The following is a 57671-nucleotide window of genomic DNA, read 5'->3' as shown; positions in this document are numbered from 1 at the left end:
CTGCGTACAAGTCGGCATTTCCTAGAAGGTATACTTTGTGTGTAAAAGCAGCACCCTCTGAGACGTACATTTCTACATTATTACCAATCCTAAAATCATTATTAGAGAATAGATATCCTCCTATGTTAAAAGTACCATTTGAAAAAGAAGTCATGGCTTGATCAAATCGAGTACTGCCAGATGTCTGCAGGGTAAAATTATTATTAAAGTTTGTGTTGTTCTTAAAATGTACGTTGTTTCCTTCAATCACCCCGCTGTTGAGGTTGAATTGGTTGTTGAACTGTATATTGTCACTTACCTTTAGTGTGCCTTGTTGTATACTGGCGTAGCCATCTACATATAAACTTTCACCAATTTCAACTAAAAGTTCATCACGGTAGCCATTAGTACCATTCATTGAAAATCCTTGTTTGGCGTGCACGAATTGAGCGAATGTCGTATGAAGGCAAGGACTTGTCCAACTAGCAAAAGTGATCGACAAAAGTGATACTGAGTCTTCATAATGGCACTGGCCGTTACCGTTTGAATTCATACGTTGGTAAGGCTCTCCATCTTTCACACTTAAGTCCTCAAACTGTTCACTGGTTGTAAAAATATTTTCTGGCTCTTCTTTTTCGTTTTGTTTTACTTCTACTTTTAAGTGGGAAGAGCTCCTGGGCATTATCACGGTAGAGGTTTTGTAATCTGAAGAATTTTGTTCTGTTGTAGAAACTGTCAAACCAATGCTTATAGGACTTTCGGTTGTAGTATTTATACAATCCCCTGGATTAGATAATGAAATATTCCCATTTTCAATGTATAATTCATTTATGTAAATGTGCTCATTACTTAAGACTCTATCATTATTTACATATAATTGAAGTTCGTTATCAAAACAGATTTCAGCAGGTTGGTTTTTAGTTTCTTCCCTTATTTGGGATAGTAATAGATTGGACTGCTGCTTTAAATCTATTTGACTTTCCACACTGCTCGATGAGTTGATCGACTGTACAAAAAAAGAGCCCGTAATGGTTAAGATAATGCCTGCAAAGGCTAAAGCAGCTAATAGTTCAATTAGGGTCACACCTCGATTATTATTTAAAAAGTTCTGTCTCATACTGGTTCTCCTAACTAGACAAAAGTAGTGGTGATATTATGAATGCCGAAGAAGATGGCTTCACTTTAATTGAAGTGTTGGCTGTAATAACATTGGTAGGGATCATAGCGACAGTGTTTCTTGCCGTTTTTTCTAATTATGCTGCATCCACCAATCGAGTCGAAAGTGAGCTTGATGCAACAAATCTTGCACAAGAAGTCGCTTTTCATGCGGGACAGTCGGAGCAGATCGTAAGCCAGGACCCTGCTGCATGTGAATCAAATAGTGAAGATCAGCAAGTGAATGTAAGTTCTTTATCTAATATAAACAGTCAATTTGAATCAGATGGTTCTAACCGATTATATTACACATCTTCTCAAAATCAAACCTATGACCTAGTTGTGAATCTATGTCAGGACGAAGCGGAAAAAGGATTGGTCGTACGTATGAAAGTTGAGGTGTATCGAACTTTACAAAGCGGTGATTTATCCCTTGTAACAGAAGTGTACCAATACATAGATGAAGAGGTGAATCCCTCGTGAAACTTTTTAGCAATGAGCGGGGCGCTGCTTTAATTATGGTTTTATTCCTTATCGTTTTCATGGGACTTCTATTTACGGTGGCTGGATTTCAATTGACCTCCACAGGTAAACAGGTCACTCTCTCGCAAAAGCACCTGCAAGCTGAAAACCTGGCTGTGATGGGCCAGGATTACTTCCAAGCTTATCTAAATAGGATAGAACCAGAAATTGTTGAAGGAGATACCTCGCAGCAAATTTTAGAGTATTGGGGAAGCGAAACGACGATAACCATGGATGACGCATCCCTGCAAACAGAATATACGGTCCGCGTTTTTGAACATCCTAACGAACCTAATAAACTTCAATACGAAAGTATAGGCAGGTCAGGAGAAGTTGAGGAAGTTATAGAAGGCACTGTAACTATTAAATCAGCAGAATAAAAACAACTTTATAAACAGCTCCATTTAATCAATTTACAGAAGGAAATCATCATCCTTCTTCATAATTGTTAACTGCAGTGCTTGGAAGTTTAAGTAAGGTTAGGAGGAAGTGGCATGCAGATCATATTCTTTGTTTTATCTATGATTGTCGTTATTGCTTTAATAACCATCTATCGATCGGGAGCTGAAAGACAAAGTCTATTTCTTCTGTTCGGAGCGGCAGTCTCAGTGAGTATAATTATCATTTTTGCTAATACGATATTCCACATATGGGGCACAGTATTGCTTGGAAGTATTCTCATCATTTCAACTTACATAATGATTAGAGGTAAAATTCTTGAAGTCTCTCAAGAAGAGAGTTTAGACGAAATCGAGCCAGTAGATGTACGAGTAAATAGAATAAATGATCAATATAAGCAAAAGGGATCCTCTTTTTTGAGTGAACAAAACACGGCATCCAAAAAAGAAAGCGTCAAAGAACCTGAGCGAGTATCTTTTAATCAATTGAAAGTAAACAATGAAGCATTCGATATTGAAGAAGAATGGTTTTCTGAGCGAACACTTCCTGACGCTCAGCAGGAAGATAAGAATCCCATTCATATTACTGAGGTAGAGGATCGGTTAGAAGCCATTTTTGAGGAAGAGGAAGAAAAATCTAATGAAAATAAAGTTATAGAATATGTCACAGCTCCGGAACAAGAGAAGACAGAGGTCGAAGATTATGAGATTGCAGAAATTAATGTCGATGTCCCGCAAAGAAGGATGAGGTGATTAAGGTGGGCCAATGGAAAGGTTTAATCATCATGACGAGCATGGTACTCTTCATATTAATAATTACGTATGGAGGACCCCTTGGCTGGCAGATCGTATCAGGTGAGCACGGAAAGTTTGCTACGGGCACTCAAATAGCTGGAGTGAGTGTTGAAGATATGGATCAAGAAGAAGCCGCCGAAAAATTGGAATATCAATTCTCCAAATGGAAGAAAAACCATCTTATCGAGATAGAAACGCAGGAGAATACATTACGTTTTCAGGATTCTTTTTTGACTTTATCTACAGAAGCTTCATTACATAATAGTGAGAGCGGGGAAAATACTGCTGCAGTTATTAAAGTAGACCGCTCTCATCTCGATGATTTTAAAAAAAGTACGGGGAAAAACATCAGCGATAATTTATTACCAGAAGAGCTTGTCGCTCAAGTTGAAACTGACGCATCAACACTTCCGGAAAACTTGCCTGCCTATTCCGTTTATGAATTTTTACCACCTGATGTAGAGGCTTTATATGAAACGATTTCTACTGCAGAAATCAATATTAAGGATAGAGAACAGCTAGCGGAATTTTTGGACAAGCTAGGTTCCGTGTCCTTAGAACCTGGAAACAGCTTTTCCATTATTGACACTATTGAATCCCTTCCTGTATCCATCGATGAGGAAGATGAACACCGATTAGCAACCGCTGTCTATACAGCCGTTCTCAATACAAACTTTTCGATCGATGAAAGACAAATAAGCCAGCAGCTCCCTGATTTCGCAGATATAGGAAAAGAAGCAGCTATTGATTTTGATAAATCACACGACCTTTCTTTTACGAACCCGAATGAATACACTTATGATCTGGTGTTCTCAATAATCGACAACCGGCTAATATTGGAAATTCGGGGCTATCCTCTGGGGAGTAAAGTCCAAACGCATACCGAAGAAGAAAAAGAAATTCCATCCCGGACAGTTGTTGAATATTCTGTTGATCTCAATGAACAGGAAATTAAGGTTGAAGAAGAAGGACAACCTGGCAGAAGCGCAGTGACAACAAGAGTCATTTCGGATGAAAATGGTGAACGAACGGAAAAAATGGGCCGTGATTATTACCCCCCTGTGAATCGTATAGAAGTCCGAAGCAGTTTACTTAAAGAAAACACAATGGACGAAGAAGAGATGGAAGAAGATTTTCCTGCCTCTGACAGCGATCCCTCTTCAGCTGAGAGAAATGATTCAGATACTGATGGTCCACAGAGTGAGGTGGAGGAGACTATTGAAGAATCCAACCCTTCACTTGAAGAAGACGAAAATAGGGATGAAGAGAAAGAAAGTGGAGGAATTTGGGAAAATGAAGATGAAGTTTTGTACTTTAAGTAAACTTCGAAGGAGGCCCCTATGAAAAGAAAAAGGCTTGGTGATATTTTAAAAGAGACAGGGCTGGTGTCTGAACAGGAAATCAATGACACCCTGCTTATCAAGAAGGATAAACAGAAACTCGGTGATGCCCTCCTGGAGAGAGGATTGATTACTGAACAACAGCTGATAGAGGTACTCGAATTCCAGTTAGGCGTCCCTCACGTTTCTCTCTATCGTTATCCGATTGATTCAAGTTTAATGAATATAGTTGATAAAGAATTTGCTGCGAGAAATATCGTGATGCCCTTAAAGAAAGAAAACAATATTATGACCCTCGCTATGAGTGATCCGATGGACTACTATGCGATTGATGATTTACAAATCAGCACCGGCTTCCAAATTTCACCTGTGATCGCCGCACGTGAAGAGATTTTGCATACCATCAACAAGTATTATGGAATGAGTCAGAAGGAGGAAGAGGTAACGGGAGGTGACGATGACCAATCGCCTGCGATTCGCATTGTTGACCAGATTCTGCAAACCGGGATCCAACTGAAGGCAAGTGATATTCATATTGACCCCCAGGATACAAAAGTGCTCATAAGGTATCGAGTAGATGGTTTACTTCGCACAGAAAAAGCCTTATCCAAGTCCATACAAAACTCTTTAACAGCGCGTGTGAAAATCATGAGTAATCTGAATATAACGGAAAGCCGGCTGCCTCAAGACGGACGAATAAAAACAGATGTGAACTCCATCCCTGTTGACCTTAGAATATCTACCTTACCCACTGTTTTTGGTGAAAAAATAGTCATCAGGATTTTAGATTTGGGCAGTATTCTCAATAAACTGTCAGAATTGGGATTCAACAAAATTAATTATAAACGGTATTTGAAATTGATCGAACAACCCTCCGGCCTAATTTTGATCACTGGTCCAACAGGGTCTGGAAAATCTTCTACCCTCTACGCATCATTGAACCACCTTAATACAGATCAGCAAAATATCATTACGATCGAAGATCCTGTGGAGTATCAAATAGAGGGAGTCAATCAAGTGCAAGTGAAAACTTCGGTTGGTTTATCATTTTCAAAGGGATTACGCTCTGTGCTTCGCCAGGACCCGGATATCGTTATGGTTGGAGAGATCAGAGATTCTGAAACAGCTGAGATTGCTGTGCGTGCCTCTTTAACAGGACATCTCGTTTTATCCACTTTACATACAAACAGCGCTATAGCGACAATCCCGCGACTGATTGATATGGACATCGAGCCGTACTTAGTTGTATCTTCCTTATCGGGTATTGTAGCTCAGCGGCTCGTACGAAAAATTTGTCCGAACTGTATAAAAGAAATTGAACCGACTCCGATGGAAAAAGAGCCTTTTGAAAAAAGAGGTTTACCTATTGAAAAAATCTATAAGGGGGCCGGATGTGGCAATTGCCAGCACACGGGTTACCGGGGAAGGCTAGCGATTCAGGAGATTCTCGTCATCAACGATGATATCCGCCAAATGATGATGAACAATCAATCGATATCAAAAATAAAAGAATATGCATTGAAGAATGGAATGATTTTTTTAATTGACGATGGACTGTTAAAAGTTAAAAAAGGATTGACGACGATTGATGAAGTGTTGCGGGTGGCACTAAATGATTAGTACAGGAGGTGCTTTCATATGTTAGAACGTTTTGAAGAATTGTTGACAGCCGCATACAAATTAGAAGCTTCTGACATTCATCTTACGGTAGGGGTTCCTCCTGTATTCAGATTACACGGGGAACTAAAGCAATATGGAAAAGAAGTTCTTACGCCTGAAAGTATACAGGAAATGGCAGAGTCAATATTATCAGAAGAATCATGGAGGAAATTCAAAGATTCAGGAGAGCTTGATTTTTCTTATGGAATCCCAGGGATCTCCAGGTTCCGCATCAATGCCTATCATCAAAGAGGATGTATTTCTTTAGCTATCCGGATTGTACCGAAGGAGGTTCCGACCCTTGAAGATTTATCTATGCCGGATATATTAAAAAGCATCGCTAACTCCCCCCAGGGGCTGGTGCTAGTTACAGGTCCGACTGGAAGTGGTAAAAGTGCGACTCTAGCGGCGATGATCGATTATATGAATCATCATTCGAGAAGGCATGTCATTACACTTGAAGATCCAATTGAATACTTGCATTCTCATCATCATTGCATTATCGATCAACGGGAAATTGGATTCGATACGAAAAATTTCGCCAATGGGTTGAGAGCATGCCTGCGGCAGGATCCGGATGTCATTTTAGTCGGGGAGATGAGGGACTTAGAAACGATATCAACAGCTATTACTGCTGCGGAAACGGGGCATCTAGTTCTAGGAACGCTGCATACGACAGGGGCTTCAGCAACGATGGATCGCGTGATTGATGTTTTTCCACCTGAACAGCAGTCTCAAGTAAGAATTCAATTAGCCTCGGTATTACAAGCCATCGTTTCCCAACGTCTTTTCCAAACGAAAGATCGTAAAGGAAGAAAAGCTGCGACAGAAATATTAATGAATACCCCTGCCGTAAGGAATTTGATTAGAAATGAGAAGATCCATCAGATTCATAACATAATGCAGACAGCTAAATCTGAAGGCATGCATACGATGGAAATGTCTGTGAGACAGCTGTTGGATGAAGGTGAAATCTCAGAAGATCATGCAGGTCCATACATACAGGAGAGAGGCTGACAATGGCTCACTTCAAATACGAGGGTCGGAATAAGCAAGGCAGGAAGAAGAGTGGAAAAATTAGAGCGGAAAGCAAACAAGAGGCTCTGCAGTCATTAAGAGAATCCGGTATGTTCATAGCTCATATTGAAGAAATGGATGGATTTTTATATCAAGAAATTCGATTAGCCAAAAAGGTAAAGAGCCAGGATTTTGTTCTTTATTTACGTCAATTCGAAACGTTGATTGCAGCAGGGGTGTCCATTCTTGATTCGACTTATATTTTAATGGAGCAGAGCAATAGTAAGTCTTTAAAGAAGGTACTGCGTGATGTGGCCGAGGAGTTAGAAGCTGGGCATGCTTATTCGGATGCGGCAGATCGTCATCAAGATGTTTTTCCTGTCCTATTTATCAATATGGTTCGTGCAGGAGAGGCTGGGGGTAACCTTGATGAAGTTTTACAGCGTATGGCAAGTTATTATGAAAAGCAGCACGATTTAAAACAGAAGGTTATATCTGCGTTATCCTATCCGTTCGTGGTAGGTCTCATAGCATTCTCTATTGTGGTTTTCATGTTGAGCTATGTTGTTCCCAGATTTGAGGATATGTTCTTATCCTTCGGGAGTGATATTCCGCCCTTTACGCATTTTGTATTGAATATCGGCACATTTTTTGGAGTTTATTGGTGGTTAATGGTCACCGTCCCAGTCTTTTTAGTGATCGGATACCAGGCGGGCCAGCGTCACCCTGCGTTCGCTTATTATACAGACTACTATAAAATGAGAATACCGCTGTTTGGAAAACTCATTCAGAAGGCAGCTCTATCTAAAATGACCAGAACATTGAGCTCTTTGTTCAACAGTTCCGTGCCTATCCTTCAGTCTATTTACATCACAGAAAAAATTGTCGGAAATAAAGTAATTGAACAAGCTTTGAGAAAGAGCGCAGACTCTATGGAAAAAGGGGAGTCGATGGCTGAACCTTTCAGGGACCATTGGGCTATTCCTAACCTGGTCACCCAAATGATCATCATAGGAGAAAAAACGGGGGCTTTAGACCAGATGCTCAGCAAAGTTGCTGACTTTTATGAAAGAGAAATCGATCACACTACCGATCGCATCAAAACGTTGATAGAGCCTATCATGATCGTAGTATTAGCTGTCATGGTCGGCGGGATCGTTACAGCGGTAGCTGTGCCGATGTTTTCCATATTCGAGCAGATTTAGTGAAATTACACATTGATTTTATGTTTACTATAGTAAACACTTGGTTGATTTAGTAAAATAGAATTAGTTTATAAGTCATATGTTAGAGGTGCGATGAACAGAACTCTATACTTGGGCACTTGGAGGGCTGGGAGCAAGTAGTGCAACCGACCTGGCCATAATTGGCAATCATACTTTAGAAATGGGGAAAATGTATGTTTGAAAGATGGAAGAAAGCTTTAAAGAATCAAAAAGGCTTTACATTAGTGGAGCTGCTGGCGGTTATTGTCATTCTTGGAATTATAGCGGCGATCGCAGTACCGGCTATCGGAAATGTAATTGATAATTCAAAGTCGGATGCTCATGAAGCGAATGCGTCTTCTTTACGAGAAGCGGCAAGGTTATATGAAGTTACAGAAGACGTTGACGGTGAGACAATCACTTTGGCTGATTTGATTGAAGAAGAATATATAGACGGGGATGTAGAAAATCCTGACGGAGGTGTCTATAGCCAAACGGATAGTACGGTTAATTTGAGTAATGGTACCGTAACGTTAGACGGTGATATGGAATTTGAACAGGCAAGCTCTGAATAAAATAATTAGATCACTCAATATTGATGAAAGTCCCTCTTCATGGGGGATTTTCTTCTATACATAACCAAGGAGAGAACAATGACAACTTTTTTCATTCTATATTTTTTTATCTTAGGTACCATCTTAGGATCTTTTTACAATGTTGTAGGACTCCGTGTTCCAAAAGGAGAACTGTTCAAGGAAGACAGGTCTTACTGTCCTCACTGCCACCATTCATTAAGCTGGTATGAATTAATCCCCCTCTTATCCTTCACTCTTCAAAGCGGAAAGTGCCGTCATTGCCGACAGCGCATTTCTCCGATTTATCCTTTTATGGAACTCTTCAGCGGTCTGGCTTTTGCTGTAATTTTTTTATCTCTAGGCTTTCAGTTTGAACTTCTTCTCGCTCTATTATTGGTTTCGATGTTTCATATTATCGTGGTCAGTGACCTAAGATATATGATTATTCCAAATAAAGTGCTGGTTTTTTTTGCTTTTCTCATAATGATTTATCGCATAGTGGACCCAATAGACCCCTGGTGGGCATCACTTGCAGGCGGAGGGCTTGGTTTTGCAGGTACAGCTTTGATTATTATAGTCAGCCGAGGAGGTATGGGTGGTGGTGATATGAAGCTGTTTACAGTGATCGGATTAGCATTAGGGGTAAAACTTCTGATCGTGTCCTTTTTCTTAGCTGTATTGATTGGTACGGCCGCGAGCCTCATTTTAATGAGCTTGAAAGTGGTAGGAAGAAAGAACCCTATCCCTTTTGGACCATTCATTGCCATAGGGAGCCTCGCCTCTTATTTTTACGGAATTCGATTGATCAACTGGTATTTAGGAAGCTTCTTCTAAGGAGGTATTTGATGTTAGGGTTGAAAAAAAGTAAACGGAGAATGAATATGATCATTAAGGAGCATACGATTCGGTATATCATCTCCACACCAAATGAAAGGGAGCGGATTTCCGATTTCGGCGAAGTGTTTTTACCTAATGATCTAATTGTTGAAGGTGTCATTACAGATGAGCGAAAGTTTATCATGCAGATAGAAGATATATTGATCGACCATAAATTAAAAGCCAGGGACTTATATTTTTGTGTGCCGGATGCGTCTGCTATCATCCGTCACCATTCATTACCCGATCAGATAAACTGGGATGAAATCAAAGGGTATCTATACTCGCAATTAGGAGAAACGGTGCACCTCCCATTTGAAGCTCCCGTATTTGACTTTGTAAAGCTCGGGATGGCGGATGGTGAGAAACACATTCTATTTGTCGCTTACCCTGAAGAACGACTGGAACAGCTGAGGTCAAGCTTTAAGGAAGCGAAACTTATTCCAAAAGCTGCGGATTTATCTTCTCTTTCAACCTATCGATTTTATGAGGAACAAAATGAGGTGTCAGAGGGTGAGCACAATTTGATGGTGGAATGGAATGCAGATGGAATCATGTTGACCTTTTTTCATGACGGTATTCCGCAATTTTCACGTCAAATGAAATCCACTTTGGATCGTAATGGTTGGAAGGTGAGAAGTGAGGGAGAGAAAACCTGGGTTCGTTGGGAAGGAGAACTCGATTCACTAAGGAATTATGTTCGTGAGCAACTTAAGGAGATTACCAAAATCTTGAGTTTTTATAAGTTTTCGGTGAAAGAAGGGGAGGCTGATATCTCAAAGGTCATCCTTTCAGGAGATTGGTGTTACCGAAAAGAATTAGAAGAGCAGTTGGAAGACTTTCTAAAAATTCCTGTGCAATGGATGAAACTCTCTGGATTGAATGTAGAGCTGCCCAACCACTTTGTCGATGCGGTAGGATTGTCTTATAAAAAGTAGGTTATTAAGCTTGGAGTGTTCACTATGATGGTCGATATTAATTTATTAGAAGAGAAAGAAAAGAAAAACCGGACGCCCTTGTTCATCATTATAGCTGCTATGTCAGCTGCTTTGATCATGTTCGTCATATTTATGTTGAGTTCACAGCAACTGACAAAAGAAAGAGACCTTAACACGGAACGTATTGAGCAGCTGCACCAGGCGCAGGAAAAAATGCAACTGACTATGACAGGTGAAAAAGCGGAAGCAGAGGACAAGTTACAAGAAGCGCACGATGGCATAATGGATTCTGCCGTTCCGACTGTTCCTGCTTTGGAAAAAATGATTGGATTGCTTCCCGAACGAGGCTACATAGAAAATTATATTTTGATGGATCGATCCGTGGAAGTACAGGTGAGGTTTGACTCTTTTCAGCAAGCTGCTGCTTATACGGATGCTTTACTATATGACCCTTTATTTGAAAATGTAGAATTAGTGGATATATTATCTTCAGAAACAGAAGCGGATTTGGACTCTTTTGAATACAGGACAGGTTATTCTGCTTCTTACTCTTTGAATATCGCCTCCAAAATGAATAATGATGGGGAGGTGGAGTAAGTGCTGCACTGGAATAAAACTTACACCTTGATCCTAGCGGCCGTAATGATAGGTTTGTTTGGCTTAGGGTTCCTTTTACACGACGTATTTATAAAAGGAAAACAAGAAGAAGTCCAAAGTCTCCGCAATACATTAAGCAATGAACAAGAGATTTTAGAGGAGCTGCAGAAGCGAGAGAATGCCAGCAAGACCACCCCAAATCTACGAGAACTTTTAGTTAGTCTGCCTGTTACTAAAAAAACGGATCAACTGCTTATCGCATTGGAGCGTGCCGAGAGTGTCTCTGATAGTTTGATTAATAGCGTGACTGCTCAAAGTGCTGGGACAGTTCCTCGGGAAACGCCGAATGAAGAAGGGGCGCAAAGTTCCCTGCCAGAAGGAGTGCAAAAGCTTAGCTATGAAGTTGAGGTTTTGACAGATGGTTTTTCAGACTTTTTAATATTTCTTGAGGAATTGTCGAATGACGATCGTATTTTGATAGTGGATGCTATCAGCTTCGAAGATTCTGTGCCTGAAGGATATGAGTCGGATGTGAAAAGCTATTTTGTTACAGTTTCTGCTTTCTTTCAGCCTGACATTGGGGAATTGGAAAGCGAGCAGCCCTCTCAGAAATATGACGAAGAATCAAATAAAATAAATCCATTTTAATGATAATGGGAAGGAAGAGGCTAACGGATGAGTCTCTTTTTTTCTTGCGGAATTTGCTGTCGAAAACTTAATGACAAAATCCAACCCCATTTTTAATATGCTTATGTTAGATTGATAAAAATGGTAAGGGAGAGGGCAGGATGGCAGAAAAAAATAAAATAGTGATTTCATTCAACCGTGATCAAGAACAAACAAAAAAAGAAATTGTACAAGCTCAGGAAGAGCAGGCAGCTTCCCAAATTAAAAAGGTTCATCACATTCATGAAATAAAACGTCAGCCCAAATTTTCAAAATTTACCGCAGTTAAAAATAATGTGAATCCTTCTTACATGAAACATGTAAGCATATCCATAATGACGGCCATAGTCGTGAGCGTTTTTCTTGGCTTTATTTTATTAAAGTTGTTTGTTTCAGTAACTGAAGAATCGGCTCCTGCTGCTGAGTCATTGACCGAGGGGAGCAAAGCCGAAGTTACATCAGCAGCCCAGGTTCCTGTGAAGCTTCCTGAGCTCGAGACGCAAGTTGTGCAAAGTGGTGTGTTTACGAGCGAAGAAACTGCACTGGAGTGGCAGAAGGATTTATCTGATAAATCGCTGCCTTCCCTTATATGGAAGCAAAGTGACCAGTACTTTCTGCTATCAGGAACCAGTGACCTTGATGATGGGATTCAATCATTGTCTGGTGAATTGACGAAACTAGATGTACCTACTTATATAAAAAACTGGAATGTGCCGGCTGCTGATTTGATGATCACAGAAAACAATGCCGCCGTGGCCGAAACTATTATTACTCATTTAGAAAATAATACACTGCACACGGTACCAGTCGAGGAACGAAAGGCATTGCTTGAGAAATGGGATGATTCAGCTGCGGGGGAGGAAAAGGTACGTAAAGCTTTCGACGGCTGGGTGAATGAACAAGCGAATGGTCTTACTTGGCTGGAGTTTGCCAAGGCCTTTGAATCTTTGTAGAGTTTATATAAATTTTATAAATTTCATAGGTATAATTCGTTCAATCTGAGTATTTTCTATGTTAATAAGTTAATGTTATCTCATTCATATCCTTCAAATCTTCATATTTACCTGGTCTATGAATAAGCCATTTTTTTATACACTATAGGTACCTCAATGAGGAATAGAAGAGAAAGGATATGGTAATAGAATGACAACCAGCAGTGTGATGATACGTGATCTACCAAAGGAGGACCGTCCTCGGGAAAGGCTGCTTAAATTAGGTGCGTCCCACCTTTCCAATCAGGAACTGTTGGCGATTCTTCTTGGAAGCGGGACCAGGCAGGAGTCGGTAACGGATCTAGCCCATAGGATACTTAGTCATTTCGAAGGGATTATGTTATTGAAAGATGCGACAATCGAAGAACTGACAGCTATTCGTGGAATCGGGGCTGCGAAAGGGGTCCTGCTATTGTCAGCTATTGAGTTCGGCCGGAGGATTCAACATATGAAGCCTGTAGAACGCTATGTCATAAGAAGTCCAGAGGACGGAGCGGATTTTGTTATGGAGGAGATGAGAGATCTTAAACAAGAGCATTTCATTTGTCTGTTCCTTAATACAAAGAACCAGGTGATTCATAGACAGACGATTTTTATAGGAAGTCTTAACGCTTCCATCGTGCATCCAAGAGAGGTTTTTAAGGAAGCGGTTAAACGTTCAGCTGCCTCTATCATTTGTGCCCACAACCATCCCTCCGGCGACCCGACTCCTTCTCAGGAAGACATTCAGGTAACAAGGAGGTTAAATGAGTGCGGGAAAATGATCGGTATAGAACTGTTGGATCACTTAGTGATCGGGGATCGTACATTCATTTCCCTGAAAGAAAAAGGATACCTATAAGACTATCTATTTTTATGTATTTTTCGTATAATTGAATAAATGAAAAAAATAAGCGCCTTTTATAAGTTTTTCTTATAATATGGCGCTTCTTCTGATGATATTTAGTTATACATCTTGTTATGGATAAGGTTTAGAAAGGGAGATATAATTGGGCTTATTTGGTTTTTCGCAAGATTTAGGGATCGATTTAGGTACTGCAAATACATTGGTGTTTTTGAAAAATAAAGGCGTTATTTTACGAGAGCCTTCCGTGGTAGCTAAAAACAGCCAGACAGGCGTGATTGAAGCTGTTGGAAACGATGCCCGAAACATGATAGGACGTACACCGAATTACATAAATGTTATTCGTCCGATGAAAGATGGGGTAATCGCAGATTATGATACGACTGCACAAATGATGAATCATTATATTAAACAGGCGATTCGCACACGTTCATTTTTCGCTAGTAAGCCGAATGTCATGGTATGCGTGCCTTCAGGCATTACAATGGTTGAAGAACGGGCTGTTATTGATGCTACAAAACAAGCAGGAGCCAAAGAAGCTTTTCCTATTGCAGAGCCTTTTGCGGCTGCCATTGGAGCGGGACTGCCTGTCTGGGAACCTACAGGAAGCATGGTGGTGGATATAGGCGGTGGTACGACAGAAGTTGCCATCATTTCCCTTGGAGGTATTGTGACAAGCCAGTCCATACGAGTTGCCGGTGATGAAATGGACGAGGCCATCATCCAGCATGTTCGTAAGAAATATAATTTAATGATTGGAGAGCGTACGGCTGAAGACGTAAAAGTGGAGATTGGCGGAGCAGGCTCAGTCGAAGAAAGTGTGGAAATGGAGATACGCGGACGCGATCTTCTGAGCGGTCTTCCTAAAACAATTCAAGTACACTCAGAGGAGATTGTAGGAGCTTTGAAAGACACTGTAGACGCTATCATTGAAACTGTGAAAAACACATTAGAGAAAACACCTCCTGAACTTTCTGCTGATATCATGGAGAGAGGTATTGTGCTGACAGGCGGTGGAGCGTTACTGAACAATCTGGATCGGGTAATAAGTGAAGAAACAAACATGCCAGTATTCATCGCTGATGAACCTTTAGATTGCGTAGCCGTCGGAACAGGAAAGTCTCTTGAGTATATTCATCATTTCAGATCCCAGCCTAATGTAGCGGCACGTCCGAGTACGGATTAAGGAGTATTTTTATGCCTTCTTTGTTTCGTAGAAAAAGACTTATGACTGTACTTATCGGCTTTATCATACTTGTAGCACTTATCGGTTTTTCAATGAGGGACCGCAGTGAATTATCAGTTCCAGAGAAGTTCCTTCAGGATTCCGTCGGCTGGGTACAAACAGTGCTTTTAGCGCCAGTGCAGTTATTCGATGATTCTTACCAAAATATACAAAAAATGTTGAATGTGTATGATCAGAATGAAGTTTTGAAAACAAGGCTAGATGAATATAAAGGGCTTATTCAGGAGAACCAGCAGCTTCAAAAAGACAACGATGAGTTAAGAGCTGCTTTAGATAAAACGGAATCCTTACGTGATTATACGCCTATTCAATCTACAGTCATTGCACGAAGCTCCGATCGATGGTTTGAACAAATGACGATCAATAAAGGGGAAGAGCACGGGGTGGAGAAGGATATGGCTGTCATTACTAGTGAAGGTATGGTAGGTAAAATTATATCCGCCGGCTCCTTTCACTCCACCGTACAGCTATTGAGCGGCTTTGATGAATCCAATAAAATTTCCTCCTGGGTTGTCAGAGAGGACGAAGAGAACACGTTCGGCTTAATCGAAGGTTATGATAGTGAAAGCGGCCGGCTTCTTTTAGAAGGCATAAGTCTGGATGAAGAATTGGAAGAAGGGGATACCGTGATATCTTCCGGCCTGGGTGGTGTATTTCCTAGTGACTTGCGCATAGGGACCGTAGATGAGGTGGAAAATGACCAGTCTGGATTGACGAAAACCGCCTATGTAGAACCGTTTGCAGACTTATTCGATATTAGTCACGTAATTGTCGTAGACCGCGATGTTCAATCTACCAATGATGAGGAAGAAGAGGAAGGCGAAGGACAATGATACGTTTAACAATATCCTGCCTGCTTATTATATTGTTAGTGTTTCAAGGAATGGCGATGAGTTTATTACCCGCCAAAATCGCATATTCCGAATTATTGATGACTCCTCACTGGGTCTTATGTTTCGTACTAATTATTGCCATATTCTTTGATAAAGACGATACATATCACTGCGTATGGTATGGAATGATCTTCGGACTTTTGATTGATGTAGTATATACTGGGGTCCTCGGTGTTTATATGGTAACTTATACTATTGTCGCCTATGTCATTCACGGGGTTCATAAATGGGTGCACGAAACCTTCTTCGTTTCTTTGCTGCTTGCGATGGCTGGTGTAGGTTTGGCTGATGCTGTATTATATGTCATTTATTCTTTTGTTCAGATAACAGAAATGCCATGGTGGAATTATGTAGTCCTTAGACTGGTGCCCACCATATTGGCGAACGTCGTATTTTTTGTCTTTTTATATCCTCTTATGAAAAATAGAGTAGAACGCTGGTCTGACATGTGGAAAAGTACTTAATTAATCGGAGAAATGTCCAAGTTTTGAGGTGAAGGCCCGTGACAACGAATAGTCAAATGGTGACGATAAAAGGAACGAGAGATGGATTAACACTTCGGTTGAATGACCAATGCTCTTATGATGCTATACTCCAGGAGCTTGAAGAAAAGCTTTCAGTGAGCGGAACAGATGCTGATCAGCCGATGATACGTGTAACGATACAGTTAGGGAATCGATATCTTACGGACCAGCAAAAGAACAAGCTCAGGGACATTGTCCGAGAAAAACAGAAGCTTGTCGTTGAGCAGATCGAGTCGGACATTATTACAAAAGAAGAAGCGCTTGCTTGGAAAGAAAACAGCGAAATCACTCCTATAGTAAAAACTATCCGCTCTGGTCAAGTGGTCCAAGTCACTGGAGACTTGCTCTTGTTAGGCGATGTTAATCCAGGCGGGAAGGTGATTGCTACCGGCAACATTTTCGTATTAGGGAATTTGCGCGGAATTGCTCACGCTGGATATGAGGGGAACGCACAAACAGTAATAGCGGCTTCCTATATGAAGCCAAATCAGCTGAGAATTGCAGGACAGCTATCTAGAGCACCTGATCAGGATTCAGATGGCGTGTATATAGAATGTGGTTTTATCGATGAACAGGTCAACGTCATTCGTATAGCCCCTTTACAGGAAGTTATAAAGTTAAAACCGGATTTACTCAGTTTTGAAAGGAGAATGCTAAATGGGTGAAGCCATCGTAATCACCTCAGGAAAAGGCGGTGTTGGTAAAACAACGACGACTGCAAATTTAGGTACAGCATTAGCTCTCCAGAACAAGAAAGTTTGTTTAGTGGACACGGACATCGGGCTGCGTAATTTGGATGTCGTCATGGGATTGGAGAACCGAATCATTTACGACATTGTAGACGTCGTCGAAGAGCGCTGTAAAACGAAGCAGGCTCTCATAAAAGATAAACGGTTTGACTGCCTTCACCTATTGCCAGCCGCCCAGACTTCTGATAAATCAGCGGTCACACCTGAAAGGGTCAAAGCCATCGTTGATGAACTCAAGCAGGATTACGATTACGTCATCATCGATTGTCCAGCCGGTATTGAGCAGGGGTACAAAAATGCAGTCGCAGGAGCTGACAAAGCTATTGTGGTGACCACACCTGAAAAAGCGAGTGTCCGTGATGCTGATCGAATCATAGGTTTATTGGAGCAGGAAGAGCTGGAACCGCCGAAATTAGTGATTAATCGTATTCGCAATCATTTAATGAAAAATGGAGAAATGCTGGATGTCGACGAAATTGTCAATGTGCTATCCATTGATCTCTTAGGGATTGTTATAGACGATGATGCTGTCATTAGAGGATCGAATAAAGGTGAGCCTGTGGCTTTTACGCCAGATACTAAAGCGTCTATCGCTTATCGGAATATTGCAAGACGCATCTTAGGAGAATCTGTCCCTTTGATGAATTTAGAAGAAGACCCTGGCTTGATGACTAAAGTGAAAAAATTCTTCGGAATGCGTGCCTGACAGCTGCGAACCATAATTCGCAGCTGTTTTATTTTGTCTGCAAACATTTGTGGGGATTTTGCGACACGATGTAATCACAATGAGTCTATTCATATTCTCTCTCTTTACGCCATAAAATAATAAAAAGGCTGGGAGAGAAGGGATCAAGTGAAAAAGAATATAAATGATGTAAGAAAAAACATAGCAGAACGAAAAAGGAAAAAGGTTATAACCTCCCGCAAACCAACGACTCATAATGGGATCAGCGGACCGCAGGATGAAGAGATGCATGGGTATCCTCCTTTCGTAGTGAGCGATGGTTTCAAGCAATCGTCAAAGAAATCTGCTTCGCTTTTTGGTGTACAAGCTCTGGCGTCTGTTCTTTTATTTGGAGTTGTATTTATCAGTGACCAATCTTCATCAGCCGTTGCCGAACAGCCCAGGGAATGGTTATCTTCCCAGCTGCAAGAAGAATTTCCTTTTGCGAAAGTGACGGCGTGGTACAGTGATCGCTTTGGAGGGCCTTTGCAGCTAGTTCAGCCTAAAGAAGAGCAGCAGAGTGTCAATGTAGCACTTCCAGTCAATGGCACGGTAACAGAGCCTTTTGAGAATCACGGAAGAGGAATCATCATGAGCACGGCTCAAGGTGAAGAAGTTAAATCTATTAAAGAAGGTACTGTTATTTTTGCGGGCAATGACCCAGAAACGAAAAAAACAGTTATTATCCAGCATCAGGACGACTCGAATACGATTTACGGGTTTTTGTCCACTATAGATGTCCATTTATATGAACACATTCAAGCACAGGAAACGGTAGGCTTGTTGAATGAGAAAGATGGCAATGAGTTTTTCTTTGCTATTGAGAAAGACAAGCAATATTTAGACCCTGCTGCAGTGATCAAAGTCGATGGCGGCTCTTAAACTTGCTAAATCCATCCATATCCATCCCCTGTTCTTTGTGCTGGCAGTATCTGCTCTTTTGACGGGAGCCATTTACGAATTCATCATTTTGTTTTCAATAGTGGCCATTCATGAAATGGGGCACTATGCGGCTGCTCGAAGGTATGGATGGAGAGTTTCTCATATCGAATTTTGGCTTCTCGGAGGAAGTGTCGTAAGTGATGAACATACGACACGACCACTCAAAGAACAATTTCATGTTACGTTAGCGGGACCAATTCAGCATGTATGGATATTTGCGGTCCTTCAGCTGCTTTCATTTGTGATCGGTCCACATCCTTTATTGTCGGCAGCCTTTACTTACAATAGTCTGATTTTACTATTGAATTTAATTCCTGTATGGCCGTTGGACGGAGGAAAACTGCTTTTTTATTTTCTCAGTCAGTATCTTCCTTTTAAATTCAGCCTGAAAGCCTCATTGATCATTTCAATGGCTGTCCTGCTGCTAAGCTTAACTGTATTGATTCTGGACGGGAGAATGACTTTAGCCGGCACCCTTCTGGCAGGTTTTCTGCTTTTAGAAAATGTTTTGGAGTGGAAAAGGCAGATGTATGTATTTATGAGATATGCCGTCTACTGCCTCGAGAGAGACGTTACGAATATGAAAGTAAAGTATTTCACAGTTCCGCCTCAAACTTCCGCATTTGATGTTATAAAAAATATCCGCGCGAATCGTCACCATTTATATATATTGAAACAAACACCAGGATTATATATAGTAGATGAACAGGAATGTCTGCATCAATTTTTAGATGAGAAACGAACGAACGCGACATTAAAGGACATTTCAAGTCTATAGTGGTGAAGAGGTTCAACATGAGAACGTTAGCGCTACATACAAAAACAAGTGAATCGATAGCTCTCTTTATCGAACAGGGAGACGTCATTGAATATACAGCGGTGCGCCCGGATGCTTTTCAGCTTTCGGGTTCAATTTTTAAAGGTACGGTAAAAAATATTCATAAAGGCATGCAGGCAGCTTTTGTTGATATTGGGGAAAGACAGCATGCTTTTTTGAAAAAAACTGAAATCCCATGGTGTACCGGGTCTATAGAACAGACACTAACGGAAGGACAGTCGATCTACGTACAAGCGACTAAAGAACCTATCGGTGACAAAGGAGCCCAGGTCAGTGCAGACTTGACTTTCCCTGGACTGTATTTAGTTTACCGACCGTTTGGGAAGAGGATTTCAATTTCTAAAAAAGTAGCTAAGGATCATGCGGAAACTTTACGTGAAGTTATGACCTCGATGTTGACTGACTCGGAAGGAGCCATCATGCGGACGAGCTCAAAAGATACGGGAGCTGACATCATGAAAGACGAGCTGAGCACTTTAAGAGAGGTATGGAAGCAGATTCCCGAGGCGAATAAGCCAGGGAAGGTGTGGGAGGATCTCATTATCCCTGATCAGTCCATTCGAAAATACGCTCATTCTTTGAATGAAATTGTAGTGGACACGAGTGAAATGAGTGTTCTGTTAAAAGCGAAGTACCCGAGCCTGGAAGGGAAAATACGATGGGAAAAAAGTTTAGAAAGCTATACAAACCATTCTGTTAATGAACTCCAAAATAAGCTTTCTCAACGCGAGGTAACAACGTTTAAAGGAGTTCAATTAATAATTGACCGTACGGAAGCTATGACGGTCATTGATGTTAACAGTCATCAGTATAAGGAAAAAGCTATGTCCCGTAAGGAAATAGTGACGGTGAATAAATTGGCGGCTGAGGAAGTATTGAAGCAGGTAAGGTTGCGCAACCTTTCTGGAATGATTCTCGTAGATTTCATTTCCATGAACAACCTTTCAGAAGAGCAGCAGCTCCTTAAATACATGAAACAGCTTGCGCAGGCCGATCCCGTCAAAACGCTCATCCACGGAATGACTAAACTAGGAATAGTGGAAATGACTCGGACTAGACAATGGTATGCTGTATGCGATCAATTACTTGCGAGCCCTGAACGTCGATATGATTTACATACACAGTGGTATCGACTGGAACGTTTTCTTCTTGAGAACCGGCAGCATGAAGCGGTCCTCGTTGCCGTTCATCCTGAGTTATATGATATAAAAAAACAATTGCATTCTGAACCGATATCTAGTAAAATTCCACAGAAGCTGTTTGTTAGGCAGGATCATAGCATTCCTGGCTGGCAAATTGAGCTTGAAGGGTCACTAGACATGATCACAGCAGCTATTCAGAGACGTGTGTATCATGTTGACAACTTGTTTTGATCTGTGGTAACATCAATATGTTATTCAAGTAGCACTTCATGCTACAACCGCACAGAACAGGTTTTTAAACCGATTCCGGTACCTGGATGGCGAGTCTGAGTTATTTGAGGAGGTGCAAGTATGTACGCAATTATTGAAACTGGTGGAAAACAAATCAAAGTTCAAGAAGGTCAAGAGATCTACGTAGAGAAAGTGAACGTAGAAGATGGCGAGACTGTAACTTTTGATAAAGTTCTTTTCGTAGGTGGAGACGACACTAAAGTTGGCGCTCCATTCGTAGACGGTGCAACGGTAACGGCTAAAGTTGAAAAACAAGGTCGTCAGAAGAAATTGACTGTCTTCAAATATAAGCCTAAAAAGAACTACAAACGTAAACAAGGTCACCGTCAACCGTACACGAAGCTTGTTGTTGAGAGCATCAAGGCGTAAGCGGGACGATGATTAAAGTAACGATATTTCGTTCACAAGAGGATATAACTGGTTTTGAAATAGCCGGTCATGCCGAGAGCGGTCCTTATGGACATGATCTCGTTTGTGCCGCCGTATCCGCAGTATCCTTTGGAGCGGTCAATTCAATAATCAGCCTTTGTGAATTCGAACCGGAAATCACTCAAGGCGGTGAAGGCGGTTATCTGAAAATAAAACTGCCTGAGAATTTGGATGAGACATCTCATTCTAAATCTCAACTGCTCCTTGCAGGAATGATGGTGTCTTTGCAAACGATCGAAAATGATTATCACGAATATATAAAAATTACAGAACTGTAAGGAGGTGGGACACATGCTACGTCTAGATTTGCAATTTTTTGCCTCTAAAAAAGGTGTAAGTAGTACTAAAAACGGACGTGATTCTGAGTCTAAACGTCTTGGAGCTAAGCGTGCCGACGGTCAATCGGTAACAGGTGGATCAATCCTTTATCGCCAACGTGGTACGAAAGTATACCCTGGTGAAAACGTTGGCCGTGGTGGAGATGACACATTATTCGCTAAAGTGGATGGTGTAGTTAAATTCGAACGTTATGGTCGTAACCGTAAAAAAGTTAGCGTTTATCCTGTAGCTCAGGAAGCGTAACATCATTAGTATGATTTCATACGTACATGTAAGCCGCGCTGTGCCATGGCATAAGCGCGGCTTATTTATTTTACGATGATTTCAGTTTTCCTATGAGTTTGCTATACTTTCTATAGAAGAGAATGGAAAGCAGGGGGAGCGGAATACAATGGATGAAAATGAGGTGCTGCATCTATTACAGCATAAGCGTCATGACTGGATGAATCAAATACAGTTGGTGCAAGGGTATGCGTCTATGGGAAAGATGGAGCGAGTAAAAGAACAGTTGAGAAGGATTATAGACGAATCAGAACACGAACGAAGACTTATGAATAGTTCAGCGGTTCATTTTGCACTGTGGCTAATCACTTTCAATTCTCGTCACTCTTACTATCGATTGGCCTATGTAATCAATAATGACGTTGATTTATCCCGTCATGATGAACAGCTTGTTGCTTATGCGAATCAAACGATTAAAGCTATGGATGAATTCAACGTCCATGAAGAACTCTATGAAGGTACCCTCCAACTGAGCGATAATGAGGAAAACGCAGGTATAACGTTAAGCTGGAATTGGACAGGGGCATTCACCAAAGAAAAAGAATTGATCAAACAGCTCGAAGATATCGGGTACAGAATGGCTTATATTAACGGTTCTGACCTTTATCTCGAATTAACGATAGAATAATGAGGTGATCCATATGTTTGTCGATCAGGTTAAAGTTTTTGTAAAAGGTGGAGATGGTGGTAATGGTTTAGTCGCCTACCGCCGGGAAAAATATGTTCCTATGGGAGGACCAGCCGGTGGAGATGGCGGAAATGGCGGCGATGTCATTTTTGAAGTCGATGAAGGACTTAATACGCTGATGGATTTTCGTTATCAGCATCATTTTAAAGCCAAGCGCGGCGAGAATGGCATGAATCAAAAGCAGCACGGTAAAAATTCGCAGCCTTTAGTGATCAGTGTTCCCCCTGGAACAACGGTAAAAGATATTGAAACAGGGAGAGTCATTGCGGATCTCACTGAGCATAAACAGCAGGCTGTCATTGCCAAAGGCGGTCGAGGAGGCCGAGGAAACGCTCGTTTTGCTACGGCTAGGAATCCTGCTCCGGAAATTGCTGAAAATGGTGAGCAAGGGGAAGAACTGAACGTGCAAGTAGAACTGAAGTTATTAGCTGATGTAGGGCTGGTTGGTTTTCCAAGTGTTGGAAAGTCTACTTTTCTTTCAGTCGTGACAGCAGCAACTCCAAAAATCGCTGATTATCATTTCACGACCTTAGCTCCTAATTTAGGTGTTGTAGAAAGTCAGGACCACCGAAGCTTTGTCATGGCTGACCTTCCAGGTTTAATAGAAGGCGCACATGAAGGAATTGGGCTCGGTCATCAATTCCTGCGCCATGTGGAAAGAACGAGGTTGCTGCTGCATGTAATTGATATGTCTGGCTTAGAAGGAAGAGACCCTTACGAAGATTTCGTCACAATCAACAATGAGCTTTCTTCCTATGATGAAAGGCTGACAAAACGTCCTCAGATCGTTGTAGCCAACAAGATGGATATTCCTGAAGCGGAAGAACATCTTAAAGCTTTTAAAGAAGCTGTGGGGGAAGAAGTAACAGTTTTTCCTATTTCAACAGTTACAAGAACAGGGCTCGACGAACTTCTTTATGCTGTAGCAGATAAGCTTGATGAAATCCCTAAGTATGAAGCGGAGCCAATTGAAGAAGTGGAAGAGCGAGTCATATATAAGTATGAAAAAGAGGAAGCCCCATTCAAAGTTACGCGAGCTGATGATGGAGCCTACGTTTTATATGGTGAAAAGATCGAGTCCGTATTCCGTAAAACTGACTTCACTAGAGACCAATCCATTAACCGCTTCGCGAGACAGATGCGCGGAATGGGTGTAGATGAAGAACTTAGAAAGCGCGGGGCAAAAAACGGCGATACTGTAAGACTGCTTGATTATGAATTTGAATTTGTTGACTAATGGGGTGCTAAGTGATGACGGATTATAATGAAAAGTTTTACTTAGTCCGTAGCGATATTTTGCCCGAAGCGATGAAGAAGACGATTGAAGCTAAAGCTTTGATAGAACGGGGAAAGGCAGTATCTATATTTGAAGCTGTTCAAGATGTTGGTTTATCCAGAAGTGCTTTTTACAAATATAGGGATGCCGTATTTCCGTTCCAGGCTATGGTGAAAGAGCAGATGATCACATTGTTTTTTCATTTGGAGGATCGAACAGGTACATTATCCAACCTCCTTAATACGGTGGCAGATTCAGGGTGTAATGTATTGACCATTCACCAAACGATTCCATTGCAAGGGAAAGCGAACGTTACCCTGTCATTGAATACGACAGGTATGATATATTCGATTGAGCAATTATTACAGAGGCTTCATAAATTGGACTTTGTAGATCGTGTAGAGATTCTTAGTTCTGGGGCTTAAGAAAGAAGGAGTTAAAGTTATGCAGCGAATTGGATATTTAGGACCAAAAGGTACTTTTACAAAAATGGCGGTTGACGCATTGTTTGAAAAAGGATCTTTTATCAGTTATGACAGCATTCCTGCTTGCCTTGATGCAGTAGAGCGCGGGGATATTGATACGGGCGTGGTGCCGCTGGAAAACGCAATTGAAGGATCGGTTCATCTGACGATCGATTATTTGATTCATCAGGTAGATCAGGCTGTCATTGCAGAAATGACAGTACCTATAAAACAACATTTACTTGTCCACCCTGATTACAATGGAGAGAACCTAACTCACATCTATTCACACAGTCACGCTATTGCCCAGTGTCATCAATATTTGTATAAACATTATCCTGAAGCAGAATTAGAATATACGGCTTCTACAGGAAGGGCAGCCGAAGTAGTAGCTTCGGAGGGGGTCCACGTAGCCGCTATAGGAAATCATTTGGCAGCTGAAGAAAATGGTCTGAAAATTTTTACGCCGAATATTCACGATTACGACAATAACCACACCCGTTTCGCCGTCGTGCAAAAAGAGAAACAACCATTGGAAGTGAAAAATCATCCTGTTACCACTCAAAAGACGACGGTGATGGTCACGCTGCCTAAAGATTTCGTTGGAGCTCTCCATCAAGTGTTAGCTGCGTTCGCCTGGCGTAAAATGAACTTATCAAAAATTGAATCTCGCCCAATGAAAACAGGTTTAGGCAATTATTTCTTTTTAATAGATGTCGATCAACCTTATGATGAGGTCTTGTTCCCGGGAGTGAAAGCGGAATTAGAAGCCTTAGGTTGTACATTGAAGTTGCTCGGCACGTACCCGAGTTATAATATAGATATCCCTTCTCCTGTATGTCAGTAAGTAAAACGAGTCCTCAATAATCGGGGACTCGTTTTTTAAATGAAAGGCTTTATTAAAGTTCCGTGTTGTTATTTAAAGCTTACCACAGGGATAACAGCTTATATAAAGTCAATGCGAAAATTTTACAGCGACTATATTTAAAAACTTCTTCCAGACTATTAATAGGGAGGCTTCCCATAGCTCGGGTTTATTTATTGGGCAAATTCATCATTCTTTTCCTTGTCTACGCATAAAGTGTTAGGAAACGATTATGCTCTTATAACTTTATAGATCACAGGAAAGGAGTTGCAACTGTGAGAATTCACATTGTACAAAAAGGTGATACGCTGTGGAAGATTTCGAAAAAATATGGGGTGAATTTCGAAGAATTGAAATCAGTGAATTCCCAACTATCGAACCCTGATATGATTATGCCGGGCATGAAAATCAAAGTACCTCAGGGGAAAACTCCTGTAAAAAAAGAAGCTCCCAAAAAAGAAAATGTAAAAAAAGAAGCCCCCAAGAAAGAAACGCCTAAAAAAGAAATGCCAAAACCAAAACCAAAGCCAAAAACTATTCCTAAACCCATTCCTCAAATAAAAGAGGATGAAAAAAAGCCACAAGTTAATAAGCCTATGCCGATGATGGAAAAGCCAATGATGCCGATCCAAATGAATATGCCAATCCAAATGCCGATGGACCAGCATATGCAAAATTACTATACAACCTTCCATCTTCCTCAGATGCCTGCTCCAGAGGAGTCTTCGGAGAGTCCTGTTTATCAAAAACCGATGAAACCGATGAAACCGATGAAGTATATGGAAAAACCTTCTCAGCAACAGACTGCAAAATCAATGCCTATGGAGCAAGAATCAGAGACTAAGCCAATGCAGAACATGCCAATGCAGAACATGCCGATGCAGAACATGCCGATGCAGAACATGCCAATGCAGAACATGCCGATGCAGAACATGCCAATGCAGAACATGCCGATGCAGAACATGCCAATGCAGAACATGCCAATGCAGAACATGCCGATGCAGAACATGCCGATGCAAAGCATGCCGATGCAGAACATGCCGATGCACAGCATGCCAATGCACAGCATGCCGATGCAATATCAGCATTCTCCTTGGGATAGTTTCTGGTGCCCGCCTTACCATCACGCAATGATGGGAATGCCGCACTCCCCGCAAATGATGCCTTATGAGAATGAAATGATGAACCATCAATATCCACAGCAGATGCCTTATCAAAACGCATCGGCAAATGAGATGTACGAAATGGAAGAGGAGTCTGAGTCATCTTATGTGGGCGGAGCACAGCAAGAAAGTGATTGCGGCTGTGGAGCTCCGAAGCCATTCACTCAGCCACAGATGATGGATTATGGTTACCCGCCGAATCAAATGATGCAGCCTCAAATGAATGGATGGCACCCTTATGCTATGATGAATAACGATTACCAGATGAGAGGTTTATATTTCCCTCAACAGCCACCACAGCCTTTTCAAAACTGGGCGCCTGAACAAACGTGGCAGGATGATGATGGAGATGACTCGTAATTTAAAAGAAGGCGATTCTTATACGGATCGCCTTTTTCAATGGCTGCGCTCAAGAGACATGAATATTACCAAAGCTGTTAAAATCAAACCTAAAGTATATAAAGTATGGGTGAATCAAAAGCCCTTCTTATTAAAAGGGTATAGACGTTCTAACATGTTGAACCAGCAACTATCCTTTTTTGAAAATTGGGAGGAAGCAGCGAAATTTGCTGCTACTCCGATATCATTCCCTGACAATGCCCGAAGTTTGAGTAAGCTTGGCTGCGATTGGGCTTTGTTCACTTGGCTTAACGGCCGACATGCTGACTTTTCTCATCAAAGCGATCGTAAAAAAACTTACCATTGCTTAAGACAGTTTCACCGTTCGACAAAAGGTTTACAAGCCTTATCGATTCCTAGAGATCCCTTATACTTGAAATGGGAACGACGGTTAGAACAGTTCAAAAATACGAGAGAGGTTTTTGAATACTGCGAGAAAAAGGAGTTCTACAATGAAGTCGTGACCTCCATGAGCCGTCTGCTCGACCCTTTTTCACGTTATTCCTGGGGAGTGATCGAAGAAGAGGCTTGGGATGAGCAGCAATGGCTGCACGGGGATGTTGCTCACCATAATTTCATATTAGAACCTGCAGGATCAATGAAAATGATTGACTTCGATTTACTTCATATAGGGCCGAAACTGTATGATGAAATTCAATTAGCTCACCGATTTCTCCCTTATTTAGAAAAGGATCGTTCAGCATTCTTCCAGTTATTTAAACATGTTGAGTATCCTGAGATTTGGCTTAGAGGCGTCCTCGTTCCAGCGGATCTTGTCAGAGAATGGCTTCACGGGTATAACAAATTTCGAAAAGGGGAAGATTTATTAAACAACCATATTGAAAAGTTTGAAATTGCATGGCAAAGTCGTAAACAGTTTGTCCGATATGCAGAATTCATGCTAAGATAAAAAGTATCTTACGTGTGAAAGGATGAACAATCCAGTGAAGCAAAAAGTAGATCGTATTGTAGCGTGGCTGCAAGAGCAGGGTGAAAATGCAGGCGTAAAAGGGATGCTTGTTGGTGTAAGCGGCGGTATTGACTCAGCCGTTGTGGCTCATTTAATCAAAAAAGCCTATCCAGACCATTCCCTGGGCGTCATTATGCCTTGTAAGAGTCATGGCAGCGACCAGGAGCATGCAAAAAAAGTAATCAGCTCATGTGAGATTGATTCATTGACTGTTGATTTAACGGAGACGCATAATGTTATGTTCGGTAACATTTTAGAACAGCTGAAAACAGATAATAGCTATGATGCCGACCAGGAGAAAATTGCTGATGCCAATTTACGGGCTCGCTTGAGAATGAGTACCCTATACACTCTTGCCACGAATCATCAGTATTTAGTTGTAGGAACCGATAATGCCGCAGAATGGCACACAGGCTATTTCACCAAATTCGGTGACGGAGGCGTGGATCTAGTCCCTCTTGTCAATTTGACTAAAGGTGAAGTCAGAGAAATGGCAGAATATCTTGGCGTGCCAGATGAGGTTATTCATAAACAGCCAAGTGCGGGTTTATGGGAAGGTCAAACTGATGAAAATGAGATGGGCACAAGTTATGACATGATCGACCGTTACTTAAAAGGTGAAACTATTCCTGACAAGGACAAAGAAATCATCGAGGCGATGCATAACCGAACAGCACATAAAAGAGAAATGGCTCCAGGGCCGCCGAAGTAACCTTACCTTAAATTGACAGACTAAAACATTCTTCTTCGTCCATAGTAATGGAAAAGGAGAATGTTTTTTATGTGGAAAATTTTAATTGTTATATTATTAGCGGCGGTATTGTCAGCTTGTAAAGATGACATTCCGGAGAAAACTAATGAATCACAAAGCGATGAGCTTTATCAGCCTATCGAGTATACAGATGAGGACAAAAAACCTAAAGGAACACAAATCCCCACAGGAGAGGATCAGTTTTTTAAAAGATCGACCCAAGAAGAAATGAGGGAAACCAAGTACTCGGAAACAACCCGCTCTCATGACAATGCTTTCAACAATGAAGAAGCCATGCTGATTACTCAGGAGGTCAACGAGTTGAAAGAGGTGACGCTTTCTCAAGCTTTTACAAACGGAGAAAAAGCTTACGTTGCCGTAATGGTCAACCCACATGATTATAAGGACGAAAAAATCGCAGAAAAAGTTTTAGAAAAAGCAGAAGCTGTCACGGATTTACCCGTTGTAGTTTATACAAATGTCAGTCAGTGGGATCGAAGAAAGGATGAAGACGCAAGATCAAGGGCTGCCGAGGCACCGGAAGCTCTTAAGAAACAAATTAAAGATTTTTTTAACTCGAATTAAAACAGGTTTCATAAGTTATCAAGGGCTTGCTTTTGTGATATATTGATATAGGAAAAGTTTTGCTCCAGGGGAGGAGATTACCTATGGCAGGCCATTCTAAATGGAATAATATTAAACGAAGAAAAGGTGCTCAAGACGCCAAAAAAGGCAAGATTTTCATGAAGCATGCTCGTGAAATTTTTATGGCAGCTAGAGAAGGCGGCGGAGATCCAGAAATGAACGCTAATCTTCGCTTAGCTGTAGATAAAGCAAAATCAAACAATATGCCGAACGATAATATAGATCGAGCGATTAAGAAAGCGACAGGTAACCTCGATGGTGTGAACTATGAGGAATTCACTTATGAAGGCTATGGCCCGAATGGAGTAGCCGTTATGGTCACTGTATTGACGGATAATAAGAATCGTACAGCCGCCGAAGTCCGCCACGCATTCAATAAAAATGATGGAAACCTCGGTGAAAATGGATGTGTAGCTTTTATGTTCAACCGTAAAGGATATATAGCCATAGATCGCAGCCAGGCAGGTTTGGATGAAGAAGAGTTTTTACTCGAAGTAATTGAAGCTGGGGGCGAAGAGCTCGAAACAAGTGAAGAACAATACGAAATCTATACAGAACCTGAGGATTTTACAAGTGTTAAATCTGAACTTGAAAATAACGGCCATACAATTACAACAGCCGAAGTAACAATGGTTCCCACTACGTATTCACGGCTGGACGAAGAGGGCGTTGCTAAAATGTTAAAATTGATCGATGCTTTAGAAGATAATGATGACGTTCAAGAGGTTCATCATAATTTGGACGCTGATGAAGAAGTGTTGGAAAAACTATCATAAATATTAGTCTCACTTATAAAAGCTATTGTTTCTGAGCATACTAGAAACAATAGCTTTTTATAAGGAGGAAAAACCATGCAATCCATATGGATAACAGCCCTTATGATCGTCAGTATGACACTTCAGCCGTTTACAGGAACTCCAGAAAGAGCTGCAAGCGACCATAGTTTTGCGAGTTCTACTTTAACCGAAAAAGCCATCCCGGCTTTCGTCTATCTGGATCCGTTAGAACTTAAAGTTATTTTGAAAACTTATGAAGGCAGTGAATTGATAGATACGAAAGTCCAAACAGAGACGATATGGGCCATGGAAGACTTTTGGGCGGCCTATGAAGGCTGGACAGTGGAGGATCAGAGTATTGGGGAAATCGTGTTTCAGAGGCAGCTAGTAATAGCTTGAATAAAGAAAAAACCGCTGTATTTTGGCGGTTTTTTCTTTGGATTAATTCTTATACGAACATGTGCTTGTGTGTTACAATGTAGTGTAGAAATGAATTCGAGACAGAGGGGAATTTTCACCATGATCGCATACGTGAGAGGAAAAGTAACATCTATAGATGAAGAGGCAATAGCCATTGAAACAGAAGGCATAGGGTACGAAATTCTATGTGCCAACCCCTTTAACTTTCAGGATGATTTACATAATGAAATTAAAGTTCATACGTATCATTATATAAGAGAGGACCAGCAGCTGCTTTTCGGTTTTAAAAAGAAGGAAGATAAATTACTATTTGCTAAACTTTTAAATGTTTCCGGTATCGGGCCAAAAGGAGCTTTGAGTATTCTAGGCAGCGTCAGCGTTCCCGAGTTTGTTTCAGCGATAGAGCAGGAAGATGATAAATATTTAACGCGCTTCCCCGGAGTCGGGAAAAAGACAGCCCGTCAGATGATCCTCGATTTAAAAGGGAAGCTTATTATCTGGCTGCCTGATGAAGAGAATGAACAAACGATTTTTTACAAAGAAGATGTGACTTCTAAAGAAAAGAGAGAACGTTTGGATGAAGCACTTGAGGCATTAAAAGCATTAGGGTACTCAGATAAGGAGTTAAAAGTGATCCAGCCTGAATTAGCAAAATCAAATCAGTCGAAGATTGACGATTTAATTAGACAGGGACTGCAGCTTTTAATGAAATCTTAACAGAAAGGAGGAAGCTGGATGGAGGAACGTATGATATCTGGAGAGTTACAAGACGTAGAACGGGATATCGAACTTAGTTTACGCCCTGAAAACTTGCGTCAGTATATTGGCCAGGAGAAAACGAAAGAGAACTTACGGATTTTCATTGAAGCGGCAAAAATGCGTGAAGAACCACTTGACCATACTTTGCTGTACGGCCCGCCTGGCTTAGGGAAAACTACGCTGGCTTCAATAATAGCAAACGAAATGGGGGTCCAGTTCAGGACGACCTCAGGTCCTGCCATTGAACGTGCTGGTGATTTGGCAGCCATTTTGTCCTCTTTGGAAGCTGGGGATGTGCTTTTCATAGATGAAATTCATCGTCTTCCAAGATCCGTCGAAGAAATTTTATATCCTGCGATGGAGGACTTCTGCCTGGACATCATAGTCGGTACCGGTCCGAGTGCAAGGTCAGTGCGTCTTGACCTTCCTCCATTTACGCTCGTAGGAGCAACAACAAGAGCCGGGCTGCTTTCAGCTCCGTTAAGAGATCGTTTTGGTGTCCATTGCCGCCTTGATTATTATGATGCCAGCGCTCTATGCTCTATTGTAGAAAGAACTGCGGATATTTTCCACGTAGGTATTCACAAGGAAGCGGCGATTGAGGTTGCTCGAAGATCCCGAGGAACCCCGAGGATCGCTAATCGACTGCTTAAGCGTGTGCGGGACATCGCGCAAGTAGGCGGAGAGACAGTCATTTCTGAGGAGACGACTCAAACCGCATTACGGATGCTTCAAGTGGACGGAGAAGGCCTTGATCATATCGATCATAAACTTCTGACAGCTATTATGGACAGCTTTAAAGGCGGACCGGTAGGCCTCGATACTATTGCAGCTACTATAGGGGAAGAATCACAGACGATTGAGGACGTGTATGAGCCATTTCTTTTACAGACAGGCTTTATTCAACGAACTCCGAGAGGAAGAGTTGTGACGGATAAGGCATACAGCCACTTTAACCGGGAGGTGCCAGGCTCTTGACGGGCATGGGTAAAATCTTTATTGTAATAGGGGTTGTATTTATCGTTATTGGGTTGTTATGGAGTTTGTTTGGTAAACTGCCGGGTGACTTTAGTTTTAAGAAAGGTCCTGTTACAGTATATTTCCCAATCATGACGTCCATAATTGCCAGTATCGTACTCACATTGATCTTTTACTTAATAGGAAAAATTCGATAATCAGAATAGGAGTTTCAAATGGATATCAACGCATACGATTTTGAATTGCCAGAAGAATTGATTGCTCAAGTTCCGCTATTGGAAAGAGCATCCTCTAAACTGATGGTGTTGGATCGAAAAGAAAAAAGGATAGATCATCAGCATTTTTCCGATATCAAAGGGTACTTGCATGAAGGTGACTGTTTAGTATTAAATGATACAAGGGTACTCCCCGCCCGTCTTTATGGAGCTAAGGAAGAGACGGGTGGAAAAGTTGAAGTTTTATTGCTTCATCAGCACGAGAACGATGAGTGGGAGGTTCTCGTAAAGCCTGCCAAAAAAGTGAATATCGGTACAAGAATCGTGTTCGGGGACGGTAAACTGATCGCAGAGTGCACGGAGCTCCAGGAACATGGCGGAAGAAAGATGCGCTTCGAATATGAAGGGATTTTTCTTGAAGTTTTAGACTCTTTAGGAGAAATGCCGCTTCCGCCTTACATTAAAGAGCAGTTATCTGATCGCGAACGCTATCAGACAGTGTATGCCAAAGAGCAAGGTTCTGCTGCTGCTCCTACGGCTGGACTGCACTTCACAAACGAATTATTGGACGAGTTACAGACATCTGGAGTGGAAATCGTATATTTAACCCTTCATGTTGGTCTAGGGACTTTCCGACCCGTAAGTGTCGATGATGTGGAAGAACATGAAATGCACGCTGAGTTTTATCAGCTTAGCGAACAGGCTGCTAATCAGCTTAATGAGATGCGAAAAAAAGGTGGGCGAATTATTTCTGTCGGGACCACTTCCACTCGTACACTGGAAACGATTGTACGAGATTATGGAAAGTTTGAAGCTTCCAGCGGATGGACGGATATCTTCATATATCCCCCTCAGCAGCTCAAAGCGATTGACGGATTGATAACGAACTTCCATTTGCCAAAGTCAACTTTGATCATGCTTGTCAGTGCATTTGCCGGCCGTGATTTTGTATTAGAAGCTTACCGACTTGCTGTAGAAGAACGTTACCGCTTTTTCAGTTTCGGTGACGCAATGTTTATATTTTAATGATGAACGTGAGAAAGGACTTAAAACATGGCAATAACTTATGAACTTATAAAAACATGTAAACAAACGGGGGCAAGGCTCGGCCGCGTGCATACTCCACACGGGTCTTTTGAAACTCCGATGTTCATGCCGGTAGGAACGTTAGCTACTGTTAAAACGATGAGCCCGGAGGAACTTGAGCGTATGGGTGCTCAAATCATTTTATCGAATACGTACCACCTGTGGCTTAGACCAGGGGAAGATATCGTCGAAGAAGCCGGCGGACTCCATAAATTTATGAATTGGGACGGTTCCATTCTCACAGACTCTGGCGGGTTCCAAGTTTTCAGTTTGAGTGATCTTCGTCAAATCGAAGAAGAAGGCGTACACTTCAGAAATCATATCAGTGGTGAAAAACTATTTTTGTCTCCAGAGAAAGCTATGCATATCCAAAATTCTCTCGGTGCAGATATTATGATGGCTTTTGACGAATGCCCTCCATATCCGGCGGACCATGATTACATGAAAAAGTCAGTAGAACGGACTAGCCGCTGGGCTGAACGTTGTTTAGAGGGGCACAATCGTTCGAATGAACAAGGTTTGTTCGGAATTGTGCAAGGTGGCGAATATGAAGATTTAAGGCGTCAAAGTGTTCAAGATCTAACGTCGCTCGACTTTCCGGGATATGCAATTGGCGGTCTGTCAGTTGGAGAGCCAAAGGATGTCATGAATCGCGTCCTTGACTTTACTACACCGTTACTACCTGATGAAAAGCCTCGTTACCTTATGGGGGTGGGTTCTCCTGATTCATTGATTGACGGCTCTATTAGAGGCATTGACATGTTCGACTGTGTACTGCCGACAAGAATTGCTCGTAACGGTACCTGTATGACTTCCGAAGGCCGTTTAGTCGTAAGAAATGCAAAATTCGCTCGTGATTTCCGCCCGATCGATGAAAATTGTGACTGCCATACATGCCGTAATTACAGCCGGGCTTATATTAGACATTTAGTGAAATCGAGTGAAACATTCGGCTTTAGGCTTACTACTTATCATAACCTTTATTTTCTGTTAAAATTAATGAGGCGAGTTCGTGAAGCCATTAGAGAAGATCGACTCGGTGACTTTAGAGAAGAATTCTTTGAGCAGTATGGTTTCAACAAACCAAACGCAAAGAACTTTTAGAAAGGGGGAATATATAAATGGAAACGTTAGTAGGATTATTGCCGATTATTCTAATGTTCGTCATTTTCTATTTCTTGTTAATCCGTCCACAGCAGAAGAAGCAGAAAAAAGTGCAGCAGATGCAGACGGAATTGCAAAAAGGAGATAGGGTCATCACTATTGGAGGCCTTCATGGGACGATTCATGCACTTGATGAAGGTACAATAGTCGTTAGTGTGCAAGATGGCACCCAAATGAAATTTGACCGCTCTTCAGTAAGAGAAAAGTTGAACCAAGATTAAGTATAATTTAAAGCGGTAAAGGTTCGATTCGTTCGGACCTGCGCTTTCCTACATACTTAAAATAGAACCCCGCCTTGAGCGGGGTTTTTCATATCTTTCTTTTTGGCATATTGACTCCGATCATTCCCCCTAAAATGGCTGCGAGGACCAAACCGCCGAAATAACTTAACTGGGCTAAAGAAATCCATCGATTCTCGAAAATAATTTGGAAGAGCATCATGATCGATATAAAAACAATTCCAGTTAGCAGCCCGGTGAGCCACCCTTTTTGTTCCCCTTTATGAGCTGCGAGCAGGCCGCCGACTCCCAAAATGGTCAACCCGGCAATTAAAGACACTTGATTTAAAGCATCTGTGTCGATGGTAGTGAAGCGCAGTAAGCCGGCCAACACGGCTGAAAACAGAATCATCAGAATGAAGATAGATCCTACCCCGTATCCAAGTACCCCTTGAAGAAAAATTTTCATATCTTCCGTCCTCCTTATTTAGCTTGTCTTCTTTACTATATGCTCACACATATTTCTAGTAGAAGTAGATATTTGCCCAAGCTTTTGAATAGATATAAAAAAAGCTTGTTTTAAAGGGGAAGATCTATGACCACTTTGATTACGATCATCATTTTTGTAATTAGTTATTGTCTACTTATGCTTGAGAAATGGAATCGTGCGGTTGTAGCTTTGACAGGTGGTGTCCTTCTGCTGATTTGCAATGTTTTTGAATGGGAGGAGGCATTCGGTTTCATCGATTGGTCTACAATCGCTTTGTTATTTTCAATGATGGTTCTAGTGTCCATTACTAAAAAAACCGGCATTTTCACGTACGTGGCAATTAAGCTTGCGCAGATCGTCAAGGGACGTCCAGTTCCGCTGCTGCTCGTTTCTGGAATATTCACCGCCATCGGATCAGCTTTCCTGGACAATGTGACGACTGTTCTATTATTTGTCCCTGTCCTCCTCTCACTCGTTAAACAGCTGAAGCTTCCAGCATTCCCCTATTTAGTTACGACTATATTCGCTTCCAACATTGGTGGAGCGGCTACATTGATTGGGGATCCGCCGAATATCATGATAGGACAGGCTGTAGATCACTTCAGTTTCTTATCCTTTCTCAACCATATGGGTCCTGTAGTTACTATAGTATTTATCGTTGTCATGTTCTTGATGATCCTCATCTTTAAGAATAAGCTCCACTATAATAAGGAATTAGCTGATGAGTTCCTCAACCAAGATGCAAATCAACACCTGGTGAAAGACAAGCTGCTTTATCGGTCATTGTCAGTTCTATTTTTGACAATCTTTGGGTTCATGCTCCACCCGTTTATCCATATGGACATTACGACTATTGCTGTAAGCGGGGCGTTGTTGCTGTTATTTTTGACAGATAAATGTATAGAAGTGGAGCAGGTATTTCAAGAGGTGGAATGGGTCACGCTTTTCTTTTTCATTGGCTTATTCATGCTCGTAGGCGGGCTTCAGACTGTCGGATTGATTGATGAATTAGCTAGAGCCATGGTGTGGGTTTCAGATGGAGATTTACCGTTCACTTCCATGCTGATGTTATGGAGTTCTGGCATCCTTTCTGGGATCGTCGACAATATTCCCTTTGTGGCTGCGATGATTCCGGTCGTTCAAGAACTGCAAGGCTATGGAATGATGAATGTTGATCCCATTTGGTGGTCGCTTGCTTTAGGTGCTTGTCTAGGAGGGAACGGAACGCTGATCGGAGCTTCTGCAAATGTTGTAGTAGCAGGGTTGGCAGCAAGTTATAAGGAGCCTATCCCTTTTGTGAAGTTTGCTTTATACGGTGTGCCGATCATGCTGCTTTCTTTACTCATTTGTACCGTCTATATATTTCTAAGATATTTAGTTCCGTTTCTTTCATAGAAATTCTAAAATAGGTCATCTTAAGTGTGTAGAGAGTGTGAAGGGCAGATGACTTATGGTTATTTTTGAGTTGATCATGCGAACTGTTTTGACTTATTTTTTCATATTGATTGTTTTCAGGTTAATGGGTAAAAGGGAAATTGGAGAGCTGAGTGTGATGGATCTTGTTGTATTTATCATGCTCGCCGAAATTGCTATATTTTTGATTGAAAAGCCCGAAGCCTCCATGTGGCAGGCGGTTATCCCTATGGCAGTACTACTGCTCATACAATGGGGAAGTGCGTTATTATCTCTGAAAAGTAAAAGGTTTCGTGACTGGTTTGACGGGAAGCCATCGATATTGATACGGAATGGCAAAATTGATGAGCGAGAGATGCGGCGTCAGCGCTATAATTTCTCTGATCTGCTCATGCAGCTGAGGGAACAGGAAGTACAAGATATTAAAGTCATAGACTTTGCTATACTTGAACCTTCTGGAAAATTGTCTGTATTCAAAAAGGGTGAGGACGGCAGTTCGGATTATGCAGTCGTATTGATAGAAGATGGGCATATTCAATATAACGGACTACGATCAATTCAAAAAAACAAGGAGTGGCTTATGGGTGAACTGAAACAAAAAGGTTACGTTGATTCGACGAATATCTCCTTATGTACTGTGAATTCTGATGGAGATCTTTCTATAGATGAGAAAAACGAAATAAAGTGATGGTATGATAGCATAGGGCAAGCGAATTGCACATTTTTTATTAATGTTTTAACGTTGTTGTTGATTTTTCTTAAGAGAAATATTCAATTATGACAGTTATATGGAAGCCTCGATTTGGTGGGGTTACGATTCGTTAACGTACGAAGTGCAGGGTTGGTAGGGAAACAATTTGCTTGCATGCGGAGGACCTGGCAAGCTTCCTCGCGTCGCCTAGTCCCATCGTCGGCCTCTTTTACACCTATTTTAGTCTAGGGTGAACGTTCATAATTATTTCGGAGGACTATCCAGCTCTAATCGACTAATGTGACTTCCCTCACTTCGCCCTTCTTGTTTCATTTATCGCAGCTATTTCTTAATAATCCCGGGATCATCATACAGGGCGTGGTTATAGCTTTTAGTTTTAAGAGATCCCTACTCTTGTAAGTCGACTCGAGCATATCAGCATAGAAAAGTCTCGAAACGGAAATTTAACACACCCAATTAATGAGCAACATTTAACAACAAAAAAAGATAGCCAGACAGGTTCAAGCAACCTTTCAGGCTATCTTTTTTTCATTATTTTATTCCATGGAATGAGATTCCACTCTTCTTTAGTCAGTAATTTGAACTTGAATAGAAGCAGCAAATAAAGGATTGTCAGGATTCCACCGACTAAAAGTATCTCAATAAGAGCATCGGATGACATGAAATTTTGTTCGTGGATAAACATTCCAAATGAAGTGGTTACCGCTAGTATACAAAAGAATTTTACAGTCATGAAGATTGGGAATACAAAGCCGGTAGATTTCACGAGGACTGCTAAATGAAGGAGTGTCACAATTACAACTCCCGTCACCATAGCGATCGCCACGCCGTTAATTCCAAATTCAGGTCTTGAACTTAAGGCTACCAAAATGATGAATTTCACGACCGCTCCGATCAAAGTGTTCCACATGGCAGCCTTGGCCAGGTCCAGGGCCTGCAGACTAGCCTGTAAGGGGGTCTGAATATAATGAAGCAAGAAAAAAGGAGCCATGAACTGCAGGAGGAAACCTCCCTGGTCGGTACCGTAAACAATTGCCAACGTAGCTGCTGGAAATAAGAAGTAGATGACTGTTATGAGTCCGCCAGATGCAAGGGATAAGCGGATGGCTTGTAATATTCGATAGTGAATGGATTCATATTGATGTTTAGCCGCAGATTCACTGATCGAAGGGACGAGTGAAACGGCCAGAGCGTGTGTTAAGAAGGTAGGTAGAAATAATAATGGGAGAATGTATCCTGTCAGTCCTCCATATAATTTAGTTGTTTCTATTGCAGTGAATCCGGCAATAGCAAGACTCTGCGCTACAAGTATAGGTTCGAAGAAATAAGTGAGAGAGCCAATCAGGCGGCTTCCGGAAGTAGGCAGGGCTATCGTCATTAATTGCCTTAATGTCGCTTTTCCTTGTTTGATTTGTTTCCTCCAGGCTTTCCTTAATTTGAAGGTTTTATGAAGGGAGAATTGTTTGGACATGTAAAGAAGGGATACAAATTCTCCTATGATTACTGCGATCATTGCTCCAGCTGCTGCATACTGGACACCATATGGCATAAATAGATTCGTTAAAAAGGCGACAGTTGCTATGCGGACAACCTGTTCAATAACTTGAGAAATAGCTTGCGGTTTCATGTTCTGTCGCCCCTGGAAGTAACCTCTCAGGACAGCTGATACAGCTGTTATAGGAATAATAGGAGTGACAGCGAGTAAAGGCGCTAACGCACGTACATCCGTAAATAAGTACTGGGCCAAAACAGGAGCGAAGAGGAATAATCCGGCTGTAAAAATAATACTTAAACTCCCGGTAATTGTAAGGGAAACGATGAGAATTCTTTTGATTTGTTTTTCATCACCGAGTGCTTCCGCTTCAGAGACACGTTTAGAAATAGCGACAGGAAGGCCAAACTGAGTGATGGTGGATACTAAGATAAGGGTAGGGAGGGCCATCATATACAGTCCCATACCTTCTTCTCCCATAATCCTGGCAACTACAATGCGGTTTATAAATCCTAATAACCGAGTAACGAGTCCAGCAGCTACTAGAATAAGCGCTCCATGCAAAAAGGTTTGTTTTGACATCGTAGGGATCCGCCTTCTCAAAGAAATGAAATTCATATACAATGAATTATATGCATTGAGAGGGACAAGGCATGACAAAGGATTTCTTAATTCTCCGTTACTAATCATTTGAAGGAGTGCCATACATGAAAGAAATTAAACCTGTCAGCGAATGGAAAGAAACATTAACACCCGTTCTCTTAAGTAAACAGGATGAGTTCAGGCTGTTAGGATATAGAAGTGCAACAGCGGAGGATATATGGAGATGTGTCAATAAGAAACTGTGGAAAAACAACCCTGAGAAACGGTTACATGAAGCAGTCCAGGATGTATTACACTTGAGCAACAACCAATATGTCAGCTATATTACTGTAGAAGCCTACCAAAATGATGACTTAATGGAGTCGATCAAAGCCGTAGATAGCGGGAGTTCAGAAAAATGATAAACTTTCGTGTTGTTTAAAACGAAAAAAGTAGTAAAATTGACAAAGTAACAATTATAGACAAATGATAACTTACTACATAGTATCATCGTCGTTGAAGTTTAAAGGAGGTAAAGAATGTTATGGTGAAAAGAGGGCGTATCGTTGCCTTTTTTCTAATCGCTATCATATTGGCAGCTACGATTGGAACTACAATAACTGGTGTGACGAAGGATATCAATTTAGGATTGGATTTACAAGGTGGATTTGAGATCCTTTACGATGTCGAGACTCTGGATGAAGACCAGGAAGTCAGCCAGCAGGTGCTGGAATCGACAGTCGAGTCGCTGAATGAACGAGTAGACGTTTTAGGAATAAGCGAAACCAATATTTCAATTGAAAACAACGATCGAATCAGGGTGCAGCTTGCAGGTGTCCAGGACCAGCAAGAGGCCAGGGAACTTCTGTCTACTACCGCACAGCTTTCATTTAGAGATGTTGAAGGTAACGAATACATGGATGGCTCTGATATTCGTGAAGGCAGTGCTCAGCAGTCCTACGATCAAAATAATTCACCGATCGTTACACTCGAGGTGAAAAGTGCTTCTGATTTCTATGATGTCACTCAGGAGATTTCGAATAAGGAGCCGGTAGAAAACGCTACATATCCACCGAATTTGTTAGTGGTATGGCTCGATTATGATGAAGATATCTCGTTTGAGGAAGAATATGGTTCAGAAGATCCTGCTTATGTTTCAGCTCCTCAGGTAAGTGAAGGAATAAGAAGCAGTACTGTTCAAATCGAAGGAGACTTTACACAAGAATCCGCTCAACAGTTAGCTGATATTCTAAACGCTGGGTCGCTCCCGGTTGAACTTGAAGAAACCTACTCCACGTCAGTAGGAGCTCAGTTCGGTGAACAAGCGATGAATAAGACAATCTATGCGGGAATGATTGGTGTTGCATTGATTTTTGTTTTCATGATTTTCTATTACCGCTTTCCGGGATTGATATCTGTCATTACATTATCGGCGTATATTTACCTGATACTCGTTGTATTTGAGCTGCTCCAAGGCGTGCTTACCCTTCCAGGGATTGCTGCTTTGATTCTCGGCGTAGGTATGGCAGTAGATGCCAATATCATAACGTATGAACGAATTAAAGAAGAGTTGAAATCCGGTAAATCCGTACTCTCAGCATTTAAGTCGGGGAATAAACGCTCGCTGGCTACAATCTTAGATGCGAACATCACAACATTAATTGCTGCAGGAGTTCTGTTTGCATTTGGGACGAGCTCTGTAAAAGGATTCGCGACCATGCTTATAGTAAGTATACTTGTAAGCTTTATCACAGCCGTTTATGGGACAAGGCTGCTTTTAGGTTTATGGGTCAGAAGCCGATTCTTGACGAAGAGGTTCGGATGGTTCGGAGTTAAAAAAGAAGAAGTCCATTCACTAGAAGATGGAGAAGTTTTAGAAGCTAAGTTCATGAATCGTAAACTTGATTTGATCAAGCATCGAAAAAAATTCTTTGCGCTTTCACTTGTCCTTTTGACTGCTGGAGCTATCGTTCTCGGTATTTTTAAATTGAATTTGGGAATAGATTTCACAAGTGGTTCTAGAGTGGAGATCCTGTCTGAGGAAAGCGTGACAGTGGAGGAAATAGAAGATGCCTTCGAAAATGAGCTTAATGTATCCCCGAAACAGGTTGTTTTATCAGGAGAGGACAACGATATTGCTGTAGCCAGATTCGAGTCAGAACTTCCTCAGGAAAAAATAGCAGAAGTACAAGATTACTTCAATGAGGAATTTGGCAGCAGCCCTAACGTCAGTACGGTGTCCCCTGTCGTTGGACAGGAACTTGCCAAAAACGCGGCACTTGCAGTCTTGTACGCTTCCATAGGAATAATTATTTACGTAACCATAAGGTTCGAATTTTTCTTTGCAATAACTGCAATCATCGCCTTATTACATGATGCCTTTTTCATCATCGCTTTTTTCAGTCTCACCAGATTGGAATTCGATATTACGATTATTGCAGCGATTCTTACAATTGTAGGGTATTCAGTCAACGATACGATAGTAACCTTCGACCGGATCAGAGAAAATCTGAAATTCCACAAAAAGGTGAAATCATTCAAAGAACTTGCTAAAATTGTGAACGACAGCTTGCTTCAAACGATGGCTCGAAGCTTGAATACCGTTATTACGGTAGTATTCGCGGCAGCTATGCTGTTCGTGTTTGGAGCTTCATCGATTACTAATTTTGCGTTCGCCCTTCTTATCGGATTGATCGCAGGAACGTATTCTTCCTTGTTTATCGCATCCCAGCTATGGTTGGTATGGCGAGGAAAAAATATTAAAGATAACCCAGTGGAATTCGTGAAAAAGAAAAATACTGGCGGACCACAAGTCTAACAACGCAAGGCTGGCTTACAAAGTCAGCCTTGTTTTTGATTATACGAGAATGAATCAGGGTATAAATACAATAACTATGGATGAAGGAGGTTCTACTGTTGAAGGGACAGACTTATTTTATTTTTGCACTTATATTTGCGTTAATTGTAGCTGTGTTTGCAGTTATTAATGTAGGCAATGTTGAAGTCAACTACTTGTTCGGTTCCGGACAAGCACCGCTTATTCTTGTCATATTATTCTCTGTGCTTTTAGGAGGGTTGATTACTGCATTAGTGGGAGCTCGGAGATTTTATCAGTTAAAACGAGAAATTAAGCAATTGAAAAATGAGAAGATGAATCAACATTCCGGTTCAACGACTACTTCAAATTCTGAAGAAATGCGTCCCCCAGATGATTCTTCCGACATCGGAGAAGAGACGAACTCAAGCCGTTGAATAATCACATTTGCTCCCCCTGATGACCTCTTGTATAATGGATTAGTCAGGGGTGAACTTATGTTACCAAGTAAAACTAAATGGAACTTTACATATAATGAAGATAATGAAAATTTTGAATCTCCTAAGATTAAAGGAGTTTCAGAATTGACGAGACGTATGCTTGAAAGAAGGAATATAACGGAGCTCACAGAAGTTGACCGTTTTTTGCATCCTTCTCAAAAAGATTTGCATGACCCTCTGCTATTACAGGGAATGGAGAAATCTGTGGATAGAGTCAAACAAGCTATTGCGCAAGGTGAGCCTATTCTTGTTTATGGAGATTACGATGCAGATGGTGTGAGCTCGACAACTGTGATGATCGAAGCGTTGCAAGAGGCTGGAGCAGTTTGTGATTTTTACATTCCAAACCGCTTTACAGAAGGCTATGGTCCTAATGAGGAAGCCTTTAAAGAAGCGGCTGCCTCGGGTGTGGGTGTCATCATTACAGTAGATAATGGGATAGCTGGTGTCCATGAAGCAGAAGTGGCGAAACGATTAGGTGTCGATTTGATTATTACTGATCACCATGAAGTTCAAGAATCTTTGCCCGAGGCTTATTCCATCATTCATCCTAAAACATCACCAGATTATCCTTTCAACGAATTGGCAGGAGTAGGAGTATCGTTTAAGTTTGCGCAAGCTCTTCTTGGGAGGTTTCCTCAACACCTTCTTGATATGGTTGCTCTCGGAACGATTGCGGACCTGGTACCTTTAAAGGATGAGAATCGTGCTCTTGTTCATTTAGGATTAAAAGCTTTATCCCAATCAAATCGCATAGGACTGAAAAGCTTAAAAGAAGTATGTGGAATTGAAGGCACTATTGATGAGGAAATGGTTGGGTTTACTATAGGACCGAGAGTTAACGCAGTGGGCCGTCTTCAAGATGCTTCTCCTGCTGTAGAGCTTTTTTTAACAGATGATCGTGAGGAAGCCGTGCAGCTCGCGGAATATATTAACCAGTTGAATCAGGAACGTCAAAAGATCGTCACACAAACCGCTAAAGAAGCAGAAGATATTCTCATGAATGAGCAACAGCCATTAGGAGAAGTCATCGTGGTAGCTAAAGAGGGATGGAACCCCGGGGTTCTCGGAATCGTCGCTTCCAAGCTCGTGCGTCAGTTTGATCGGCCGGCTATCGTACTTGCGATTGACTCTGAAAAGCAGCAAGCCAAAGGATCCGCAAGAAGTATTGATGCATTCGACTTATTCTCAAACTGCATGGAAATCAGAGATCATTTTATTCATTTTGGCGGACATGCTCAGGCGGCAGGAATGACATTGTCTATAGATGAAGTGGATTCAGTAAGGTCGAAGTTATGTGAAATGGCGCAGAACAAGCTTAGTGATAATGATTATCAGCAAGTTCTTAACGTGGAGATGTCAATAGGAATAGAAGAGATTACTCTTCAGCAAATCGAAGAGATCAACAAGTTGAGACCTTTTGGCATGGGTAATCCAAAGCCCCTATTTCATATAAAAGAGACACCTAAAGAAATACGCTTAATAGGAAGCAGACAAAATCACCTGAAATTCAGCTTTAAAAAAGATACAAGCAAGCTGGACGGGATCGCTTTTGGTTTAGGTGATTTATATTCTCAAATTGCGCCGGCTTCAGAGCTGGATATAGTGGGAGAGCTTAGTATAAATGAATGGAACGGACGCAAAAACGTGCAGATTATGATCAAAGATCTGGAGGTCCAATCCTGGCAGCTGTTTGATTATCGCGGCTCCAAGCATCTGGAAAAGAAATTGAAATTTCCTGCTGGACAAACTGTGACAGCCGTTCGATTCCAACAAGAGACCACGCCTCCTGCAAATGTGCCCGTTATTCACTATGATGAAATAGATAAGTTGACTGCAGCAGATGTTCAGGGGCTCGTTTTTATCGATCTGCCGGAACAGCTTTCTCATGTATCAAATGTAGTTCACAAGCTTGCGCCGGATAATATTTATGCTTGTTATCAAATTGATGATAGTGCTTTTTTCACTTCATGGCCTACGAGAGATCATTTTAAGTGGTTTTATGGTATGCTTGTAAAGCAAAAATCTTTTCATCTGAAAAATGACCGGGAAAGACTTGCTCAAAGAAAAGGCTGGAATGCTTCAATGATTGATTTTATTTCCCAGGTGTTTTTTGAACTTGGTTTTGTTAAAATGGAAGATGGTCTTATTACACTTGAATCTGCTCCTGCCCAGAAAGACTTATCAGAGTCTTCTCTATATAAACAGAGGAAAGAACAATTACATGTGGAACAGGCTCTCTATTATTCGACATATAAAGAGCTGAAAGGCTGGTTCGATAAACAGAGGCAGCCCGTCAAGGAGGAAGTATTAAATGGATTATAAAGAACATATTGCTATCGTGGAAGACTGGCCTAAAAAGGGAATTAAATTTAAGGACATCACCCCATTGATGGATAACGGGAAGGCTTTTAAATCTGCGGTTGATGAGATTGTAGAGTATTCCAAGGATAAAGAAATAGACATTATTGTAGGTCCTGAAGCACGAGGATTCATCGTGGGTTGTCCAGTTTCGTATGCACTGGAAATCGGATTTGCACCTGTAAGAAAAGAAGGAAAACTCCCAAGAGAAACTATTAAAGTTGATTATGGCTTAGAATACGGTAAAGATGTTCTTACTATTCATAAAGACGCGATTAAACCAGGACAGCGAGTACTTATCGTAGATGACTTATTGGCTACCGGCGGTACAATCGAAGCTACCATCAACTTAGTAGAACAACTTGGCGGTGTAGTTGCGGGATGCGCATTTTTAGTTGAGCTCACTTACTTAGATGGCCGAGATAAGCTGGACGGTTATGATGTTTTGACACTAATGCAATATTAAGATGGAGAGTGCCCTAAGTTAGGGCGCTCTTTGTTTTAGATTCCTTCAGTTCACAAATAATCAGTCCTAATCGTTGAGTGTGAATAGACGTTTTTTCTTTACTTTTTCTCGTCTTTTTTTGATAATGAAAACTAAACCACTACTAAATTTTAGGAAGCATAGAGAAATCAGGGTGATTGTATGGCTAAAGACAAAATTTTAACAGCTGAAGAAGTGATTGAGCAGGCTGCCTCCTATATGAACGAAAAGGATCTCGGTTTTATACGGAGGGCTTTTGAGTTTGCCAATCAGGCTCACAGCGAGCAATACCGTAAGTCCGGGGAACCTTATATCATACATCCCATTCAAGTTGCTGGTATTCTCGTCAATTTAGAAATGGACCCCGAGACAATTGCCGGCGGTTTTCTTCATGATGTTGTAGAAGATACCGATTATACACTTGAGGATATAGAGAAACAGTTTGGCGAAGAAGTATCTATGCTCGTCGACGGTGTTACAAAATTGGGGAAAATTAAATATAAATCAAAAGAAGCTCAGCAAGCTGAAAACCACAGAAAGATGTTTGTGGCAATGGCTAAAGACATGAGAGTTATTCTGATTAAACTTGCTGACCGTTTACACAATATGAGAACCCTTAAACATCTGCCGTCTGAGAAACAGCGCAGAATCTCCAATGAAACATTGGAAATTTTTGCGCCTTTAGCTCACAGGTTAGGGATTTCAACGATTAAATGGGAGCTTGAGGATACTGCTTTACGTTATCTGAATCCTCAGCAGTACTATCGAATCGTTCATTTGATGAAACAAAAGAGAAACGAAAGAGAATTTTATATCGATGACGTCATGAACGAAATAAGATCCCAGCTTGATGACGTTAACATCGAAGCGGATCTTAACGGGCGTCCGAAACATTTGTACAGTATTTATCGTAAAATGGTTTTGCAAAATAAACAATTCAATGAAATTTATGATCTACTCGCTGTAAGGATTTTAGTGAACAGCATTAAGGATTGTTATGCTGTCTTAGGCATAATTCACACTTGCTGGAAACCGATGCCAGGGCGTTTCAAAGATTACATTGCCATGCCTAAACCAAACCTTTACCAGTCCCTGCATACGACAGTTATCGGACCTAAAGGAGATCCCCTTGAAGTGCAGATACGTACTCATGAAATGCATGAAATCGCTGAATACGGAATTGCGGCTCACTGGGCTTACAAAGAGGGAAGAGAAGCAACATCCAAGCACTCGTTTGAAGAAAAGCTGACGTGGTTTAGAGAAATTTTAGAATCTCAGAGTGAAACCCATGATGCCGAAGAGTTCATGGAATCGCTCAAAGTGGATTTGTTTTCGGATATGGTTTATGTCTTCACCCCAAAAGGAGAAGTGGTGGAACTTCCTTCAGGGTCAGTACCGATCGATTTTGCTTACCGTATCCACACAGAAGTCGGCAACCAGACGATTGGTGCAAAAGTGAATGGCAAAATGGAGCCGCTTGATTACCAGCTCAACACAGGCGATATTGTAGAAATGATGACGTCTAAACACTCCTATGGGCCATCTCAGGACTGGATCAAATTGGCTCAGACTTCTCAAGCTAAAAATAAGATTAAACAGTTTTTTAAACGGCAGCGTAAAGAAGAAAATGTAATAAAAGGCCGCGATTCCGTCGAACGCGAAATCCGAAACATGAACCTTCAGCCGAAAGAAGTATTCACTTCAGATAATTTGCAGAGGGTCTCTGAAAAGTTCAATTTCGCAAATGATGAGGATATGTTTGCAGCTGTAGGTTACCAGGGGATCACGGCTTCCCAAATCGCCACAAGGTTAACAGAAAAACTGCGAAGACAAATTCAAAAAGCGCAGGACCTTGAACAAACGTTAGCAGATGTTTCAACGACTGATATCAAGACATCGACTCCGAAGAGTAAAAAAGATTCAGGAGTTCGTGTCGAAGGCGTCGATAACTTACTCGTACGACTTTCAAAATGTTGTAATCCTGTTCCAGGTGACGATATCATTGGATATATCACAAAAGGACGGGGAGTGTCAGTGCACCGTACGGATTGCCCTAATGTGCAGACGGAAGAAGCTCAAACCCGCTTACTTCCTGTTTATTGGGAAAAAGGACCAGCTGATACTAAACAGTATCATGTTGATTTAGAAATATGGGGGTACGACCGCAGGGGGCTCTTAAATGAAGTGCTTCAAGCGGTGAATGAAACTAAAACAAATATCACAGCTGTAACGGGTAAATCTGATCGTAATAAGATGGCTACTATTCATATTACTATTCTGATTCAAAATACGGATCACTTACGAAAAATAGTGGAACGTATCAAACAAATCCAGGAAGTATATACAGTACGACGAGTCATGCAGTAGGAACGGGAGTGAATTGATTTGAGAGCAGTAGTTCAGCGTAGCGGCCCCGCTTCTGTAAAAGTTGAGGGGCAGAGCATCGGGGAAATTAATGAAGGACTTGTTGTCTTATTGGGTGTGACTCATGAAGATACAGAAGAAGACGCTCGATACTTAGCTAAGAAAATTCCTCACTTGCGGATCTTTGAAGATGAACAAGATAAGTTGAATGATTCCCTTCTAGATGTGAAGGGGAAAATTCTATCCATTTCCCAGTTCACTTTATATGGGGAAACTCGCAAAGGAAGGCGGCCTAATTTTATGAAGGCTGCTAAACCGGAGTTAGCTAATGAATTATATGAGAGCTTTAACCAGTTTGTACGAAATGAAGGGGTTGAAGTGGAAACTGGAGCGTTCGGAGAAATGATGGAGGTTCAATTACTGAATAGCGGCCCGGTCACGCTCATACTAGATAGTAAAGATCGATAAAAAACAAGCAAGAGCTTTTTTAAGCACTTGCTTGTTTTTTTATTTAGTCTCAATTCAATTTCCGAGTCGATATTCACATCTTGAAGACTTCGTTTCGAGACATATAGGAAGTATAGAGGCAAAAGAAAAAGGTTTGCCTTATGTGGTACTGGAATCTCACCGATTCCTTCCGCCTCTCTGCCGTTATAAGTATCTCGAAATCCAATTTACCACAATAACGCTATAAAGTTGTATAGCTCTTTTATGAAATACAACAACCACTTGTAACCCAGCTATTAGTAAAAGAATCTATTTAAAATAATTAATTAATCCATTTGTAATTCCTTGACTGGCTTTGGACTGAAAACCTGAACTATTAACCGTTTTCTCTTCGTTCACGTCAGAGATAAAACCTAGTTCAACTAACACGGAAGGTTTTTGGTTATTGCGCAGTATGTGGAAGTTTCCGTTTGCTATACCTCGATCACTAAGTCCCGTGGAGTTGATGAGGCCTGATTGAATGTTGGATGCAAGGGTCTGCGTGCTATCATTATAAAAGTAAGTATTGATCCCTGTTGCTCTATTAGTAGCAGGAACACTATTATAATGAACACTAATAAACACATCGCCACTAGAAGCGTTCGATAATGCTGTGCGGGCAGATAAAGATAAATAAGAATCATTAGTCCTTGTCATCACAACACTTGCACCATTTTGTTCTAGTGTAGATTTAAGATTTTGAGCGGTTTGCAAAGTAAGAGTCTTTTCATAAGTACCGTTGCGGCCTATAGCTCCAGGGTCGAAACCACCATGTCCCGCATCTAACACAATTGTTTTACCTCGTAAGTTTCCTTTAGATGCTGAAGCAGATTTGATATTTGAGGATTTGTTTTCTTTCACAATCGATCCTGCTACATAAGCGCTGCTATCCTTGTATGAAACTTTATACCAGGATCCTTCTTTGCTGATCACACTTAATTGGTCGCCTTTATCGGAGCTGCCTAAAACTTCATGATTGGTAGAAGGTCCGCTTCTTAAGTTAGTAGCATTATACTGCAGGCTCACTGTTGTATTAGATTGAGGTGTGGTCTTCGAAGAATTATCCTTCGTTACTAACCAACCCGCTACCCAGCCTGACTTATTATTGCTCAAACCAACTTTGTACCAGCCTTGTTTCTCATCAAAGTATTCAAAGCTGTCACCTTTAGCCACTTGGGTAAGTATAGAACTGTTTGATGTAGCCTTACTTCTTACATTTAAGAGAGCTGTGGCCACTTTTACTTTACCAAGTGATTTTGAAGGCTCGGCTTCAGAAGTTTTTTTGGGCTGTTCCTCAGAGTATGTACTCATATAACTTTGGTGTACCCAGCCAGATGCTTTGCTGCGATCGATGTGCACCCATTCACCCTGTTGATCTAATTTGGTCACTTTCTCATCTTTCATAAGATAACCTTGGATGTCTCCGTCCATCCCTGCTTTACTGCGGACTCTTAAGTAATCCACTTTTGATTTTACTGTTTCTTTTTGCTTAACTTTGACTAACCAATCCGCGACCCATCCCGTCTTGTTATTCCAGTTGATCTTTATCCAGTCGCCTTTTTGGTCCACGATTGAATACGATTCATTTTTTTGGACTTTGCCCAAAGCCGAATGCGAAAGATCTGGACCTGAGCGGACGTTCAAATTGTCAACCTGCACCTTGACACTGTCAGCGTGAACGGCCGTCGGGATTAACCAAAGTAAGCATGCTAAAATAAATACTAATGACATCCAACCTTTCATAAAGCTCTTGTCACCTCCATAAATTAAGAATGCTTTAACTTATTCGACAAAAAAGTGGCTTTCCCTTCTTTTATCTACAATATTTTTTAAGTAACTCACAATTTATTGCTATTACGCTTGACATAGCATAAGTCAAAACCTTATGATAGTATCCATATTCCATATGAATCGATTGAAAACCATTGAGGAAAAAAGTAATTTAGATCCTTTGCAAACAGAGAGGAAATGCCTTTTAAGGCTGGAAGCATTTCTTTGTAAACTCTAAATGAAAGACATTTCTAAGGTGACATGCTGAAATTCCAGTAGGTATGTACGTGTGACAGGCGTTAACTGTTTTTGAGCGGAGGTACATACCTCAACTAGGGTGGCAACGCGGGAAATACTCCCGTCCCTTTCTTAAACTATTAGAGTTTAGAAAGGGGCGGGAGTTTTTTGTGTCCACAGATTCATATAGCACATAGCACTTAAAGGAGGAAGAAGCTTATGAGAGCTCCTAGAGGAACTCAAGATATATTACCAGGTACTTCAGAAAAATGGCAGTTTGTAGAACGTAAGCTTATGGATATCTGCCATCGATATAATTATAAAGAAATTCGCACCCCCATCTTTGAACACACGGAATTGTTCCAGCGTGGAGTAGGGGACACAACAGACATTGTTCAGAAAGAAATGTATACTTTCGAAGATCGTGGCGGAAGAAGTATTACACTGCGTCCCGAAGGCACGGCATCAACAGTCAGGTCCTTTGTGCAGAACAAATTGTTTGGTCTTCCCAATCAACCGACGAAACTTTTTTATATTGGTCCAATGTTCCGCTATGAACGTCCCCAGCAAGGAAGACTTCGGCAGTTTGTCCAATTTGGTATCGAAGCATTAGGGAGTAATGATCCTTCCATTGATGCCGAAGTGATGGGTCTTGCCATGAATGCGTATGAAGAACTTGGGCTGAAATCTTTGACACTCGTGATGAATAGTCTTGGTGATAAAGACAGCAGAGAAGCTCATAAGCAGGCACTAATTGACCACTTCAGCCCTCACAGGGAAGAGTTATGTGCGGACTGTCAGGTTCGTTTAGAGCAGAACCCTTTAAGAGTACTGGATTGTAAAAAGGACAAAGATCATCCGGCAATGGCTGATGCACCGTCTATTTTGGATTATTTGAATGATGAGTCCCGCTCTTATTTCGAAAAAGTGAAAGCTCATCTGGATCGTATGGGAATCGAATACGTTATCGACCCTAATTTAGTTCGTGGACTGGATTACTACAACCATACGGCTTTTGAAATCATGAGCCGGGCGGAAGGTTTCGGTGCTATCACTACATTAAGCGGAGGCGGCCGCTACAATGGTCTCGTTGAGGATATTGGTGGTCCAGAAACATCTGGTATCGGATTTGCACTTAGTATTGAACGGCTGCTTATGGCTCTGGAAGCTGAAGGTGTGGTATTGCCGATCGAAGAAGCGCTCGATTGTTATATCGTCTCACTCGGGGAAAAGGCTGAAGAGGCATCAGTCCGCTTGACGCATCAGCTGCGGCAGGCAGGCGTTCAAGTGGATAAAGATTACCTGCAAAGGAAAATGAAAGGTCAATTCAAATCGGCTGACCGTTTAAACGCAAAATATGTGGTTGTATTAGGAGATAGAGAAATTGAACAAAATGCCGTTTCCGTAAAGGATATGGAGACGGGACAACAGGAAGAGCTTCCTTTAGAGGAAGTTACGGAATTTCTTAAGAAACAACTAGCAGGAGGGAAAGACTGATGGAACGAATACAATGTGGATCGTTACGTACAAGCGATAAGAATACGGACATATCCTTGAAAGGATGGGTTCAGAAGCGGAGGGACCTTGGCGGTTTAATTTTTATTGATCTTAGAGACCGCTCAGGCGTTGTTCAGGTCGTTTTCAGTCCGGAGGATTCTTCTGAAGCATTGAAAACGGCTGAAAATATCCGTACAGAATACGTAATTGAAGTTAGTGGAAAAGTAGTCATACGTGATGAAAGTACAGTGAACCCCAATATGTCTACCGGGGAAATAGAAGTGCTCGCAAACGAAGTGACAGTGTTGAACAAGGCGAAGACACCTCCATTTATGATCGAGGATCAAACCGATGTGTCTGAAGACTTGAGGCTTAAATACCGCTATTTAGATTTACGCCGGAAAGAAATGCAGGAGACATTCAAGCTTCGTCATAACGCTACCCAGTCGATCCGTAATTTCCTTAACGATGAAGGCTATATGGAAATGGAGACGCCAATGCTGACTAAAAGTACACCAGAGGGTGCACGTGATTATTTAGTACCAAGCAGGGTACATGAAGGTGAGTTCTATGCACTTCCGCAATCTCCTCAATTATTTAAGCAAATGCTTATGATGGGCGGCTTTGAAAAATATTATCAAATCGCCCGCTGTTTCCGTGATGAAGATTTAAGAGCTGATCGTCAGCCGGAATTCACTCAAGTGGATATCGAGACTTCTTTTATGTCAAAAGATGAAATAATGGCAATGACTGAGCGTATGATGGTGAAAGTCATGAAAGAGGTGAAGGAAGTCGAAGTGAAAGCACCTTTTGAAAGAATGCCGTATCATGAAGCGATGGAAAGGTTCGGTTCTGATAAGCCGGATACAAGGTTCGGGCTTGAGCTTGTAAACTTATCCGAGATAGTGAAAGACTCCGGATTTAAAGTATTCAGTGGAGCTGTTTCCTCTGGTGGTAAAGTGAGCGGACTTAATGTAAAAGGAGAAGCTGACTCGTTTTCTAGAAAAGATATAGATAAATTAACAGAAGATGTTAAAGTTTATGGTGCAAAAGGGTTAGCTTGGCTTAAAGTGAAAGAAGGAGAGCTCAATGGGCCGATTTCTAAATTCTTCACAGACGAAGAAGCCCGGCAGATAAAAGAAGCAATGGATGCTGAAGATGGAGACCTATTACTGTTCGTAGCAGATAAAACATCTGTCGTATATGATAGTTTAGGCGCTTTACGTTTGAAATTGGGTAAAACTCTACAGTTAATTGATGAGTCTCAATTTAACTTTTTATGGGTGACCGATTGGCCGTTGTTTGAATATGACGAAGAGGAAGGCCGCTTTTTCGCAGCCCACCACCCATTTACGATGCCTGAGAATGGGGATATTAATCAATTGGCTGAACGTCCAGAGGCTGCTAAAGCAGAAGCTTATGACATTGTTTTGAATGGTTATGAATTAGGTGGAGGATCACTGCGTATATATAATAAGGAAATGCAGGATCGAATGTTTGAAGTGTTAGGCTTTACTAAGGAAGAAGCCGAAGAACAGTTTGGTTTCTTGCTGGAAGCTCTTGAATATGGCACTCCGCCGCACGGGGGAATCGCTTTAGGTTTTGACCGTTTCATTATGCTGCTTGCAGGACGAAGTAACTTACGTGATACAATTTTATTTCCTAAAACAGCATCAGCACAAGATCCGCTTACAGACGCTCCTGGCGAAGTAAGTACAGCCCAGCTGGATGAGCTTCACCTTCAGCTGAAAAAACAAAAACAGGACGGAAGTAGTACCAAATAAGGTGGTTCCATGCTTGATAAGCATAATAAACTGTGCTATTATTTGATTACAAATTAAATAAGCCAATCCTGATGTGTACGTTGTCCGAATGTACGTTTTGACCGAACATTTTTGAGACGGGAGCCTGACGTCTTCGCACGGAATGCATGCCTCTTTATTACATTCAGAGGACGCAAGAAATGCGAAGCAAGGCACCCACCTGCCTGGAGCGGGTTCAAAACTCATGGTGAAACAACGGCACAATTGGGATTGGTTTTGTTTTTTGGTAGAAAGAGCGAGCATATTATGCTCGCTCTTTCTATTTTGCTAAATGTTCTAGATTTCCGTTCTTCTCCATACGGAAGAAGGGTTTATTCATGTATTCCTGGTCATCGAACATTGTCATCTTTCGTGCTCGATCCATAATTGAAATAAAAGCTTGATAATCTTCCTTTAATGAGTTGAGTTGAGTATGCAGTTGTTCGTTTTCTTTTAAGAGTTCTTGTTTTTCTTCTTCAAGCTCTTGAAGTTTACTACTTAACCCAAGCTGAGACTTGCTTTCTTTTTGAAGTGATTTCAAATATGAAATCACCTGATTCAAATCAAGGATTTCCTCATTATTCTCTTCGATAGGAGCCTCGATTTCTCTGTGTACAGGGTCGGAATGGGTTTTAGGGATGGCAGCGACAGGTTGTTGAAAGGCAGCTTCAGATCGTTTCTTTTCTTTGCGCTGTTTTTTCGCAAGTTCTACAGCTTGCTCATACTTCTGTCTTATTTCTGCATTCCAGCGGAATCCACAAGCAGCGGATGTGCGGTTAAGCACGTCTCCTACCTCATCAAACGCCCTTAATTGGGTACTCCCTTCCCTTATGTGACGGAGCACTGTTTCAGCTAATAATAAATCATCTTCATGAGACCAAGCATCTTGCCTTACTTTTGGCATAATTTACCCTCCAGTTGAACTATTAGAAAAATAGTTTGTAAGATTTTGCTACTATTGTGACCAAAGTAAAGCAGGATTATACTTGATTATGATTTTTGTTGATTGATTTTATCGTAAACCTGTTTCAGTGCTTGCTCAAATTTGCCAGTTGATTTAGGTTCGTAGTAGGATTTCTTCTTCAGTGTGTCCGGGAGATACTGCTGGTCCACCCAGGCGTTAGGGTAGTTGTGGGGATATTTATAATCATTTCCTCGACCGAGTTTGCCTGCCCCTTTATAGTGTGAGTCTTTCAAATGAATTGGAACATCCCCGCTGTTTCCATTTCTAATATCAGATAAAGCTGCGTCCAGTGCCTTATAAGAGCTGTTTGATTTAGGGGAAAGTGCAAGCTCTGTTACAGAAGCCGCCAGAGGAATTCTGGCTTCAGGGAAACCTAATCGTTCGGCCGCTTCTACTGCGGCTAGTGCTCTAGGTCCTGCCTGCGGGTTAGCGAGCCCTATGTCTTCATAAGCGATCACGACAAGTCGGCGGCTGATACTGTCGAGGTCTCCAGCCTCGATCAGACGTGCCAGATAATGAAGGGCAGCGTTAACATCACTTCCGCGAATCGATTTCTGAAAAGCGGATAGTACATCATAGTGCGCATCTCCGTCCTTGTCATGTGAAAAGCTTTTTTTCTGCATACACTCTTCTGCCGAATCCAAATCGATAAAAACAACACCCTTTTCATTTTCCGGAGTTGAAAAAGCAGCAAGTTCCAATCCGTTCAAGGCCGCTCTCATATCCCCATTGGCACTTTTGGCAAAATGATGGAGGGCTTCGTCTGTCAGTTTGATATTGATGTTGCCCAAGCCCTCACCTTTGTTGACTAATGCTTTTTGAATTGCTTCTTCAATGTCCCGTTCCTCAAGACGATGTAATTCAAAAAGATGGCACCTGCTGCGAATAGCTGGATTGATGGAGTGGTATGGGTTGCTCGTCGTACATCCGATCATCGTTAGTCGGTTACTTTCAAGGTGAGGAAGTAAAAAATCTTGTTTAGCTTTATCAAGCCTGTGCACTTCGTCTAAGATGAGCACCATTTGACCGTGCATTTTAGCTTCTTCCACTACTATTTCCATGTCTTTCTTTTTATCAGTCACTGCATTCAGCGTTTTGTAAGGAAGCTGCAAGCTTTTGGCCAAAGCTGTTGCCATGGAGGTTTTTCCAGTCCCTGGTGGACCAAATAGTATCATCGAAGCTAATCGTTCAGCTGTTACCATTCGATGTAATGTTTTCCCCTCAGCCACTAAATGTTTCTGTCCGATAATATCGTTGAGTGTGGAGGGTCTTAGTCGGTATGCTAGAGGTTGTACGCTCATAAACGGATAGCTCCTTTACAATGATAATTACGTTAAGGGTATGCTCAATTCTATTAAAATGCAAGAGACTTGCCATTCATGCTATAATAGCGTTTGGTATAATTGAAGAAGGAGAGATCAGCTATGAAGAATGATCAATACGTCAGACCGCATACCGGTCTTCGCTGGTCTTTTTTTATTGTAGGATTAACTTTACTTGGACTGGGAATTTCATTAACTATGCAAGTAAGAGTTTTTGGTATAGGTCCATGGGACGTGCTTCATTATGGATTATATAAACAACTCGGACTTACGGTCGGGACATGGTCTATTATCGCGGGTCTGTTGATCGTCATTATCAGCTCAATCGTTTTGAGGACATTTCCTAAAATCGGTACGATATTAAACATGGTTTTAATCGGCGTCTTCATTGATTTTTTTAATTGGATATTGCCGGAACCAAGCTGGCTTCTTAATCAAGTCATTTTCTTCGTGGCTGGTACAATGATAACGGCGCTGGGTATAGGAGTTTATGTAGCAGCAGATATCGGTGCTGGGCCACGCGACAGTTTGATGTTGATTCTTACAGATAAATTGCAATGGAAAGTTTCTACTGTACGTAATGGGATAGAAGTCACGGTTGCCCTTCTAGGGTGGATGTTAGGAGGACCGGTTGGAATCGGAACAGTTTTCATCGCACTTTTCCTCGGTTCTTTCGTGGGATATTCTCTCCCTCTTTCTAAACGATTATTGAACTTTTTAATGAAGAAAGGTGAATCGTATGAAAATTTCTACAAAGGGCCGTTACGGCCTGACCATCATGATCGAATTGGCTAGGAAATATGGGGATGGCCCAATATCGTTGAAGCAGATCGCCAGAGATAATGAGTTATCCGAACATTATTTAGAGCAGCTTATTGCACCGCTTCGGAATGCGAGTCTCGTTAAGAGTGTGCGCGGTGCGTACGGAGGATACATGCTGACGAAAGCTCCTTACGAAATCACTGCGGGAGATGTAATCAGGGTACTAGAAGGACCGATTACCCCTGTAGAAGGCATAGAAGATGAAGAACCTGCAAAGCAAGCTCTTTGGAAAAGAGTAAGGGATGCAGTGAAAGATGTACTGGATACCACGACGTTAGAAGACTTGAAAGATCACGTGGACGATCAAACTCAAGATGCGTATATGTTTTATATTTAAATATGGAGGTGGAAAAGGTGGAGTCTATTTATTTAGATCATGCGGCTACGACACCTGTTCATCCACAAGTGACAGAAGCTATGATTTCTGTTTTACAAGAAACATTCGGAAATCCTTCAAGTGTCCATACCTTTGGCAGAAAAGCGAGGAAACAACTTGATGACGCGCGTCATACAGCCGCGGAAAGCATCCAGGCGAAGGACAAGGAAATTGTTTTTACAAGTGGCGGAACAGAATCTGATAATTTAGCGATTATCGGAGCAGCAATTGCTAATCAGCATAAAGGTCGTCACATTATTACTTCTAAAATAGAGCATCATGCGACATTGCATGCCGTAGAACATTTGGAGTCGTTAGGCTTTGAAGTGAGTTATCTCCCGGTATATAATGATGGCCGTGTAAAGTCAGAAGATGTGCACACCCTTCT

General features: G+C 41.5%; 61 protein-coding genes, 1 other RNA gene, 1 riboswitch and 2 other annotated features (2 of these 65 running past the window's edge). Of the genes, 56 read left to right on the top strand and 6 right to left on the bottom strand.

Features of this window, described 5'->3' with window-relative positions:
* Positions 1-1096 carry the 5' portion of a prepilin-type N-terminal cleavage/methylation domain-containing protein gene (locus LF817_RS03860; RefSeq protein ID WP_253934449.1) on the bottom strand. Its footprint begins 320 nt before the window's first position, so 1096 of the gene's 1416 nt are visible here — the first part of the coding sequence; it begins with the start codon at positions 1094-1096; its stop codon lies off the left edge, out of view.
* A 38-nt stretch (positions 1097-1134) separates the two neighbouring features.
* Here LF817_RS03860 and LF817_RS03855 point away from each other — a divergent pair, with 38 nt between their 5' ends.
* The 41 genes from LF817_RS03855 (at position 1135) to yajC (ending at position 34797) form a co-directional block, all read left to right on the top strand.
* Positions 1135-1617 carry a type II secretion system protein gene (locus LF817_RS03855; protein WP_253934448.1) on the top strand — a complete coding sequence of 161 codons (483 nt, stop codon included), beginning with the start codon at positions 1135-1137 and terminating at the stop codon, positions 1615-1617.
* Positions 1614-2036: a hypothetical protein gene (locus LF817_RS03850; RefSeq protein ID WP_253934447.1), complete on the top strand. Its 423-nt coding sequence runs from the start codon at positions 1614-1616 to the stop codon at positions 2034-2036. Before LF817_RS03855 ends, LF817_RS03850 begins: the two co-directional genes overlap by 4 nt.
* 114 nt (positions 2037-2150) lie before the next feature.
* A complete protein-coding gene (locus LF817_RS03845) occupies positions 2151-2807 on the top strand; it encodes a hypothetical protein (RefSeq protein WP_253934446.1) in 657 nt (218 codons plus the stop codon).
* A gap of 5 nt (positions 2808-2812) precedes the next feature.
* Positions 2813-4171 (top strand): G5 domain-containing protein, encoded by a 1359-nt coding sequence (locus LF817_RS03840; protein WP_253934445.1) that lies wholly within the window; start codon positions 2813-2815, stop codon positions 4169-4171.
* 18 nt (positions 4172-4189) lie between these two features.
* On the top strand, positions 4190-5809 hold the full coding sequence (locus tag LF817_RS03835) for a GspE/PulE family protein (protein WP_253934444.1): 1620 nt from the start codon (positions 4190-4192) through the stop codon (positions 5807-5809).
* Between the two features lie 18 nt (positions 5810-5827).
* Positions 5828-6865: a type IV pilus twitching motility protein PilT gene (locus LF817_RS03830; RefSeq protein ID WP_253934443.1), complete on the top strand. Its 1038-nt coding sequence runs from the start codon at positions 5828-5830 to the stop codon at positions 6863-6865.
* Positions 6866-6867: 2 nt separating this feature from the next.
* Positions 6868-8070 (top strand): type II secretion system F family protein, encoded by a 1203-nt coding sequence (locus LF817_RS03825; protein WP_253934442.1) that lies wholly within the window; start codon positions 6868-6870, stop codon positions 8068-8070.
* Positions 8071-8147: 77 nt separating this feature from the next.
* A riboswitch (cyclic di-GMP riboswitch) is annotated at positions 8148-8231 on the top strand.
* A gap of 33 nt (positions 8232-8264) precedes the next feature.
* Positions 8265-8645 (top strand): prepilin-type N-terminal cleavage/methylation domain-containing protein, encoded by a 381-nt coding sequence (locus LF817_RS03820; RefSeq protein ID WP_253934441.1) that lies wholly within the window; start codon positions 8265-8267, stop codon positions 8643-8645.
* Between the two features lie 78 nt (positions 8646-8723).
* Positions 8724-9479: a prepilin peptidase gene (locus LF817_RS03815; RefSeq protein ID WP_253934440.1), complete on the top strand. Its 756-nt coding sequence runs from the start codon at positions 8724-8726 to the stop codon at positions 9477-9479.
* An 11-nt stretch (positions 9480-9490) separates the two neighbouring features.
* A complete protein-coding gene (pilM, locus tag LF817_RS03810) occupies positions 9491-10459 on the top strand; it encodes a type IV pilus biogenesis protein PilM (RefSeq protein WP_253934439.1) in 969 nt (322 codons plus the stop codon).
* 24 nt (positions 10460-10483) lie between these two features.
* Complete coding sequence (locus LF817_RS03805) at positions 10484-11056, top strand: PilN domain-containing protein (protein ID WP_253934438.1); 573 nt, start codon at positions 10484-10486, stop codon at positions 11054-11056.
* Positions 11057-11704, top strand: a complete 648-nt coding sequence (locus LF817_RS03800) for a hypothetical protein (RefSeq protein ID WP_253934437.1) — start codon at positions 11057-11059, stop codon at positions 11702-11704.
* Positions 11705-11844: 140 nt separating this feature from the next.
* Positions 11845-12675 carry a hypothetical protein gene (locus tag LF817_RS03795; RefSeq protein ID WP_253934436.1) on the top strand — a complete coding sequence of 277 codons (831 nt, stop codon included), beginning with the start codon at positions 11845-11847 and terminating at the stop codon, positions 12673-12675.
* A 190-nt stretch (positions 12676-12865) separates the two neighbouring features.
* Positions 12866-13555, top strand: a complete 690-nt coding sequence (gene radC, locus LF817_RS03790; RefSeq protein ID WP_253934435.1) for a RadC family protein — start codon at positions 12866-12868, stop codon at positions 13553-13555.
* Positions 13556-13703: 148 nt separating this feature from the next.
* The gene (locus LF817_RS03785) at positions 13704-14744 is read left to right on the top strand and encodes a rod shape-determining protein (protein ID WP_253934434.1); all 1041 of its coding nucleotides are present in this window, start codon (positions 13704-13706) and stop codon (positions 14742-14744) included.
* Between the two features lie 11 nt (positions 14745-14755).
* A complete protein-coding gene (gene mreC, locus LF817_RS03780; RefSeq protein ID WP_253934433.1) occupies positions 14756-15637 on the top strand; it encodes a rod shape-determining protein MreC in 882 nt (293 codons plus the stop codon).
* Entirely contained in the window at positions 15634-16161 is a 528-nt protein-coding gene (mreD, locus tag LF817_RS03775) for a rod shape-determining protein MreD (protein WP_253934432.1), read from the top strand. Before mreC ends, mreD begins: the two co-directional genes overlap by 4 nt.
* A 38-nt stretch (positions 16162-16199) precedes the next feature.
* Entirely contained in the window at positions 16200-16886 is a 687-nt protein-coding gene (gene minC, locus LF817_RS03770) for a septum site-determining protein MinC (protein WP_371924992.1), read from the top strand.
* Positions 16879-17676, top strand: a complete 798-nt coding sequence (gene minD / locus LF817_RS03765; RefSeq protein ID WP_253934431.1) for a septum site-determining protein MinD — start codon at positions 16879-16881, stop codon at positions 17674-17676. The genes minC and minD overlap by 8 nt, the downstream gene beginning before the upstream one ends.
* A gap of 147 nt (positions 17677-17823) precedes the next feature.
* Positions 17824-18576, top strand: a complete 753-nt coding sequence (locus LF817_RS20360) for a peptidoglycan DD-metalloendopeptidase family protein (protein ID WP_253934430.1) — start codon at positions 17824-17826, stop codon at positions 18574-18576.
* Positions 18563-19414 (top strand): site-2 protease family protein, encoded by an 852-nt coding sequence (locus LF817_RS03755; protein WP_253934429.1) that lies wholly within the window; start codon positions 18563-18565, stop codon positions 19412-19414. Before LF817_RS20360 ends, LF817_RS03755 begins: the two co-directional genes overlap by 14 nt.
* 17 nt (positions 19415-19431) lie before the next feature.
* Positions 19432-20847, top strand: coding sequence for a ribonuclease E/G (locus tag LF817_RS03750; protein ID WP_253934428.1), 1416 nt, complete (start codon positions 19432-19434; stop codon positions 20845-20847).
* 35 nt (positions 20848-20882) lie between these two features.
* Positions 20883-20954, top strand: a sequence feature (ribosomal protein L21 leader region).
* A gap of 13 nt (positions 20955-20967) precedes the next feature.
* The gene (gene rplU, locus LF817_RS03745) at positions 20968-21276 is read left to right on the top strand and encodes a 50S ribosomal protein L21 (protein ID WP_253934427.1); all 309 of its coding nucleotides are present in this window, start codon (positions 20968-20970) and stop codon (positions 21274-21276) included.
* Between the two features lie 8 nt (positions 21277-21284).
* A complete protein-coding gene (locus LF817_RS03740) occupies positions 21285-21614 on the top strand; it encodes a ribosomal-processing cysteine protease Prp (protein WP_253934426.1) in 330 nt (109 codons plus the stop codon).
* Positions 21615-21627: 13 nt separating this feature from the next.
* On the top strand, positions 21628-21918 hold the full coding sequence (gene rpmA, locus LF817_RS03735) for a 50S ribosomal protein L27 (RefSeq protein ID WP_079530402.1): 291 nt from the start codon (positions 21628-21630) through the stop codon (positions 21916-21918).
* A gap of 148 nt (positions 21919-22066) precedes the next feature.
* Entirely contained in the window at positions 22067-22585 is a 519-nt protein-coding gene (locus LF817_RS03730) for a Spo0B domain-containing protein (protein WP_253934425.1), read from the top strand.
* A gap of 13 nt (positions 22586-22598) precedes the next feature.
* Positions 22599-23882, top strand: a complete 1284-nt coding sequence (gene obgE, locus LF817_RS03725) for a GTPase ObgE (RefSeq protein ID WP_253934424.1) — start codon at positions 22599-22601, stop codon at positions 23880-23882.
* A 14-nt stretch (positions 23883-23896) separates the two neighbouring features.
* Positions 23897-24346, top strand: coding sequence for an ACT domain-containing protein (locus LF817_RS03720; RefSeq protein ID WP_253934423.1), 450 nt, complete (start codon positions 23897-23899; stop codon positions 24344-24346).
* 19 nt (positions 24347-24365) lie between these two features.
* Positions 24366-25232, top strand: coding sequence for a prephenate dehydratase (gene pheA / locus LF817_RS03715; RefSeq protein ID WP_253934422.1), 867 nt, complete (start codon positions 24366-24368; stop codon positions 25230-25232).
* Between the two features lie 293 nt (positions 25233-25525).
* Positions 25526-26773 carry a SafA/ExsA family spore coat assembly protein gene (gene safA / locus LF817_RS20510; RefSeq protein WP_253934421.1) on the top strand — a complete coding sequence of 416 codons (1248 nt, stop codon included), beginning with the start codon at positions 25526-25528 and terminating at the stop codon, positions 26771-26773.
* Positions 26763-27722 carry an aminoglycoside phosphotransferase family protein gene (locus tag LF817_RS03705; RefSeq protein WP_253934420.1) on the top strand — a complete coding sequence of 320 codons (960 nt, stop codon included), beginning with the start codon at positions 26763-26765 and terminating at the stop codon, positions 27720-27722. The genes safA and LF817_RS03705 overlap by 11 nt, the downstream gene beginning before the upstream one ends.
* A gap of 34 nt (positions 27723-27756) precedes the next feature.
* Entirely contained in the window at positions 27757-28494 is a 738-nt protein-coding gene (gene nadE / locus LF817_RS03700) for an NAD(+) synthase (protein WP_253934419.1), read from the top strand.
* Positions 28495-28563: 69 nt separating this feature from the next.
* Positions 28564-29118: a YhcN/YlaJ family sporulation lipoprotein gene (locus tag LF817_RS03695; protein ID WP_253934418.1), complete on the top strand. Its 555-nt coding sequence runs from the start codon at positions 28564-28566 to the stop codon at positions 29116-29118.
* Between the two features lie 83 nt (positions 29119-29201).
* Positions 29202-29954, top strand: a complete 753-nt coding sequence (locus LF817_RS03690) for a YebC/PmpR family DNA-binding transcriptional regulator (protein ID WP_253934417.1) — start codon at positions 29202-29204, stop codon at positions 29952-29954.
* Positions 29955-30029: 75 nt separating this feature from the next.
* The gene (locus LF817_RS03685) at positions 30030-30353 is read left to right on the top strand and encodes a BofC N-terminal domain-containing protein (protein WP_253934416.1); all 324 of its coding nucleotides are present in this window, start codon (positions 30030-30032) and stop codon (positions 30351-30353) included.
* Between the two features lie 120 nt (positions 30354-30473).
* The gene (ruvA, locus tag LF817_RS03680; protein ID WP_253934415.1) at positions 30474-31091 is read left to right on the top strand and encodes a Holliday junction branch migration protein RuvA; all 618 of its coding nucleotides are present in this window, start codon (positions 30474-30476) and stop codon (positions 31089-31091) included.
* An 18-nt stretch (positions 31092-31109) separates the two neighbouring features.
* Positions 31110-32111, top strand: a complete 1002-nt coding sequence (gene ruvB, locus LF817_RS03675; RefSeq protein ID WP_253934414.1) for a Holliday junction branch migration DNA helicase RuvB — start codon at positions 31110-31112, stop codon at positions 32109-32111.
* A 5-nt stretch (positions 32112-32116) separates the two neighbouring features.
* Complete coding sequence (locus tag LF817_RS03670; RefSeq protein ID WP_253934559.1) at positions 32117-32308, top strand: DUF2905 domain-containing protein; 192 nt, start codon at positions 32117-32119, stop codon at positions 32306-32308.
* A gap of 18 nt (positions 32309-32326) precedes the next feature.
* Positions 32327-33352: a tRNA preQ1(34) S-adenosylmethionine ribosyltransferase-isomerase QueA gene (gene queA / locus LF817_RS03665; protein ID WP_253934413.1), complete on the top strand. Its 1026-nt coding sequence runs from the start codon at positions 32327-32329 to the stop codon at positions 33350-33352.
* A 27-nt stretch (positions 33353-33379) separates the two neighbouring features.
* Positions 33380-34516 carry a tRNA guanosine(34) transglycosylase Tgt gene (gene tgt / locus LF817_RS03660; RefSeq protein ID WP_253934412.1) on the top strand — a complete coding sequence of 379 codons (1137 nt, stop codon included), beginning with the start codon at positions 33380-33382 and terminating at the stop codon, positions 34514-34516.
* Between the two features lie 17 nt (positions 34517-34533).
* Complete coding sequence (gene yajC, locus LF817_RS03655; protein WP_253934411.1) at positions 34534-34797, top strand: preprotein translocase subunit YajC; 264 nt, start codon at positions 34534-34536, stop codon at positions 34795-34797.
* Between the two features lie 88 nt (positions 34798-34885).
* Here the strand turns inward: yajC and LF817_RS03650 are convergent, their stop codons facing one another.
* Positions 34886-35263 (bottom strand): TIGR04086 family membrane protein, encoded by a 378-nt coding sequence (locus LF817_RS03650; RefSeq protein ID WP_253934410.1) that lies wholly within the window; start codon positions 35261-35263, stop codon positions 34886-34888.
* Positions 35264-35389: 126 nt separating this feature from the next.
* On the opposite strand from LF817_RS03650, the gene LF817_RS03645 reads away from it, so the two are divergent.
* On the top strand, positions 35390-36679 hold the full coding sequence (locus LF817_RS03645) for an ArsB/NhaD family transporter (RefSeq protein ID WP_253934409.1): 1290 nt from the start codon (positions 35390-35392) through the stop codon (positions 36677-36679).
* A gap of 55 nt (positions 36680-36734) precedes the next feature.
* Positions 36735-37385 carry a DUF421 domain-containing protein gene (locus LF817_RS03640; protein ID WP_253934408.1) on the top strand — a complete coding sequence of 217 codons (651 nt, stop codon included), beginning with the start codon at positions 36735-36737 and terminating at the stop codon, positions 37383-37385.
* A gap of 541 nt (positions 37386-37926) precedes the next feature.
* Here LF817_RS03640 and spoVB read toward each other — a convergent pair.
* Positions 37927-39483, bottom strand: a complete 1557-nt coding sequence (gene spoVB, locus LF817_RS03635) for a stage V sporulation protein B (RefSeq protein ID WP_253934407.1) — start codon at positions 39481-39483, stop codon at positions 37927-37929.
* A 125-nt stretch (positions 39484-39608) separates the two neighbouring features.
* Here spoVB and LF817_RS03630 point away from each other — a divergent pair, with 125 nt between their 5' ends.
* The 7 genes from LF817_RS03630 to dtd all read left to right on the top strand — a co-directional run bounded on the left by LF817_RS03630 (position 39609) and on the right by dtd (position 48475).
* A complete protein-coding gene (locus LF817_RS03630; RefSeq protein WP_253934406.1) occupies positions 39609-39905 on the top strand; it encodes a post-transcriptional regulator in 297 nt (98 codons plus the stop codon).
* A 122-nt stretch (positions 39906-40027) separates the two neighbouring features.
* A complete protein-coding gene (gene secDF / locus LF817_RS03625) occupies positions 40028-42301 on the top strand; it encodes a protein translocase subunit SecDF (RefSeq protein ID WP_253934405.1) in 2274 nt (757 codons plus the stop codon).
* Between the two features lie 98 nt (positions 42302-42399).
* Entirely contained in the window at positions 42400-42735 is a 336-nt protein-coding gene (locus LF817_RS03620) for a LapA family protein (RefSeq protein WP_253934404.1), read from the top strand.
* Positions 42736-42795: 60 nt separating this feature from the next.
* Positions 42796-45123 carry a single-stranded-DNA-specific exonuclease RecJ gene (gene recJ, locus LF817_RS03615; RefSeq protein WP_253934403.1) on the top strand — a complete coding sequence of 776 codons (2328 nt, stop codon included), beginning with the start codon at positions 42796-42798 and terminating at the stop codon, positions 45121-45123.
* Positions 45113-45625, top strand: a complete 513-nt coding sequence (locus tag LF817_RS03610) for an adenine phosphoribosyltransferase (RefSeq protein WP_253934402.1) — start codon at positions 45113-45115, stop codon at positions 45623-45625. Before recJ ends, LF817_RS03610 begins: the two co-directional genes overlap by 11 nt.
* Positions 45626-45805: 180 nt before the next feature.
* On the top strand, positions 45806-48010 hold the full coding sequence (locus tag LF817_RS03605; RefSeq protein WP_253934401.1) for a RelA/SpoT family protein: 2205 nt from the start codon (positions 45806-45808) through the stop codon (positions 48008-48010).
* 18 nt (positions 48011-48028) lie between these two features.
* Entirely contained in the window at positions 48029-48475 is a 447-nt protein-coding gene (dtd, locus tag LF817_RS03600; RefSeq protein ID WP_253934400.1) for a D-aminoacyl-tRNA deacylase, read from the top strand.
* Positions 48476-48763: 288 nt separating this feature from the next.
* On the opposite strand, the gene LF817_RS03595 is transcribed toward dtd, so the two are convergent.
* Complete coding sequence (locus tag LF817_RS03595) at positions 48764-50236, bottom strand: N-acetylmuramoyl-L-alanine amidase family protein (protein ID WP_253934399.1); 1473 nt, start codon at positions 50234-50236, stop codon at positions 48764-48766.
* A 173-nt stretch (positions 50237-50409) separates the two neighbouring features.
* Positions 50410-50632: a binding site (T-box leader), on the top strand.
* An 87-nt stretch (positions 50633-50719) separates the two neighbouring features.
* Between LF817_RS03595 and hisS the strand changes: the two genes are divergently transcribed.
* From hisS to ssrS, 3 genes are all read left to right on the top strand, one after another.
* Positions 50720-51997, top strand: coding sequence for a histidine--tRNA ligase (hisS, locus tag LF817_RS03590; protein ID WP_253934398.1), 1278 nt, complete (start codon positions 50720-50722; stop codon positions 51995-51997).
* Positions 51997-53781, top strand: coding sequence for an aspartate--tRNA ligase (gene aspS / locus LF817_RS03585; protein WP_253934397.1), 1785 nt, complete (start codon positions 51997-51999; stop codon positions 53779-53781). The genes hisS and aspS overlap by 1 nt, the downstream gene beginning before the upstream one ends.
* Before the next feature lie 62 nt (positions 53782-53843).
* Positions 53844-54035: non-coding RNA, 6S RNA (gene ssrS / locus LF817_RS03580), on the top strand.
* Between the two features lie 44 nt (positions 54036-54079).
* On the opposite strand, the gene LF817_RS03575 is transcribed toward ssrS, so the two are convergent.
* A complete protein-coding gene (locus tag LF817_RS03575) occupies positions 54080-54703 on the bottom strand; it encodes an RsfA family transcriptional regulator (RefSeq protein WP_253934396.1) in 624 nt (207 codons plus the stop codon).
* Positions 54704-54789: 86 nt separating this feature from the next.
* Entirely contained in the window at positions 54790-56064 is a 1275-nt protein-coding gene (locus LF817_RS03570) for a replication-associated recombination protein A (protein ID WP_253934395.1), read from the bottom strand.
* Positions 56065-56187: 123 nt separating this feature from the next.
* On the opposite strand from LF817_RS03570, the gene LF817_RS03565 reads away from it, so the two are divergent.
* The 3 genes in view from LF817_RS03565 to LF817_RS03555 are tightly spaced (at most 17 nt apart) and all read left to right on the top strand, a layout consistent with a single transcriptional unit that may run on beyond the window.
* Positions 56188-56880, top strand: a complete 693-nt coding sequence (locus LF817_RS03565) for a YczE/YyaS/YitT family protein (protein ID WP_253934394.1) — start codon at positions 56188-56190, stop codon at positions 56878-56880.
* Entirely contained in the window at positions 56825-57244 is a 420-nt protein-coding gene (cymR, locus tag LF817_RS03560; RefSeq protein ID WP_253934393.1) for a cysteine metabolism transcriptional regulator CymR, read from the top strand. Before LF817_RS03565 ends, cymR begins: the two co-directional genes overlap by 56 nt.
* Before the next feature lie 17 nt (positions 57245-57261).
* Positions 57262-57671, top strand: the beginning of a protein-coding gene (locus LF817_RS03555) for a cysteine desulfurase family protein (protein ID WP_253934392.1). It continues 730 nt past the right edge of the window; 410 of the gene's 1140 nt are visible here — the first part of the coding sequence; the start codon lies at positions 57262-57264; its stop codon lies beyond the right edge, outside the window.

It is taken from the genome of Halobacillus sp. A1, assembly GCF_024189295.1.
In the GTDB taxonomy this organism is placed as follows: Bacteria; Bacillota; Bacilli; order Bacillales; family Halobacillaceae; genus Halobacillus_A.
The sequence above is the reverse complement of the archived record's forward strand: the minus strand, read 5'-3'. Positions and strand labels throughout refer to the sequence as shown.

Coding starts and splice junctions, on each gene's coding strand:
- LF817_RS03670 (WP_253934559.1), top strand. CDS start 32,117: ATGGGTAAAATCTTTATTGTAATAGGGGTTGTATTTATCGTTATTGGG.
- LF817_RS03650 (WP_253934410.1), bottom strand. CDS start 35,263: ATGAAAATTTTTCTTCAAGGGGTACTTGGATACGGGGTAGGATCTATC.
- mreC (WP_253934433.1), top strand. CDS start 14,756: ATGCCTTCTTTGTTTCGTAGAAAAAGACTTATGACTGTACTTATCGGC.
- pheA (WP_253934422.1), top strand. CDS start 24,366: ATGCAGCGAATTGGATATTTAGGACCAAAAGGTACTTTTACAAAAATG.
- aspS (WP_253934397.1), top strand. CDS start 51,997: ATGGAACGAATACAATGTGGATCGTTACGTACAAGCGATAAGAATACG.
- radC (WP_253934435.1), top strand. CDS start 12,866: ATGACAACCAGCAGTGTGATGATACGTGATCTACCAAAGGAGGACCGT.
- LF817_RS03690 (WP_253934417.1), top strand. CDS start 29,202: ATGGCAGGCCATTCTAAATGGAATAATATTAAACGAAGAAAAGGTGCT.
- LF817_RS03750 (WP_253934428.1), top strand. CDS start 19,432: ATGAGAACGTTAGCGCTACATACAAAAACAAGTGAATCGATAGCTCTC.
- LF817_RS03845 (WP_253934446.1), top strand. CDS start 2,151: ATGCAGATCATATTCTTTGTTTTATCTATGATTGTCGTTATTGCTTTA.
- secDF (WP_253934405.1), top strand. CDS start 40,028: ATGGTGAAAAGAGGGCGTATCGTTGCCTTTTTTCTAATCGCTATCATA.
- spoVB (WP_253934407.1), bottom strand. CDS start 39,483: ATGTCAAAACAAACCTTTTTGCATGGAGCGCTTATTCTAGTAGCTGCT.
- LF817_RS03805 (WP_253934438.1), top strand. CDS start 10,484: ATGATGGTCGATATTAATTTATTAGAAGAGAAAGAAAAGAAAAACCGG.
- mreD (WP_253934432.1), top strand. CDS start 15,634: ATGATACGTTTAACAATATCCTGCCTGCTTATTATATTGTTAGTGTTT.
- LF817_RS03565 (WP_253934394.1), top strand. CDS start 56,188: ATGAAGAATGATCAATACGTCAGACCGCATACCGGTCTTCGCTGGTCT.
- tgt (WP_253934412.1), top strand. CDS start 33,380: ATGGCAATAACTTATGAACTTATAAAAACATGTAAACAAACGGGGGCA.
- LF817_RS03795 (WP_253934436.1), top strand. CDS start 11,845: ATGGCAGAAAAAAATAAAATAGTGATTTCATTCAACCGTGATCAAGAA.
- queA (WP_253934413.1), top strand. CDS start 32,327: ATGGATATCAACGCATACGATTTTGAATTGCCAGAAGAATTGATTGCT.
- LF817_RS03595 (WP_253934399.1), bottom strand. CDS start 50,236: ATGAAAGGTTGGATGTCATTAGTATTTATTTTAGCATGCTTACTTTGG.
- LF817_RS03640 (WP_253934408.1), top strand. CDS start 36,735: ATGGTTATTTTTGAGTTGATCATGCGAACTGTTTTGACTTATTTTTTC.
- ruvB (WP_253934414.1), top strand. CDS start 31,110: ATGGAGGAACGTATGATATCTGGAGAGTTACAAGACGTAGAACGGGAT.
- minD (WP_253934431.1), top strand. CDS start 16,879: ATGGGTGAAGCCATCGTAATCACCTCAGGAAAAGGCGGTGTTGGTAAA.
- LF817_RS03755 (WP_253934429.1), top strand. CDS start 18,563: ATGGCGGCTCTTAAACTTGCTAAATCCATCCATATCCATCCCCTGTTC.
- LF817_RS03695 (WP_253934418.1), top strand. CDS start 28,564: ATGTGGAAAATTTTAATTGTTATATTATTAGCGGCGGTATTGTCAGCT.
- LF817_RS03610 (WP_253934402.1), top strand. CDS start 45,113: ATGGATTATAAAGAACATATTGCTATCGTGGAAGACTGGCCTAAAAAG.
- LF817_RS03575 (WP_253934396.1), bottom strand. CDS start 54,703: ATGCCAAAAGTAAGGCAAGATGCTTGGTCTCATGAAGATGATTTATTA.
- hisS (WP_253934398.1), top strand. CDS start 50,720: ATGAGAGCTCCTAGAGGAACTCAAGATATATTACCAGGTACTTCAGAA.
- recJ (WP_253934403.1), top strand. CDS start 42,796: ATGTTACCAAGTAAAACTAAATGGAACTTTACATATAATGAAGATAAT.
- LF817_RS03835 (WP_253934444.1), top strand. CDS start 4,190: ATGAAAAGAAAAAGGCTTGGTGATATTTTAAAAGAGACAGGGCTGGTG.
- LF817_RS03815 (WP_253934440.1), top strand. CDS start 8,724: ATGACAACTTTTTTCATTCTATATTTTTTTATCTTAGGTACCATCTTA.
- LF817_RS03705 (WP_253934420.1), top strand. CDS start 26,763: ATGACTCGTAATTTAAAAGAAGGCGATTCTTATACGGATCGCCTTTTT.
- LF817_RS03740 (WP_253934426.1), top strand. CDS start 21,285: ATGATTAAAGTAACGATATTTCGTTCACAAGAGGATATAACTGGTTTT.
- rpmA (WP_079530402.1), top strand. CDS start 21,628: ATGCTACGTCTAGATTTGCAATTTTTTGCCTCTAAAAAAGGTGTAAGT.
- LF817_RS03645 (WP_253934409.1), top strand. CDS start 35,390: ATGACCACTTTGATTACGATCATCATTTTTGTAATTAGTTATTGTCTA.
- LF817_RS03605 (WP_253934401.1), top strand. CDS start 45,806: ATGGCTAAAGACAAAATTTTAACAGCTGAAGAAGTGATTGAGCAGGCT.
- LF817_RS03730 (WP_253934425.1), top strand. CDS start 22,067: ATGGATGAAAATGAGGTGCTGCATCTATTACAGCATAAGCGTCATGAC.
- yajC (WP_253934411.1), top strand. CDS start 34,534: ATGGAAACGTTAGTAGGATTATTGCCGATTATTCTAATGTTCGTCATT.
- ruvA (WP_253934415.1), top strand. CDS start 30,474: ATGATCGCATACGTGAGAGGAAAAGTAACATCTATAGATGAAGAGGCA.
- LF817_RS03570 (WP_253934395.1), bottom strand. CDS start 56,064: ATGAGCGTACAACCTCTAGCATACCGACTAAGACCCTCCACACTCAAC.
- cymR (WP_253934393.1), top strand. CDS start 56,825: ATGAAAATTTCTACAAAGGGCCGTTACGGCCTGACCATCATGATCGAA.
- LF817_RS03825 (WP_253934442.1), top strand. CDS start 6,868: ATGGCTCACTTCAAATACGAGGGTCGGAATAAGCAAGGCAGGAAGAAG.
- pilM (WP_253934439.1), top strand. CDS start 9,491: ATGTTAGGGTTGAAAAAAAGTAAACGGAGAATGAATATGATCATTAAG.
- LF817_RS03630 (WP_253934406.1), top strand. CDS start 39,609: ATGAAAGAAATTAAACCTGTCAGCGAATGGAAAGAAACATTAACACCC.
- rplU (WP_253934427.1), top strand. CDS start 20,968: ATGTACGCAATTATTGAAACTGGTGGAAAACAAATCAAAGTTCAAGAA.
- LF817_RS03720 (WP_253934423.1), top strand. CDS start 23,897: ATGACGGATTATAATGAAAAGTTTTACTTAGTCCGTAGCGATATTTTG.
- LF817_RS03820 (WP_253934441.1), top strand. CDS start 8,265: ATGTTTGAAAGATGGAAGAAAGCTTTAAAGAATCAAAAAGGCTTTACA.
- LF817_RS03685 (WP_253934416.1), top strand. CDS start 30,030: ATGCAATCCATATGGATAACAGCCCTTATGATCGTCAGTATGACACTT.
- obgE (WP_253934424.1), top strand. CDS start 22,599: ATGTTTGTCGATCAGGTTAAAGTTTTTGTAAAAGGTGGAGATGGTGGT.
- LF817_RS03830 (WP_253934443.1), top strand. CDS start 5,828: ATGTTAGAACGTTTTGAAGAATTGTTGACAGCCGCATACAAATTAGAA.
- LF817_RS03855 (WP_253934448.1), top strand. CDS start 1,135: ATGAATGCCGAAGAAGATGGCTTCACTTTAATTGAAGTGTTGGCTGTA.